The following is a 53,123-nucleotide window of genomic DNA, read 5'->3' on the forward strand; positions in this document are numbered from 1 at the left end:
GGGGTCGCGGGGCTGGTGCCGATCACCTCGTCCACCTCACCGATCTTCTGCCCGTTCGCACCGAGGACGTTCAGATCCTCCACCGCCTCGACATTCATGTTCCATGGAGCCATCAGCGTTCCGTCCGGCACTTCGACGAACTGCACCTGGGCGGTCGCCGCCGATGCGAGGAAACCGGCACCGATCGCGGCGGCGGCCAGAAGTTGACGGGTGAATACGCGCATCGTTGCCTTCCCTTGAACTCGAACGACGGAAGAACACCGGACGCCGCCGAATCGTTTCCGCCGCCCCGAAAGAACGGCAGCTCGCCAGCGCTCCGCGGATCGCGCTAGCGGGAACGGCCTCGCGGACTATCTGCCTCCCGATCGAACCGAGGAGTTCGAAACGCTCGCGTCGCAGCGGCGGGGAGGGGAAGCATGGGCATTCTGGCCGACATCAAGGCGTTCGACCGCGACCAGCGACACACGCTGATCGCGAGCTATCTCGGCTGGACGCTCGACGCCTTCGACTTCTTCCTGCTGGTCTTCGTCCTGAAGGCGATCGCGGAGGAGTTCCGGGTCGAGGTCTCCGCCGTTTCCTACGCCGTGTTCCTGACGCTCGCGGCGCGGCCGGTCGGCGCTTTTTTGTTCGGGCTTGCGGCCGACCGCTACGGGCGGCGGCCGGTGCTGATGGCGAACATCCTGCTCTATTCGCTCCTGGAATTCGCCTCCGGATTCTCGCCGAACCTGACCGTGCTGATCGTGCTTCGCGCCCTCTACGGCGTCGCGATGGGCGGCGAATGGGGCATCGGCGCATCGCTGACGATGGAGACGGTGCCGGAGCGCTCGCGCGGCTGGGTGTCCGGCATTCTGCAGGCCGGCTATCCGTCCGGCTACCTCCTCGCCTCGCTCGTCTACCTCGTGCTGTTCCCGTCGATTGGCTGGCGAGGCTTGTTCTTCGTCGGCGTCCTGCCGGCCCTGCTGGTCGTCTACGTGCGGCGGACGGTGAAGGAATCGCCGGCCTTCGAGCGGCGGCGCGAGCGGGCGGCGCGTCCGTCCTTCGGTGCGGCACTGCGCGGCAACGTTCCGCTGCTGGTCTGGGCGGTGCTGCTGATGACAGCCTTCAACTTCTTCAGCCACGGCACGCAGGACGTCTATCCGACCTTCCTCGAAAAGCAGCACCAATATTCGAGCTACACGGTCGCGACGATCGCGGTCGTCTACAGCATCGGCGCGATCCTCGGAGGCCTCACCTTCGGCGCGTGGTCGCAGCGCGTCGGCCGCCGGCGGGCGATGGTGACGGCGGCGCTGCTTGCCATGCCGGTCGCCTGGCTCTGGGCCTACGGCGGCAGCCCGGTGCTTTTCGCGATCGGCGCGTTCCTGATGCAGTTCTGCGTGCAGGGGGCCTGGGGCGTCATCCCGGCGCATCTCAACGAGGTCTCGCCGCCGGAGCTGCGCGGCACCTTCCCAGGAACGGCCTACCAGCTCGGCAATCTTCTCGCGGCAAGCAACGCGACGATCCAGACGAGCCTCGCCGAGCATTGGGGCAACGACTATGCCGCCGCGCTGTTCTGGACCGTGCTGCCCGGCGCGGTGATCCTGGCGCTGCTGGCCGGCTTCGGCACGGAGCGGCGCACCGCCGACTTCACGGCCGACGCGCGGAACGCGCCGGCCGAGTAGCGGGGTCGGTTCAGGCGGCCATCGCCGTCTTCAGGTTCTCGTCGACCTTGTCGAGGAAACCGGTGGTCGAGAGCCACTTCTGGTCCGGCCCGATCAGGAGGGCGAGATCCTTGGTCAAGAAGCCGGCTTCGACGGTCTCGATGCAGACACGCTCCAGCGTCGCCGAGAAGGTCTTCAGGTCGTCGTTGTTGTCGAGCTTGGCGCGGTGCGCGAGGCCGCGTGTCCAGGCGAAGATCGAGGCGATGGAGTTGGTCGAGGTCTGCTGACCCTTCTGGTGCTGGCGGTAGTGGCGCGTCACCGTGCCGTGCGCGGCCTCCGCCTCGACCGTCTGGCCGTCCGGCGTCATCAGGACGGAGGTCATCAGGCCGAGCGAGCCGAAGCCCTGCGCCACGATGTCGGACTGCACGTCGCCATCGTAGTTCTTGCAGGCCCAGACGTAACCGCCCGACCACTTCAGCGCCGAAGCCACCATGTCGTCGATCAGGCGGTGCTCGTAGGTGAGCTTGCGGCCGTCGAACTCGGCCTTGAACTCGGCGTCGAACACCTCCTGGAAGATGTCCTTGAAGCGCCCGTCATAGGCCTTCAGGATCGTGTTCTTGGTGGACAGGTAGACCGGGTAGTTGCGCAAAAGCCCGTAGGCGAAGGAAGCTCGGGCGAACTCGCGGATCGACTCGTCGAGGTTATACATGGCGAGCGCCACGCCGGCGCCCGGCGACTTGTAGACCTCGTGCTCGATGGTCTGGCCGTCCTCGCCGACGAACTTGATCGTCAATGTGCCCTTGCCGGGAAAGCGGAAGTCGGTGGCGCGGTACTGATCGCCGAAGGCGTGGCGGCCGACGACGATCGGCTGCGTCCAGCCAGGGACCAGGCGCGGCACGTTCTTCATCACGATCGGCTCGCGGAAGATCACGCCGCCGAGGATGTTGCGGATCGTACCGTTCGGCGACTTCCACATCTTCTTTAAGGAGAACTCCTCGACTCGCGCCTCGTCCGGCGTGATCGTCGCGCACTTCACGCCGACGCCGTGGCGGGCGATGGCGTTCGCCGCGTCCACCGTCACCTGGTCGTCGGTGGCGTCGCGGTTTTCCATGCCGAGGTCGTAGTATTCCAGCGGCACGTCGAGATAGGGATGGATCAGCTTGTCCTTGATAAGCTGCCAGATGATCCGGGTCATCTCGTCGCCGTCGAGTTCCACGACCGGGTTCTGGACCTTGATCTTCGCCATCTGATTTCCTCGACGGTTTGGGGATTGGCCGGCGCTATAGCATCGGGTCCCGGATGCGCAAAGGCTTGGCCGGGCGGCTCGCGGCGGCTATCAGCACGGCGGAAGGAGAGAAGCGTGGCGGGCACCGACCGGACGGCGGAAACGATGGCGAGCGGCGGACCGGCCATCGTGCTGGTGGAGCCGCAGATGGCCGAGAACATCGGCATGGTGGCGCGGGCGATGGCGAATTTCGGCCTCGCCGACCTGCGCCTCGTCACCCCGCGCGACGGCTGGCCGAACGAGAAGGCACGGGCGACCGCGAGCCGCGCCGACCATGTCATCGACGGGGCGAGGGTCTTCGATACGGTGCGGGAGGCGGTGGCGGACCTCACCTGGCTGCTGGCCACCACGGCGCGGCCGCGCGACAGCGTGAAGCCGGTGCGGGGACCGCAAGGAGCGAGCGCCGGGTTGCGGGCGCGCATCGCGGCGGGTCAGCCGGCGGGCATTCTGTTCGGGCGCGAGCGCTTCGGCCTGTCGAACGAGGAGGTGGGCCTCGCCGACGAGATCGTTACCTTCCCGGTGAACCCGGCTTTCGCATCGCTGAACATCGCGCAGGCGGTGCTGCTGATGAGCTACGAGTGGATGCAGTCCGCTGGCGGGGAGGGCGAGGCGGAAGCGCCGCGCTTCGCGGCGCCGGAGATGGAGCCGGCCGAGAAGGGCGACCTCCACCGCCTGCTCGACCACACCGAGGCGCTGCTCGACCGGCTCGGTTACTTCCGCCCGCCGGAGCGAAAGGTCGCGCTCTCCGAAAAACTGCGCACGACGCTGACCAAGGCGAACTTCAGCCGGATGGAGGTGCACGCGCTCCACGGCGTGCTGCGGCATGTCGAGGCGCGCCTGGACGGGAAGGGCGAATGATGGCGCGTCCGGTCCTGATGCTCGACAGCGGCGTCGGCGGGCTGACCGTGCTGCGCGAGGCGCGCGTGCTGATGCCGGATCGGCGCTTTGTCTACGTTGCGGACGATGCCGGCTTTCCCTATGGCGGCTGGGAGGAAACGGCGCTTCGGGGCCGCTTGGTGGACCTGTTCGGGCGGCTCATCGCCGAGCACGACCCGCTGATCTGCGTCGTCGCCTGCAACACCGCCTCGACGCTCTCGCTCGACGCGCTGCGCGCCGCCTTCCCGGCGATGCCCTTCGTTGGGACGGTGCCCGCCATCAAGCCGGCGGCGGAGCGGACGCGCTCCGGCCTCGTCTCGGTGCTCGCGACGCCGGGAACGGTGAAGCGGCAATACACCCGCGACCTTATCCAGCAGTGGGCGGCGAAGGTCGACGTGCGGCTCGTCGGCAGCGTCGCGCTGGCGACCCTTGCGGAAGCCTATATGCGCGACGGCTTCGTGGACGAGGCGGCGGTGCGGGCCGAGATCGAGCCATGCTTCGCCGAGGACAGCGGGCGGCGGACCGACATCGTGGTGCTCGCCTGTACGCACTATCCGTTTCTGGCCAACCGCATGCGCAAGGTCGCGCCCTGGCCGGTGGACTGGCTCGACCCAGCCGAGGCGATCGCGCGCCGGGCCCTGTCTATCCTGCCGGAGACTCCCGGCGGCGAGCCGGAGCCGAAGCGCGACATCGCGGTGTTTACTTCCGGCGAGGTCGATCCGCTGAAGCGCCGCCTGATGCAGGGCTTCGGGCTCGCCTGCTGACCTTAGCTTTTCGAGAAGCTGACGTTCGAGGTCTGCTTGTCGGCGCCGTCGACCTTGTCCGTCACCACCAGCGAGAACTGGCCGTTGCCGGCGTTGCGGATCGTCATGGTCGCGTTGCGATCGCCATAGATCGGCACGGCATAGATCATGGTGAGGACGAGCGCGTCACCACGCTGGGTTCCCGAAACCTGCGCAGGTCCCTTCGTCGAGCCGGTATAGGTTCCCGTGAAGCGCTTCGACGCCGGATCGTATCGGATGTCCGCGCCGATCCGGCGGGTTACGATCACCGCCGCACGGCAGGTGCCGGTTATCGAAACCCGGTTCGGGGTCGGGCGACTGCCCGTGACGCGGCAGGACACCCGGCGCGGTGAGGGGTCGACGTCGCGCTGCACCGTGCCGGAACCCTGCCAGCCGCCGTCGAAGCGTTGCAGGAAGCTGGCATCGGCGCGGGCGGCACTCGGCATGCCGAAGGCGAGGGCGGCGATGGACAGGCCAATGAGTTTCGTCTGCACGGCGTCTCTCTGTTCGGGTTTCCCAATCGCGGTCGAGAGAGGAACGAGGCTGGCGAGCATGCGTTCGCGGAAGGACATCAACTCGCCGGCATGACCGGCCCGGAGCGTCCATGGACCTCATCCGAATCGTCATCGCGATCTTCCTGCCGCCGGTCGCCGTCTTCACGCAGGTCGGCCTCGGCAAGCATTTCTGGATCAATCTGCTGCTGACCCTCTGCGGCTGGCTGCCGGGCGTGATCCATGCCGTCTGGGTCATCGGCAAATACTGAAACGCGGCAACGGCTTGACTTCGCTTCCGACAGCGAGCTAATCCCCCGCTGCGGCCGATCCGAAAGGACCGGCCGTTTCGACGTGTCCCGTGGATGGTTGCCTCTCGTGTCAACCGTCCTGTCAGTCGGCCGATAGGCCGGCAGAGGAGGGCGCGTTTCCTCGCCCGGCGGAACGGTTCCGTCCGGGCTTCGTCGTTTGAGGGAAATGCGATGACAAAGCGCGCAGAATCCAAATACAAGATCGATCGCCGCATGGGCGAAAACATCTGGGGGCGTCCGAAGTCCCCGGTGAACCGCCGTCAGTACGGCCCCGGCCAGCACGGCCAGCGCCGCAAGGGCAAGGTTTCCGACTTCGGCCTGCAGCTCAAGGCGAAGCAGAAGCTGAAGGGCTACTACGGCGACGTTTCCGAGAAGCAGTTCCGCAAGGTCTACGAGGAGGCCTCCCGCCGCAAGGGCGACACCTCCGAGAACCTGATCGGCCTGCTCGAGAGCCGCCTCGACGCCATCGTCTACCGCGCGAAGTTCGTGCCGACGATCTTCGCGGCACGCCAGTTCGTCAACCACGGCCATGTCAGCGTCAACGGCGTGCGCACCAACATCGGTTCGTATGTCTGCAAGGCCGGCGACGTGATCGAGGTGCGGCAGAAGTCGAAGCAACTCGTGACCGTGCTGGAGTCGGTACAGCTCGCCGAGCGCGACGTGCCGGACTACGTCGAGGTCGATCACCAGAAGATGGTCGCTACCTACCAGCGCATCCCGAGCCTTTCGGACGTGCCCTATCCGGTGCAGATGGAGCCCAACCTCGTGGTCGAGTTCTACTCGCGCTGAGTTTCTGTCGCGTCACTCGGAAATTTGGAAGGCCGCCTTTGGGCGGCCTTTTTCATGCGAGCGGTAACCGGAACCGGTGATGACGGACGGCGAGAAGGAGCGGATCAAGCTCCGGGCGAATTGGTTCAATGTCTTATCGGCGGCAACTTTCGCCGTAGGCACCTTGGCCTCCGCCGTACGGCTCGTTTCCGATGAGCGTGTCACGATCCGGAGCGCGCTCGTACTCGTGGGCCTCGCGGTCCTTTGCTTCTGCCTGAGTTACGCACTACATTTGCTGGCGATGGCAGGCCTGAAGAGGTTGGATCGATGACGCTAGCCGAACTGCTGCTTTTCCTGGTCACCCCAGTCGGCGCTTCGGCCATGCTGGCGCTCGGGTATTGGGAGATGCGCCGGGAGGATCGCCGTCGAGCTCTGTCGAAGAACTGAGCGATGCGACCGCCTCCTCGCCTCGAGTTGTGATGGGCCGCCTTCGGGCGGTCTTTTGCATTTCGGGCGGGAGGTGTATCGAAGCTGCGATGCTGGACAAGGTCGCCGATCCCGAGCCGGACGAAGTTTTCGACGCCGACGGCGGAGCGCATCCGCTGTTCCGGGCCGCGCCGGACTCCGTCTCGTTCCGCAAGCTGCGCAAGCGCCTGACCCGGCAGGTTCGCGAGACGATCGAGGCCGCGGCCATGGCGCGGTCCGGTGCGCGCTGGCTGGTCGGCATATCTGGCGGCAAGGACTCCTACGCCTTGCTTGCCATCCTGCTCGACCTGCAATGGCGCGGCCATCTGCCGGTCGACCTTCTCGCCTGCAATCTCGACCAGGGCCAGCCGAACTTCCCGAAGCAGGTGCTGCCGAACTTTCTCACCCGGCACGGCATTCCGCACCGGATCGAGTATCGTGACACCTATTCGGTGGTGAAAGAGAAGGTGCCGAGTGGCGCGACTTACTGCTCGCTGTGCTCGCGGCTTCGGCGTGGCAATCTCTACCGTATCGCGCGGGAGGAGGGCTGCGAGGTGCTGGTGCTCGGCCACCATCGCGAGGACTGCCTCGAAACGTTCTTCATGAACCTCTTGCAGGGTGGCCGGCTTTCCGCCATGCCGCCGAAGCTCATGAACGACGAGGGCGACGTGGCGGTGTTGCGGCCCCTCATTCGCTCGGCCGAGGACGACGTCGCGAAGTTCTCCGCCGCGATGGCCTTCCCGATCATCCCCTGCGACCTCTGCGGCAGCCAGGACGGGTTGCAGCGCAACGTCGTCAAATCCATGCTGGCCGATCTCGAAGCGCGTTTTCCGGGGCGCAAGGAGACGATGATCCGGGCGCTCGCCAACGTCCGCCCCGGACATCTGCTCGACCATTCGCTGTTCGATTTCGCCCGGCTCAGTTCCAAGCAGGACGCTCTTTCGTGACCTCACATGTCGATGTCGATACGCTGGCGCGCATTATTCAGAGCGCCGCGGAAACCGAGATCATGCCGCGCTTTCGCGCGCTCGGCCCCGACGACATCCGCGAGAAGACGTCCGCCATCGACCTCGTGACGGAGGCGGACGAGGCGGCGGAGCGCTTCATCAAAGCCGAGTGCGCCGAGCATTTTGCCGGCGCGCTTTTCGTCGGCGAGGAGTCCGTCGCGGCCGATCCCGCTCTCCTCGGCAAGCTCGGCGATGCGGACCTCGCCATCGTGGTCGATCCGATCGACGGCACGGCGAACTTCGCCACCGGCCTGCCGGTGTTCGGCGTCATGGCCGCCGTCGTGTCGAAGGGGCAGACGGTGGCGGGCATCATCTACGATCCGCTCGGCCGCGACTTCATCCTCGCCGAGCGCGGCGGCGGCGCCTTCCTCGATCGGAAGGGCGAGCGCTCGCGTCTGAAGCTCGCCGCTCCCGCGCCGCTGGCGGAGATGATCGCTCTCGGCGCGCCGAGCCTGTTCCCGCAGGCGCAGCGGCGCGAAATCTTCGGCAGCTTCGCCGCCTTCAAGACGACGGCGAACTATCGCTGTGCCGCCTACGAATACTGGTCGATGGCGGCCGGCACGGCGCATCTCGCCCTCTTCGCCAAGCTGATGCCCTGGGATCACCTGCCGGGCGTCGCCATCGTCGAGGAAGCCGGCGCGCATGTCCGCCGGCTCGACGGGTCGCTCTATCGCCCCGGGCACGTCGACGGCGGTCTGCTCGTCGCGGTGGACGAGGCGAGCTGGAGCCTCGCGCACCAGACCGTCTTCGGAAGCGGTCCGGCGCGCTGATATTCGGAATAGAACTGGGGGAGGAGCGCCATGGCCGCGCAAACCAGGCTGCTGCGACACGTCGTGCTGTTCGGCTTCAAGGGCAGCTCGACCGATGCCGATGTCGCCGAGTGCGTGCGACGGTTCGCGCTGCTGCCGCAGCTGGTGCCGGGCGTCGCGGCATTCGAGTGGGGCCGGAACGTCAGCCCGGAAGGCAAGGCGAACGGCCACACGCACTGCTTCCAGATGGCGTTCGCGAACGAGGCCGATCGGGACGCCTACCTCACGCATCCCGACCATGTCGCCTTCGGCGACCACATCCGCCCGCATGTGGAACATGTGACTGTGGTGGACTACTGGGTCGCCGCCGGCGACTGAGCGCCGATTATTCGGCCGGCGTCTGCGCCTCCGCCTCCGGCAGATGCAGATGCACCTCGCCCGGCCGGTCGAACATCCGGCCGCGTTCGGCGAGGAGAACGCCGACCAACGCGCTGAGGGACAGGAGCAGGAAGCCCGCATAGAGCGGCCGCAAGGTGCCGTCGTAGCAAGCGCCGATGAGCGCGCCGAGCGCGCCTCCGAGCAACGTCTGCATGAAGCCGATCACCGAGGACGCCGTGCCCGCGACATGGCCCAGCGGGTCGAGCGCCAGCGCGTTGAAGTTCGTGCCGATGAAGCCGAACAGGCCGAAGGTCAGGATGACCAGCGGCAGGAACAGCCAGAACGGCATGAACCCGAGCACGCCGCTGATCAGGAGCTGGATCGCCGAGAGCGCGATGAAGCCGCACAGCGCGCCGTGCGACAGGCGGCGCATGCCGAAACGCTCCACCAGTCGCGAATTGGTGAACGATGCCGCAGCCATGAAGAAAGCCGCCGTCGAGAAGTAGAGCGTGAACAGCGGCCCGATCTTGAAGATGCCGGTATAGACCTGCTCCGCCTGGTTGATGAAGCCGAACAGCACGCCGAACAGCAGTGCCGCGGCGATCGAATAGCCGAGCGAGCGCCGGTTGGTCAGGACGATGCGGAAGGCTTCGGCCGTCTTCCTCGGCGTCAGCGGTCGCTTGTCCTCCGGGTGCAGCGTTTCGGGCAGGCGGGCGGCGACCCACAGCGTGACGAAGGTCGCGAAGACGCAGTTGACGATGAAGATCTCCTGCCAGCTGCCGAAGATCATGATCGCATTGCCGATGTTCGGCGCGATGATCGGCACCGCCATGAAGACCATCATGACGAGCGACATGACGCTCGCCATGCGCGCGCCGCCAAAGCAGTCGCGCACGATCGAGACCGCGATGACCCGGGTCGCCGCCGCGCCGATGCCCTGAATGCAGCGGGCGACCAGCAGCGCCTCGAATGTCGGGGACCGCGCGGCGGCGAAGGACGCCAGGATGTAGATGGCGAGACCGACGAACAGGAGTGGCCGGCGGCCGAAGCGATCCGACAGCGGTCCATAGACGATCTGCGCCGCGCCGAACCCGAAGACGTAGGAGGAGATGGCGAGCTGGCGCTGGTTCTCCGTCTCGACCCCGAGGGTCGCTCCGATCTGCTGCAGGGCCGGAATCAGGATATCGATCGCCGCCGCGTTCAGCGCCATCAGCGACGCGATCATGGTGACGAGTTCCCAATAGGGAAGGCGCTGAGCTGCGCTCGGGCGAGCGGCCTCGGACATCGACGATCCTTTCGGGTTGCCCGCAGACATACCCGCGAGGGCGTGGTTTGCAAGGATCGCGAGGTTTTTATGTCAGGGCCGACGATCACATCGTCCTGCCCGCCGGCAACGGCGCGTGACCGTAGTGCTCACAAACGAAAAGGCCCGCGAGTGGGGCGCGGGCCCTCGAATACGATCGCTCGGCAGTTCAGGCGGCGGCGGGTGCCAGCGCCACGCCCTTCTCCGCGAGGAAGTCCTTCAACTCCTCGGCCTGGAACATCTCGCGCACGATATCGCAGCCGCCGACGAACTCGCCCTTGACGTAGAGCTGCGGGATCGTCGGCCAGTCGCTGTAGCCCTTGATCCCCTGCCGGAGTTCGTCGGAGGACAGGACGTTGATGCCCTTGTACTCGACGCCGACGTAGTCGAGAATCTGCACGACCTGACCGGAGAAGCCGCATTGCGGGAAGGCCGGCGTGCCTTTCATGAAGAGAACGACGTCGTTCGTCTTCACCTCGTTGTCGATCCAATCGTTGATGCCGCTCATCTTGGCGTCCTGTGCTGCTGTCGATCTCTGCGGGACGGATGCCGCAGCGCCGATCCCTAGATACGCCTCCGGAGCGCGGCTTTGAAGTGCCGCGGCCTATTTCGGCGCGCTGGTCTGGAGGGCGAGAGCATGAAGCTCGCCGCCCATGTTCCCCTGCAAGGCCTGATAGACCATCTGGTGCTGCTGGACGCGGCTCTTGCCGCGAAAGCTCTCGGCGACGATCTCCGCCGCGTAGTGGTCGCCGTCGCCGGCGAGGTCGCGGATGGTGACGGTGGCGTCGGGGATCGCGTCCTTGATCATCTTCTCGATGTCGCGCGCATTCATCGGCATGGAAAGGCTCCCCTCATGACGGCCGGATACACCGGTCGTCGGACCGAAGGATATGTGCGACCCGGCTGCTGATCAATCGAGGCTCAACCGCGCTTCGCGTCTATTCACGCCGAAGCTCGATATTGGCGCGAAGCCAGTCCGCCAGTTCTCGCTCCCCGATCGTCCCCGCTGCCAGTGCTTGCCAAGTTTCGAACAACGCCTCGTCGTGTGCGACGATCCGATAGCCGCCATAGGCGAGGACGAGATATGTCGCGGCAAGCGACGTCCGCTTGTTGCCGTCGAAGAATGCGTGGTTCTTCGCCAGTCCGTAGCCGAGCGATGCAGCCACCTGGCAAATGTCCACATCGCCCGCGCCATAGGCGAGCAGGTTCGCTGGTCGGGCGAGGGCGGAATCGAGCAGACCTTCGTCACGGACGCCCGACAGACCGCCGAATGCCGCGATCTGCTGTTCATGGGCATCGAGGATGGTCTCCCGGTCGGGGAGGGCAAACCGCATCCTATCGAGCGAGTTTCCGGAAAACTTCCGATCGTTCGGAGAGGATGTTCTTCAACAGCTTTCGTGCGTCGTCACGCGGAATCGAACGCAAGCCTTCCGAAGGCGCGACATCGCGCTCGGTCGTTGCGCCGGTCTCGATGGACCGAGCTTCGTTGTTTTCGGCTCGATTGCGATAATCGCGTTCCATGAACTTCACCTCTTGGGAGGTGAAGATATACGCCCGTGCCGGCTTTTCCAACCGCCGCTCAGGCCGCCGCTTCGGTCACGATCTCGCCGGACATGAATGCTGGGAACCAGCTTTCGTGCGCGACGGTGAGGTCGGCGACCGGGACGTCCACGACGTCGTCGATGCGCAGCCGGCCGCCTTCTTCCGCCATACCCAGCCGGCGGAAAAGCACGCCGGCCGTCGCCTTCAGCGCGCTGATCTCGACGATGCGATCCATCGGCACCGCCAAGATATAGCGGGCCTGATCCTCGCCGAAGAGCAGTGCATGCGCCTGCGTGCGGTTCTCTCCGACGGTGATCTCCGCTCCGACGCCCGAGGCGATGCACATCTCCGCCATCGCCACCGCCAGACCGCCGTCGGACAGGTCGTGGCAGGCGGAAACGGTGCCGGAGCGGATGAGTCCGCGCACGAAGTCGCCGTTGCGCTTCTCGGCTTCGAGGTCGACGCGCGGCGGCGCGCCGTCCTCGCGTCCTTCGATCTCGCGCAGATAAATCGAGGCTCCGAGATGCGAGCCCTCCTCGCCGACGAGGAACAGCGCATCGCCCGGCCGCATGCCGCCGATGCGGGCCGTTTTCGTCCGGTCCTCGATCAGCCCGACACCGCCGATGGTCGGCGTCGGCAGGATCGCCGCGCCATGCGTTTCGTTGTAGAGCGAGACATTGCCGGAGACGATCGGGAAGCCGAGGGCGCGGCAGGCATCGCCAATGCCTTGGACCGCCCGGACAAGCTGGCCCATGGCGCGCGGCTTCTCGGGGTTGCCGAAGTTTAGGTTGTCGGTCGCCGCGATCGGTTCCGCTCCGACGGCGGTGAGGTTGCGCCACGCTTCGGCAACGGCCTGCGCACCGCCCTGATATGGGTCCGCCTCGCAGTAGCGCGGCGTCACGTCGCTGGTGAAGGCAAGCGCCTTCGATGGGTGGCCGTCGACCCGCACGACTCCGGCGTCGCCGCCCGGGCGCTGCAGCGAATTGCCCTGGATCAGCGTATCGTACTGTTCGAACACCCAGCGGCGCGAGGCGATGTCGGGCGAGCCCATCAGCTTCAAAAGCACCGCGCCGTAATCGTCCTGTGCGGCGAGATCGGCGGGATGGACGACGGTCGCGGGCTCGGGCTCGATCCACGGGCGGTCGTATTCCGGCGCCTCGTCGCCGAGTTCTTTAATCGGCAGGTTCGCGACCTCCGACCCGGCGAACAGGATGCGGAAGCGCAGGTCGTCCGTGGTGCGGCCGACCACCGCGAAGTCGAGGCCCCACTTGCGGAAAACGGCCTCGGCCTCGGCATGCTTCTCCGGCCGGAGCACCATGAGCATCCGCTCTTGGCTTTCGGAGAGCATCATCTCGTAGGCGCTCATCCGCGCCTCGCGCACCGGCACCTTGTCGAGATCGAGCTCGATGCCGAGGTCGCCCTTGGCGCCCATCTCGACCGCCGAGCAGGTGAGGCCGGCCGCGCCCATGTCCTGGATCGCAACGACGGCCCCCGTCTGCATCAGTTCGAGGCAGGCTTCGAGCAGGCATTTCTCGGTGAAGGGGTCGCCGACCTGCACGGTCGGGCGCTTCTCCTCGATCGTGTCGTCGAACTCGGCGGAGGCCATCGTGGCGCCGCCGACGCCGTCGCGGCCGGTCTTCGCGCCGAGATAGACGACCGGCAGCCCGACGCCTTCCGCCTTCGAATAGAACACCGAATCCGTCCGCGCGAGGCCGGCGGCGAAGGCGTTGACGAGGCAGTTGCCGTTGTAGCGCGGATGGAAGTTCACTTCGCCGCCGACGGTCGGCACCCCGAAGGAGTTGCCGTAGCCGCCGACGCCCGCGACGACGCCCGCTACCAGATGCCGCGTCTTCGGATGATCAGGCGCGCCGAAGCGGAGCGCGTTCATCGCCGCGATCGGCCGCGCGCCCATGGTGAAAACGTCGCGCAGGATGCCGCCGACGCCCGTCGCCGCGCCTTGATAGGGCTCGATGAAGGACGGGTGGTTGTGCGATTCCATCTTGAAGATGACGCAGAGCCCGTCGCCGATATCGACCACGCCGGCGTTCTCGCCGGGTCCCTGGATCACGCGCTCGCCCTTGGTCGGCAGGGTGCGCAGCCAGCGTTTCGAAGACTTGTAGGAACAGTGCTCGTTCCACATCGCCGAGAAGATGCCGAGCTCGACGATGGTCGGCTCGCGGCCGATGAGGTCGAGGATGCGCTGGTACTCGTCAGGCTTGAGACCGTGAGCGGCGACGAGTTCGGGCGTGATGGCGACGGCTGACATCGAAGCTCTTACGTGGCGATCCAGCGCTGGCTGCCGGAGCGGCAGACGGCGGTGTCGGCGGATGAGCGCAGGATGCGCGCGTCGTCCGCCGCCTGACTGATGGCGTCCTCGAACACGCGTCGCGCGAAGACGAGCAGCGCGTAGTCGCGGCCCGAGCGCAGGCAGATCGCGTAGCCGTCCGGGCCTTGCGCGACGAAATCGGGCGTGCGCTCGGCCGGTCGACGGCGGAACACGACACGCGCGGTGTCGTGGACATAGCGGATTTCCGTCGCGCTCGGGGGTGGTTCCGCACGAGCCGCCGAAGCTGGCGTCACCATCGCGGCCGGTTCCACGCGCGTGTCGAACGTCTCGTAGAAGCCGTTCGCGTAGACGCAGCCGGACAAGGCGGAAACCAGCATGCTGGTGCCGATGACGGCCGCCGGCTTCACGCCGAGCATCCCGTCGCGCCGCCGTTCCAGCGGCGGATGTCCGCGCCGACGCGACCGCCGAGGGCGGTGTCCATCACCGGGCCGTAGGTGTCGACGCTGGACGAGCCGTTGCGCCCCTCAACCACGAGCAGCGGCTTCGCTTCCGGCCGCCCCTTCGGCACGAGCAGGAAGCGCGGCCGGCCCGAGAAGGACGAGAGTTCCGGCGCGAGGGAATAGGAGGCGAAGGCCGGATCGCCCGACTTGAACCAGCAGCGGTTCGCCGCGAGCGTCAGCCGCTCCATGCGGTCGAGCGCCGAGCCGCCGCGCGGCGGCGCGGAAACCTGCCGCGGCGACGAACAGCCGGCGAGGAGGATGCCGAGCACGAGGAGGGCGGTTGAAGGGGTGCGAAGGCTCACGCCGCGATCCTCGCCGTCAGCCCGAGCGCCGACTCGAAGATGCCGCGCCCGTCGGTGCCGCCATGTTCGGGCTCGATCAGGTTCTCCGGATGCGGCATTAGGCCGAGGACGTTGCCGGCCTCGTTGACGATGCCGGCGATATCGCGCGTCGCGCCGTTCGGATTGGTGCCGTCCGCGTAGCGGAAGACCACGCGGTCCTCGTCGTGGAGGCGCGCGATCGTCGCCTCGTCGGCGAAGTAGTTGCCGTCGTGGTGCGCCACCGGGCAGCGGATGACCTGGCCCGGCGCGTAGGCGGTGGTGAAGCGGGTCCGGGCGTTGACGACTTCCAGCTTCACCTCGCGGCAGACGAAGCGCAGCGTCGTGTTGCGCATCAGCGCGCCCGGCAGCAGCCCCGCCTCGCAAAGGATCTGGAAGCCGTTGCAGACGCCAAGCACCGGCACGCCGCGCGCCGCCTCGTCCGCCACGGCACGCATCACCGGCGAGCGGGCGGCGATCGCGCCGCAGCGCAGGTAGTCCCCGAACGAAAAACCACCCGGTACGACGATCAGGTCCACCGGCGGGATCGCCGTGGCCGTCTGCCAGACGGTCAGCGGCTCGCTGCCGGAGATCGTGCGCAGCGCCGCGATCATGTCGCGGTCGCGGTTGAGGCCGGGCAGAAGGACGACGGCGGATTTCATGGCACGACCTTGATCGAGGCGAGCAGCTTGTGCGCGAAGTCGAAACGGTTCTCGTCGCGCTCGCAGGTCCGGCAGCGCACGCGGATGAAGCGCCCGTCGATCACGGTGGTCGCGTGCGACAGCGACTTCCAGCCGTAGGGTGCGAGATGCTCGGCGACATACCACGACCGGTCGCCGAGCCACATCGTCCCCGGCTCGCGCGTCACCTCGGTGCCGGGTTTGGCGTTCTTCAGCAGGCTCTCGCGGATCTTGTCGCTGCCGATCGTCATGGAAACGAACCAGGCCGCCGGGACGAACCGGGGTCGGAAATCGGATCGTTCGTCACGACGACCGTGCAGACTTCCTGGGTCGCTTCGCATTCGGCGGTGTTGCACTTCATGTTCAGCGACTGCGCCTCGCCGCCCTTACCCGGGTCGTATTCGCTCGTCCATTCGGGCGGCAGCGGCACCACCACGCCGTGGAGCGGCCTGCTCCATCCGGCCGGCTCGACCGCCGACGCGATATCCGACGCCGAGAGCAGAACGATGCCGGACATGGCGATCAGTGATGCTCGACGGGTGAAACCGAACCGATCGAACGCGGGCATCGCGATGCGTTCCTTCATCCAAGCCCGGAAGAGTCGGGCAGCCGGGTGAGGCGGGTCAGACGAACTCCACCGAGTAGTTCTCGATCACCGTGTTGGCGAGAAGCTTGTCGCACATGGCGGTGAGCTGGTCGCGGGCGGCGTCGCGGTCCTCGCCCTCGACCTCCACGTCGAAGACCTTGCCCTGCCGCACCGAGCCGAAGCCCGCGAAGCCGAGGGTGCCGAGCGCGCCCTCGATCGCCTTGCCCTGCGGGTCGAGGACGCCGTTCTTCAGCGTGACGACGACGCGCGCCCGGATCATTGCCCTGCCTTCACTTGATGTTCCTGTCCCGCGAATAGACGAGTCTCAACGCCGATGCCGGCCGCGACGCTTTCCCGCGTCGCCGCCTTACTTGACCAGCACCGGCCCCGTGGGGCGGGGCGGCTCGTTCTCGTTCATGATGCCGAGCCGGCGCGCCACTTCCTGGTAAGCCTCGACGAGGCCGCCCATGTCGCGGCGGAAGCGGTCCTTGTCGAGCTTCTCCTGCGTCTGCACGTCCCAAAGGCGGCAGCTATCCGGCGAGATCTCGTCGGCGACGATGATGCGCATCATGTCGCCCTCGAACAGGCGGCCCGTCTCCATCTTGAAGTCGACGAGCTGGATGCCGACGCCGAGGAAGAGGCCGCTGAGGAAGTCGTTGACGCGGATGGCCAGCGCCATGATGTCGTCGATCTCCTGCGGGCTCGCCCAGCCGAATGCCGTGATGTGCTCTTCCGACACCATCGGATCGTCCAAGGCGTCGGCCTTGTAGTAGAACTCGATGATCGAGCGCGGCAGGACCGTGCCTTCCTCGATGCCGAGGCGCTTCGCCAGCGAGCCGGCCGCGATGTTGCGCACCACGACCTCGAGCGGGATGATCTCGACTTCCTTGATCAGCTGCTCGCGCATGTTCAGCCGACGGATGAAATGCGTCGGGATGCCCATGCGGTTCAGGTGCGAGAAGATGTATTCCGAGATGCGGTTGTTGAGGACGCCCTTGCCGTCGACGATCTCGTGCTTCTTCTTGTTGAAGGCGGTGGCGTCGTCCTTGAAGAACTGCACGAGCGTGCCGGGCTCCGGGCCTTCGTAAAGGATCTTGCCCTTGCCTTCGTAGATACGGCGGCGACGTGTCATCAATTGCGCTCTATCCGGAATGAGACGCCTGGCCGAAGGCGTTCCAAAGGTCGATCTCGGCCGCGTGAATAGACCATAGCCTCGCTCGAAACAATGCTGGCGCAAATCCCTTGCACCCGCGTGAACGGCGTTACTCACAGGTGGTCGCGCGGACGCCCGTTGCAATAGATAGGCGCGGCGAGGAGAGGGTGGCCGCTTCAAATCCGCCGGCCGCGCCCTATCACGGAAGGGCACCGGACGCTTCGCACCCGCCAACAGGAGGACCCGCCCGCCATGTCGCTGACCGATCGCGAGCGCGATTTCGAGAACCGCTTCATTCACGATCAGGAACTGCGCTTCCGCATCGAGGCGCGACGCAACAAGCTCGTCGCGCTCTGGGCCGCCGAGAAGCTCGGCATGCCGGAGCCGGACGCGCGGACCTATGCGCAGGACGTCGTCCGCGCCTCCTTCATGAAGGCGGGCGACAACGACGTGTTCGAGAAGATTCGCGACGATCTCGCCAAAGGCAAGGTGCAGCAGTCGGACCACCAGGTTCGCCGGACGATCGAGGAGATGCTGCTGCTCGCCGAACGTCAGGTCATGGCGGAATAGCGCGATGCCCTTGCCGTCCCTTCGCGACGCGCTCGGCAGCGGCCTCGTCGTCTCCGGCTGGTCCAGCCTGATCGACCCGCTGGTGCACGAGGCGCTGCTGCGCGCGCCGTTCGACGCGATCATGCTCGACATGCAGCACGGTCTGCACGACCTCAAAAGCGTCTCGCAGGCGGTCGCCGTCGCTGGCGCGCTCGGCAAGCCCGCCATCGTCCGCGTGCCGGTGGACGATCGCGCCACGGTGTCCCGAGCGCTCGACCTCGGCGCCAGCGCGGTGATCATGCCGATGATCGAGACCGTCGAGGACGCGCGTCGCTTCGTGTCCGTCGCGAAGTATCCGCCGCTCGGCCTGCGCTCCTACGGGCCGGCGCGCGCCCTCGATGTCCACGGCTACGATTCGCCGGCCGACTATGCGGCGTCGGCCAATCGCGAGACGCTGAGCTTCGCCATGATCGAAACGCGGGCCGCGCTGGACGACCTCGAGGCGATTCTCGCCATCGACGGACTCGACGGGGTGTTCGTCGGGCCGTCCGACCTGTCGATCGCGCTGGCCGGCGACGGCACGCGCAACCCGGAAAGCGCGGAATGCGTCGCGGCGATCGAGCGCGTCGCGAAGGTCGCCGAATTGGCAGGGAAGATCGCGGCGATCTACGCGGCGAGCGTCGGCGAAGCGCGGCGCTACCGCGACTTCGGGTACCGCCTCGTCTGCGTTTCCTCCGACATCGCGATGCTGAAGGCGGCGGCCGTCGATATCGCGAAGGCGGTCAGGACCTGACCGTCCATTCCGGCATCGGATCGGGCGACAGGCGCGACACGAACTTGCCGAAGGTGAGAAGGCCTTCCGGCCAGGGTCCGTGGCCGCTTTCCCTGTTCAGGTGGCCGGAATTGCCGGCATCGACCAGAAGCGACCCCCAGCCGGCCGCGGTTTCCTCGGTCTTCTCGTAGCTGGAATACGGGTCGTCGCGGCTGGCGATGACGATCGACGGGAAGGGCAGCGGGTCGGTCGGATAGGGACCGAACGTCATCAGGTGCTTCGGCCGGATGTCGGGATTGGCGACGTCCGGCGGCGCGACGAGGAACGCTCCGGCGACGTGGCGGCGGAACATCGGCACCGCGAGGATCGCCGTCGCGACGCCCAGCGAATGGGCGACGAGCACGACCGGCCGGGTGGAGGCGTTCACCTCGTCGGCGACCGCTTTCGTCCAGTCGTCGCGAACGGGCTTCGACCATTCGGCCTGCTCGACGCGGCGGGCGGTGGACAGCCGTCGTTCCCAGCGGCTTTGCCAATGGTCGGGACCGGAGCCCTGATAGCCGGGCACGATCAGTATGTCTGCCTGAGAAGCGCGCATCGGCGCTCAAGTTGCGAAGATGTCCGGCCGCGTCAAGCAGCCGGCTGCCCGCCTAGCCGAACGCCCGGCCGAGCCTGTCGCGGAGTTCGAAGACCTGCCCCGAACGATGCCCCGCTCCCTTACCGGAGGGCGGAGCGGAGACGCTGAAGGCGCTCAGCGCATCCGACAGGGCGTTCGCCTCGCTCGCGAGTCCGTTGCTCGCCGCCAGCGAGCTGTCGACCATCGAGGCGTTCTGCTGCGTGTTCTTGTCGAGCGTGTCGACCGCGGCGCTGAGATCCTGCAGGCCGGCCGCCTGCGTCCGCGCCGACTGGACGATCGACGCGACGTGACCGTCGATCTCGGTCACCTTGGCGATGATGGCGCCGAGCGACTTGCCGGACTGCCCGACCAGCGACACGCCGTGGCCGACCTGAGCGGCGGAAGTCGAGATAAGGTCCTTGATCTCCTTCGCTGCTTCCGCCGAACGCTGCGCCAGGCCGCGCACCTCCTGCGCCACCACCGCAAAGCCTCGACCTGCTTCGCCAGCCCGCGCCGCCTCGACGCCGGCGTTCAGCGCCAGCAAGTTGGTCTGGAAGGCGATCTCGTCGATCACCCCGATGATCTTGCCGATCTCGGCCGAGGAGCGCTCGATCGCACCCATCGCGGCCATCGCGTCGCCGGCGATTCTGCCGGAGAACTCGGCATCCGTGCGCGCGGTGGCGATCAGCGCGCCGACGTCGTTCGCACGCTTCGCCGTTTCGCGGACCTCGTTGGTGATCTCGGCCAGCGTGGCGGATGCTTCCTCCAGCGCGGCCGCCTGCTGCTCGGTCCGCTTGCCGAGCTGCTCCGCACCGCCTCGCACTTCGTCCGCATTCGAGCGGATCGCGTCGGCGTTCTGTCGGATGGTCTGCATCGTTGTCTCGAGCTGCCGTCCGGCCTCGTTGTAGTTGACGCGGAGTTCGTCCAGCGAGGAAATGAAAGGCTCCGCGATCCGGTCGGCGAGATTGCCCTGCGCCAGGGATTTCAGCGCGACGCCGAGCCGCCCGACCGCGTTGATGCGGTCCGTCAGGTCGGTCGCGAACTTGACCACCTTGAAAACGTGACCTTCGCAATGAATGATCGGATTGTAGGAGGCTTGGATCCAGACCTCTTTTCCGCCCTTGCCGACGCGCTTGAAATCCTTCGACTGGAACTGCCCTTCGCGAAGCTTGGCCCAGAACGCTTCATATTCCGCGCTCGCGGCATAAGCCGGATCGACGAACATCCGGTGATGCCGGCCTTCGATCTCGTCGAGGCCGTAGCCCATGACATCCAGGAAGTTCTGGTTCGCGGTCAGGATGCGACCGTCCGGCGCGAACTCGATCGTCGCCTGCGAGCGATCGAGCGCTTCGAGTTTGTGCGCATCCTCCAGAGCGTTGCACTTGATGGCGGTTATATCGAAGGCGAGTTTGACTACCTTCGTGACTCGGCCCCTGCGGTCGACGGTGGGCGTATAGCTCGCCTGCAGCCAAACGGTCGAACCGTCCTTGGCGCGCCGCGAGAACTGTCCGCTGATGCATTCTCCCGCACGGAGCCGGTTCCAGAAGCGCGCATACTCCTCGCCGTTCACTTCCGCCGCGTCGAGCATCATCCGGTGATGCTTTCCGACCACCTCATCCTGGCTGTAGCCGAACGCCTCGCAGAACTTGTCGTTGCCGCGCTGGATCACCCCGTCCGGCGTGAACTCGGCGATCGCGAACGAGCGGTCGAGAGCCTTGGCGGTGTTCGCATGATCCGTCGATCGCAGGTGCAGCATCTTCATAACCCTGGAACAGCAAGCACAAACTAGAAGTTGCTGGCGTGGCTGGTGAAAGATTGCAGTGATGTTGCTAACGACCTATGAATACGACGAATTTCGGCGAGGGAAATGCCGTCAATTGCAACTTTTAGGGTGTGGTCGCTGCGACCCGGCGGATCACGTGACGCAAGGGCGAGCGCCGAGAGCCTGCATGGGGCGGATCACGTAGCCGTCCGGATCGGCGACTGCGAACTGCCGCTGCCCAACCTCTTCGTCGCTCCACCGATACCAGCGCTCCTCGATCTCGAGGACGAGCGTCGCGCCCGCCGCCACGACCCGGCGGTAGACCGCGTCGACATCCGGCACGGCGAGTTGAAGGTTCAGCCCGGCGCCGAGCGGCGGCCGCAGCCGTCCGTCCGCATCGAAGTCGCGCCCGAGCCCGATCTGGTCGATCATCAGCTCGGCTGGCCCGAGTTCCAGAAACGCGAAGCCTTCGTCTTCTCGTAGATAGCGAACGGTGAAACCGATCACGTCGCGGTAGAAGGCGAGGCTCCGGCGCCAGTCGGTGACGGCGAGCTCGGGGATCAAGGCGTTCGCCATCGCGGCCTCATAGCAGCGGGCTGACGAGGCGCATCGCGTTCTCCGCGAGTTGCGTGAAGAAGCCGCGACCTGCCCATTCCTCCGCCGTCAGCCGCCGGCTCTTCGAGCGGTAGTCGTTCTCGATGCGGCGAAGCTGTGTCACGACGCCCGCGTCGTAGACGATCAGCGTCACCTCGGAATTCAGCTCGAACGAGCGGCGGTCCATGTTGGCGGAGCCGATCACCGCGATGTCGGCGTCGATCGATAGGTGCTTGGCGTGCAGGAAACGCTCCCGGTACAGCATCAGCTCGACGCCCGACGAGAGGAGCTCGTCGTAGTAGGAGCGTTGCGCCTGGTCGATGAAGACGCTCTTGGTGGTCGACGTGACGAAGAGCGTCACTTGCACGCCCTTCGCCACCGCGGTGCGGAGCGCGAGCGACAAGGCCTCGTTCGGGATGAAGTAAGGCGTGGTCAGCACCACGCGCTCGGTCGCCGAATGGATGAGGTCGGTGAACAGCGTATCGATGCGGCTGTCCGGGTGGTCGGGCCCGCTCGGCAGGACCTGCGCCCGAACCTCGCCCTCCGTATCGGCCGGCGGCGGCATGATGTCGTGGCTCGACAGGTCCTCGTCCGTTTCGAGATACCAGTCGCCGATGAAGACCGACTGCAGTTCCAAGACGACCGGGCCGGTCACGCGCGCCATCACCTCGCGGTAGAAGGTGTTCGGCTCGTATTCCATGCGGTGCATGTTCTGCGAGCCGATCCAGCCGATCCGGCCGTCCACCACCACGATCTTCCGGTGGTTGCGCAGATCCGCCCGCGTCGCGCGGTTCCAGAAGCGCAGCGGCAGGATGAGGTGCACCTCCACGCCGGTGCCGGCCAGCCGGCGGATGATGGCGTTGCGGTCGTTCGCCGAGCCGACCGCGTCGATCAGCAGGCGGCATTTGACGCCGCGCCGCACGGCGCGCTCCATCGCGCTCAGCATGCGGTTGCCGGCCTCGTCGTCGTGCAGGATGTAGAACATCACGTGGACATGGTGGCGGGCGTTCTCGATGTCGCCGGCGATGCGATCCACGACGCGGTCGTAGTCGGCGTCAAGCGAGACGGTGTTGCCGGCGACGCAGGGAAGCTGCCCGAGCGCCGTGACGAGGCGTGCGGCCGTGCGGCTCTTCGGCTCCAGTTCAGAGGCGACGTCGGTCGCCGCGTCGGGAATCTCCAGCGAAGCGCGTTTGACGAGGCTCGGGACGGACTTGATCCGCTCCTGCCGCCATTTCGGATGGCGCGCGTTGCCGACGAAGAAGAACAGGACCAGCGCGGCGAACGGCTGGAAGAAGAACAGGAGCAGCCAGCCCTGCGCCGCCTCCGGCGAGCGGCGGAACGGGATGACGACGAGCGCGCCGAAGATGATGCTCCAAGTGACGGCCGCCAGAATGGTGGACCACCAGGTATGCAACTCGAAATAGTCCGACACGGGGCCCCTTCGTTTCACCCGCCCGGACGCCGGCCGGCGGTTGCTCCCTCGCTCCCGAAGCGCATATGGAGCGCGACGCCGCCAGTCGATAGGCGGCGCACGACCGATGGTCCCGTCCCGCATGCCGGCCGTGACGTCCGATTCGAGAGAAGGAGGGGCCGATGGTGAGGATCGTCTACGCCAACCTCGGCTATCTGCGCGAGATCGACGGTTCGCTGAAGCACCATATCCGCCGCGCGCACCACCATCTCTTCACGCCGCGCGCGGCGCAGATGCGCAGCCTGGCGGTGGTGAAGAACGCGCTCAAGGACCTGAAGCCCGATCTCTCCTGCTTCGTGGAGATCGATCAGGGCTCGCTGACCAACGGCTTCTTCGACCAGTTTCCGGTGCTGCGCGAGGATCACCATCTCGTCGGCACGATCGACAACAAGTACAGCGGCACCCGCAAGTACCGTCGCCTGTCGATCTCGCGCGGCAAGTCCAACGCCTTTCTCGCGACGCGCGACGTGGACTTCGAGCGCCGCTATCTCGACCACGGGAAGAAGCGGCTCGTCTACGACATCGACATCGAGGGCATCCGCGTCCTCGTGGTGCACTGCGCGCTGCTCAGGCGGACGCGGGCGCTGCAGTTCGCGCAGATCTCGCGCTGGATCGCCGAACGGGACGTGCCGACGATCGTCGTCGGCGACTTCAACGCGATGTCCGGGGAAGGGGAACTGGAGCCGCTGCTCCGCGGCGGCCGGCTCGTCCACGCCAACCGGCTGCTCGGGCCGACCTTCCGGTTCGGGCCTTGGCGGGCGAGCCTCGACACCTGCCTCGTCTCGGCGGAACTTGAGCACCGCTGCCGGATCGAGATCCTCGACCAGCCCTTCTCCGACCACAAGATGTTCAATATCGACGTGGACATATCGGAAAGCGTCGGGCGGGACGCCCGTGAGGCGGGCGACGCGGCGGCCTGATCGGCTCGGTAGTCGCATGCACCAGATACTTCGCGATACTTTTTCGGAGCGGTGCATCCGGGTTGCGCGAGGCTCCGTAACTTCCGCACCTCGCCGGATCGGTCGGGGCAACGGGAGACAGATCATGAAGCTCGTCAATTCCGCCGCGACCGCGCTCGTCGCCGCCTCGCTGGCCTTCGCGGGGCCGGCGCTGGCGAAGGTTACCAAGGTCGGTGGTGCGGCGATGTACGATACGAAGACCATCGCTCAGAACGCTCCGAACGCCCCGAACCTGACGACGCTCGTCGCCGCGGTGAAGGCGGCAGGCCTCGTCGAGACGCTCGCGGGTCCGGGCCCGTTCACCGTCTTCGCGCCGACCAACGCGGCGTTCGAGAAGCTGCCGGCCGGCACGGTCGACACGCTGGTGAAGCCGGAGAACAAGGCCCAGCTCACCAAGATCCTGACCTACCACGTCGTGTCCGGCGACTATTCGTCGAAGGAGCTGATGATGGGCGCGAAGAAGAAGGGCGGCCTGAAGCTGACGACCGTCGAGGGCGAGCCGCTCACGGTGAAGATGTCGAAGGGCAAACTCGTCGTGGTCGATGCCAAGGGCGGCATGAGCATGGTGCAGACCAAGGACGTCGACCAGAAGAACGGCGTCGTCCACGTCGTCAACTCGGTGCTGATGCCGTAACGGGCCTAGACGAAGCTCGTGGTCGGAGCGCGACGATGCGCGCGTTCCGACCAGCCGTCGCGAAGCTCGCGAGGCCCGATCGCCGACCCCGGATCGGCTCGGGCCGTCAGGCAGGCTGCGGGATCAACCGCTCCGATCCTCGCTGGTCGAGGTGCGCGATCCACCATCGGGTCGGCAGTTCCGCCGCTCTCCAGAGGATGAAGGCGGAGGCCCAGGCGACATAGGCGTCCGCACCGTAGTGCCAACCGAGAAGGATCGAGCCGAGGAACACCAGCAGCGCATGAAGCGACAGGGCGAGGCGCAGCCAGATGCCGTACCGCCAGCACGCGAAGACCATCAGCGCGGCGACCGCATTGTGCATGCTCGGCATCGCCGAGATGCCATGCCTCGGCTGCCCGGACGCGTAGTCGTTCCATAGCGCCGTCTGCGCATCGACCGCCATCAGACCGATCGAGTCGTGCGTTCTTTGCAGGTAATCCATCAGTTCGGCGTAGGGGTTCGGGCCGGCGATGAACTTGCCGTAGTAGCAGGGGCCGGCGGAAGGGAAGGCCACCGCGAGGCAGGTGCCGACGACGATCCAGACCAGCATGAAGCTCATCAGCGAGCGCTGCCTGTGCGCCTCGTCGCGGCAGAACACGATCATGCCGATGAGGAACATCCACATGACCGCGAACCATAGCGCATAGTTCACATCCAGAACTCGCGTGATCCAGGGATGCCCGAACAGCGGCTGCAGGAACCGCCAGGGCATGATGCCGAAATGCATGACGCGCCCGAGTTCCGCCAACTGCGCGTCCCAGGCGAAGCCGCTGAAATGCGCCGATATGGTCGGCTTGAACATCGAGAAGGCGGCGGCGAGGAGCGCGAACGGCCAAAGGCGCGCCGCCCAGCGACCGAGCGCCGCCGTCCGCGACGCCGAGACGATCGCATTCGCGAAGTAGCGGATCGGGCTCGCCGGCCGGGCGACGAGGAGGCAGTAGGCGATGCCGAGAACCGTCACCGTCACGAGCCCGTACAAGCATAACTCCCGCAAGATCTGGACGAAGTAGGACGCCATCGAAGGCATGCGTATGCCGGCGGCGGCGCCGACTGCCGCGGCATAGGCGAACACCAGCACGACCATCGGCGCGTTGCGCGAGGACTCGCGCCGGAAAGCCGACGCGTGCTGACGCACGGCACGACCGGCCGTGCCGGCGGTCCATTCCATAGATCGGAGAAGCATCGGAGTTCGCTAGGGACGTTTGCTACAGCATCGCCCCGCGAACCTTGCGGAAGACTGAAGTTGTCGTAAGTCGTTAGCCGTCTGCAATTTTAGCGGTTAACGAAAACTGAGTTGATCTTACATTCCGTCGCCTTCGATTTCGCGACGGAATCCCAAGCGGCGCATCGAGGTCCAGACTACTGTTTTCCGATCGATGCAAGCGGCGCAAGTCCCGGCTCAGCAGGCGTCGAAGACGCGCCGGAAGATCGTGTCGACGTGTTTGGTGTGGTAGCCGAGATCGAACTTCTCGCGAAGCTCCGCTTCCGGCAACGCCAAAGCAACGTCGGCATCGGCGAGAAGCTCGGTCATGAAGTCCGCGCCTTCCTCCCAGACCTTCATCGCGTTGCGCTGCACGAGTTTGTAGGCGTCCTCGCGTGAAACGCCGGCCTGGGTCAGCGCCAGCAGCACGCGCTGCGAATGGACGAGGCCCTTGAAGCGTTCGAGGTTCGCCATCATCCGCTCAGGGTACACGACGAGCTTCTCCACCACCCCGGCGAGACGGGCGAGCGCGAAGTCGAGGGTCACCGTCGCGTCCGGTCCGATCATCCGCTCGACGGAGGAGTGCGAGATGTCCCGTTCGTGCCAGAGCGCGACGTTCTCCATCGCCGGCATGGCATAGGAGCGCACCATGCGGGCGAGGCCGGTCAGGTTCTCGGTCAGCACCGGGTTGCGCTTGTGCGGCATCGCGGAGGAACCCTTCTGGCCGGGCGAGAAATATTCCTCGGCTTCGAGAACTTCCGTTCGCTGCAGGTGGCGGATTTCCGTCGCCAGCCGCTCGATCGAGGAGGCGACGACGCCGAGCGTCGCGAAGAACATCGCGTGGCGGTCGCGCGGGATGACCTGCGTCGAGACCGGCTCCGGCTTCAGGCCGAGCGCCTTCGCCACATGCTCCTCGACGCTCGGATCGATGTTGGCGAAGGTGCCGACCGCACCGGAGATGGCGCAGGTCGCGACCTCTTCGCGCGCCGCGACGAGCCGCTGGCGGCAACGCTCGAACTCGGCATACGCGAGCGCGAGCTTGACGCCGAAGGTCGTCGGCTCGGCATGGATGCCGTGCGAGCGGCCGATCGTGATCGTGTCCTTGTGCTCGAAGGCGCGGGTCTTCAGCGCGGCCAGCAGCCGATCCGTATCGGCCAAGAGGATGTCGGTTGCGCGGACGAGCTGCACGTTGAAGCAGGTGTCCAGCACGTCGGACGAGGTCATGCCCTGGTGGACGAAGCGGGCGTCCGGTCCGACGATCTCGGCGAGATGCGTCAGGAAGGCGATGACGTCGTGCTTGGTTTCGCGCTCGATCTCGTCGATGCGCTCGATGTCGAATGTCGCCGCGCCGCCCTTCGCCCAGATCGCTTCCGCCGCGCTTTTCGGAATGACGCCGAGCTCGGCCAGCGCGTCGCAGGCATGCGCCTCGATCTCGAACCAGATGCGGAACTTCGTTTCCTGCGACCAGACGTCGACCATCTCGGGGCGGGAATAACGGGGAATCATGGCGTGCGACCTGAACGGGAGGAATTCGCTGCGGCCATAACAGAGGGGGGCCGAGCCCTCAACGCGCCGTGCGCCAGGCGGGCTTCCGATCGCCCGGCAGGGGCGCCGCCGAATGAACACCGCGCGCGATCGCCCGCGCCATGACGGCAGCCGCCGCGGCGCCCATCAGCACCCAGTCCTGCGGCGAAAGTTCGGCCTCGTTGCGCCCGGTCGCCAGGGCGAAGACGAGATCGCCATCGAAGGGCGTGTGCGCCGGCCAGAGGGCGCGGGCAAAACCGTCATGCGCCGCGACGGCGAGGCGCTTGGCCTGCGCCTTATCGAGCCGCGCGTCGGTCGCGACCACTGCGATCGTCGTGTTCGCGCCGGGCGAGGGGGCGAGCTTGGTGCGCGGCTCGCCGGCATCATTCGGCATGGGCAAGGGCATGCCGAGGCCGCCGAATTCGCCATCGACTTCGAATGGCGCGGCCCAGAAATGCCGCGTCGTGCCGACGGTCGCCGAGCCGAGGGCGTTCGCCGCTGCCAGCGCCGCGACCGTGACGCTGTTCGGCAGCACGACGGATGCGGAGCCGAGCCCGCCCTTGAAGGTCGCAGTGGTCGCACCCGCGCCGGCGCCGACGCTGCCGAGCTCGAAGTCGGCGCGCGCGGCGGACGCCGCCTCGTAGCCGAGCTCGCGATAGGGCGGGTAGCGCTCCCAGCTTTCGCCGGGCCCGAGGTCGAACAGGATCGCCGCCGGCACGATTGGCACCCGGATTTCGCCGACCGCGAAACCGCGCCCTCGTTCCCGCAGCCAGGCTTGCGCGCCGGATGCCGCGTCGAGGCCGAAGGCCGAGCCGCCGGACAGCACCAGCGCATCGACGCCCGCGACCGTCTTGTCGGGATCGAGCAGGTCGGTCTCGCGCGTGCCGGGCGCGCCGCCCTGCACGTGGACCGCCGCCGTCGCCGGCGCGTCGCAGAGAACCACCGTCGTGCCGCTACCGAGCCGTTCATCGGCGGCGTGACCGACCGCGATGCCCTCCACGTCGGTCAGAAGGTTGCGAGGGCCGGAGCGCCGGAGAACTCCCGTCATCCGCCGGCCTCGGGCACGAAGTCGCGGCCGTTGAAGCGGAAAACGCGGAAGAGGTTCAGATCGGAGTCGCCCTTCGCGTCGAAGCGGATGCGGCCGAGCGAGGTGTCAAAAGTGGTGGCGTTCAACACGTCGGGCAGCGGCTTGCCCTCACGCTTCGCGATGTCCGTGGCAGTCGCGGCGATCTCGACGGCGGCGAGGCCCGGCCCGAAATATCCCGACCGCTCGACCGCATCCGCTTCGCCGGGCGGCGAGAGCGGACGAAACGTCTGCTCGACGCCCACCGCGAGCGTGCCCTCGGGGATTTCCGCCGCATCTGGCGGCTCGTCGAGCAATTGCTCGCCACCGAGGAACTGGAGCGCCAGCCCGTTCGCGGCGGCATCGCGCGCGATCGTCGCCGCATCCCCACGGTCTCCGGCGATGACCAAATGGGTGACGCCGGTGCGCGCGAGCCGGCGGGCGAGGCCGAACTGCTTCTCTTCCGCCGGCCGGTAGCCATCAACGGCGGCCGGGCGCTGCCCGCCCGCTTCGACCTTTTCCCGTACGGCGTCGGCGAGGTTGCGGCCGTAGACGGAGCCGTCGTCCAGGATGCCGAAGGCGACGTCCCGCCAGCGCGTCGCGACGGTGGCGGCGAGCGCCTCCGCTTCCGCCCCGGCATGGGGGGCGAGACGCCAGACGGGATCGCCGGTCTTCCGACGCTGCGCGGTAAAGCGGTCGGCGCGCACGCCGACGTCGATCGCCGGGATCGCGGCGGATCGAAGCACCGGCAGTGCCCCTTCGAGCGACTCGGCGCAAAGGAAGCCGACCGTCACTTTCACCTTCTCGGCCACGAAACGTTCGGCCGTTGCCTTCCCGGCCTCCGGCGTGCATTGCGCGTCCGCCTCGACCAGCACGACGCCCTTCGCCGCAGCCGCCTGCCGCGCGCCCGCCAGAACCTGAGCGCCCAGAACGGCGTTCGGTCCCGTGACGGGCGCGGCGACGCCGATCCGCACCGGCTCCTGCGCGCCGGCGGGCGGCGCGAGCGCGAAAAGGAACAGGGGCGTGAACCACGGCTTCATGACGTTGGAGATTAAAGGCTGCGACAGGCTTTGGACAGGCTTGCGCAGGGTCGGCGCATCTGCGAGGCAAGATGCATGGTCTCAGCCGATATCGTGCGCATGAGAAGCGTCGACAGCGAGTTGCGGTCCGACGAGGTCCGAATCGCGCCGGAGGATTTCCGCGCGGCGATGAGCCGTTTCGCGAGCGCGGTTCACCTCGTCACGACCGAAGGCCGAGCCGGCCGGCGAGGGGTGACCGCGACGGCCGTCGTCGGCGTTTCGGACGATCCGGCGACGATCCTCGTTTGCCTCAACGCCTCCAACGCCGAGAATGCGAGGTTCGCCGAGAACGGCAACTTCGCGGTCAACGTGCTCGCGGCGGGCGGCCGTGAACTGGCGGAGGCTTTCGCCGGCGGCGGCAAGCTTCCGCAGGACGAGCGTTTCGCCCTCGGCCGTTGGACGGCGCTTGCGACCGGCGCCCCCGTTCTGGAGCAGGCGCTCGTCGCCTTCGACTGCCGGCTGGTGGAAGCGCGCATGGTCGCGACGCACCACGTGCTCGTCGGCGAGGTCGCTGCAGTTCACGAAGGGCCTTCCGGCCCGCCGCTCCTCTATCACGCGCGCGGCTACCACCTCCTGTAGGCGACTTGCGAAGACGGGCGGTGCGGCCATATCTGGAAGCAGGGGCGGGCGTCCCGCCGAAGGCCGAACCGTATTGTCCCACACGACGAAATCCCATTCGCTGCCGCAGTCCATCGAGGAGACGGCCTCGCTCCTCGCCGGCGGCGACTACGTCGCCGACCGCTCGCTGGCGACGGTGCTGTTCCTCGCCCTGAAAATGGGCCGGCCGCTCTTTCTCGAAGGCGAGGCGGGGGTCGGCAAGACGGAGATCGCCAAGGTGCTGGCGAAGGCGCTGGACCGGCCGCTGATCCGGCTGCAGTGCTACGAGGGCCTCGACGTCTCGTCCGCGCTCTACGAGTGGAACTACGCGGCGCAAATGATCGAAATCCGCCTGCGCGAGGCGAGCGGCGACACGGACCGGAACGCGATGCGTGCCGGCATCTTCTCGGACGACTTCCTGATCCGCCGTCCCATCCTGCAAGCCTTGGAAGGCGAGCCGGGACGCGCGCCGGTGCTCCTGATCGACGAGCTCGACCGGACCGACGAGGCTTTCGAGGCGTTCCTGCTGGAGGTCCTGTCCGACAATCAGGTGACGATTCCGGAGATCGGCACGATCCGCGCCGGCGAGCCGCCGATCGTGGTGATCACCACGAACCGGACGCGCGAGATCCACGACGCGCTGAAGCGGCGCTGCCTCTATCATTGGGTCGACTATCCCAGCGCCGAGCGCGAACTGGAGATCCTCCACCGCAAGGCGCCGGGCGCCAACGCCGCGCTGGCGAAGGAACTCGTCGCCTTCGTGCAGCGGCTACGCTCGGCCGACCTATTCAAGGCCCCCGGCGTTGCCGAGACGATCGACTGGGCGAACGCCCTGACCGAGCTGAACGCCCTCGCGCTCGATCCGGCGAAGGTCTCCGATACGCTCGGCGTGCTCCTGAAATATCAGGACGACATCGCGCGCATGGAGAAGGGCGAGGGGCGGGCGATCCTCGACGAGGTGAAACGCGACCTCGCGCTAGCGGGCTGACGATGGTCGCCGCGCCGGAAACGCCGGCCTTTGCCGATCCGGACGGCCGGCTCGCCGACAACATCGCCTATTTCGCCCGGACGCTGCGACGCGCCGGGCTGAAGCTCGGGCCTGCCGCGACGCTGGACGCGGTCGTCGCGGTGGAGGCCGCCGGCCTGTCGTCGCGGGACGACTTCTACTGGACGCTCCACGCCGTGCTCGTGACACGGCACGAGGACGACGCCGTCTTCGGCGAGGCCTTCCGGCTGTTCTGGCGCTCGCGCGATCTGATCGAGAAGATGATCGCCATGTTCTCGCAGATCGTTCCGCGCGAGGCCGAGCCGGAGAAACGCAAGGCCGGCGAGTCGCGCGCTTCCGACGCGATCTTCGAGGGCGCGCGGGACTTCTCGACGCGGCAGGTGAAGCCGGAGATCGAGATCGACGCCTCGCTCAGCGTTTCGGAGCGCGAGGTGCTGCAGACCAAGGATTTCGCGCAGATGAGCGTCGCGGAACTCGAAGCGGCGAAAGCCGCGATCCGGCGCTTGCGCCTGCCGGCCGATCGTGTGCGGACGCGCCGCTACCGGCCGGATGCCGGCGGCAGTCGGATCGATCCGCGCCGCACGATGCGAGACTCGCTGCGCGGCGGCGGCCAACTGATCCTGCCGCGGTTCCGCGCTGTCCGCGAGGTGCAACCGCCGCTCGTCGTTCTCGCCGACATCTCCGGCTCGATGAGCCAGTACAGCCGCATCTTCCTGCATTTCCTGCACGCGCTGACCGAGAAGCGGCGGCACGTCCACACCTTCCTGTTCGGCACGCGGCTGACCAACGTGACGCGTCAGATGCGCCACCGCGACCCGGACGAGGCGCTGGACGAATGCGCCGGCGCAGTGAAGGACTGGTCCGGCGGCACCCGCATCGCCGAAGCGCTGGCGGCCTTCAACAAGGGCTGGTCGCGCCGCGTCCTGACAGGCGGCGCGAGCGTCATCCTGATCACCGACGGGCTGGAACGCGATTCGGTCGACGACCTCGACCGGGAGATGGAACGGCTGCACAAGTCCTGCCGCCGCCTGATCTGGATGAACCCGCTCCTGCGGTTCGACGGCTTCACGGCGCGGGCGCGCGGCGTTCGGGCGATGCTGCCGCATGTCGACGAGTTCCGGCCCGTTCATTCGCTGCGGTCGATGGAAGAGTTGTGCCGGGCTCTGTCCGAGCCGGCCGGCGCGGCCAACGATCCGGCGCGTTGGATCGAGGCCGCGGACCGCGCGCTCGCGGCCTGACGGAGGTGAAGCGATGATCGGAAACGAAGCCCTGCCGGACCTCGACGTCCTGAAGACCGCCGAACTCTGGGCGGCGGAAGGCCGCTCGATCGCGCTGGCGACTGTGGTGGAGACCTGGGGTTCCGCCCCGCGCCCGACCGGCAGCCATCTCGTGATCGACGCCGACGGCAATTTCGAGGGCTCGGTCTCGGGCGGCTGCGTCGAGGGCGCAGTGGTGACGGAGGCCGTCGACGTGATCGAGGCAGGCCATCCGCGCGTGCTGGAGTTCGGAGTCGCCGACGAAACGGCTTGGCGCGTAGGCCTTTCCTGCGGCGGCCGCATCCGCGTCTATGTCGAGAAGGTCGCCTGATGGAGCGCGCGCTTCTCGCTGCGCTCAACGCCGAGCGCGCGGCACGGCGCGGCGCGGCGGTGGTGACGAACCTTACCACCGGGGAGCAGCGGCTGGTGCGGGAAGCGGAAGCTACGGCCGACCCGCTTGGCGAAGCGGTCGCGAAAGCCTTGCAGACCGGCAAGTCGGGAATGGTCGGCGAGGGCGGAGACACGTTCATCAACGTCGCGGTGCCGCCGCCGCGGATCGTCGCGATCGGCGCGGTCCATATCAGCCAAGCGCTGGCGCCGATGGCGCGCCTCGCCGGCTTCGATCTGGAGATCGTCGACCCACGCACCGCCTTCGCGACGCCGGAGCGGTTTCCGGGCGTCTCGCTCCGCGCCGAATGGCCGGAAGATGCGTTGCGGGCGCGTCCGCTCGACGCTTATTCGGCGCTGGTGGCGCTCACCCACGATCCGAAGATCGACGACCAACCCATTGGCGCCGCTCTCGAAGCCGGCTGTTTCTATGTCGGCGCGCTCGGCAGCCGGAAGACGCACGCCCGCCGGGTCGAGCGGCTGACGGAAGCGGGGGTTTCCGCCGCCGCCATCGCTTGGATCGAGGCACCCATCGGCCTCGATATAGCCGCATCGACGCCGGCGGAGATCGCCGTCGCGATCCTCGGCTCGGTGATCCGTGCTTTCCGTCGGCGGGGAGCGCTGCCGGCGTGAAGTTCGGGCTGGTATCGCTGGACGAGGCGGAGGGAGCGATCCTCGCGCATGCGGCGAATCTGCCCGAAGGCCGGATCGCCAAGGGCATGCGTCTCGGGCCGGACGACCTCCACCGCCTCGGCGAAGCGGGTCGAACCTCCGTCATCGCCGCGAGATTGGACGCGGACGACCTGCCGGAAAACGAGGCTGCCGCCCGGCTGGGAACGGTGCTGACCTCGAATTTCGTCCGCGCGGACGATGCGGCAACGGGTCGGGTCAACCTCTTCGCGGAGCGAAACGGCGTGTTCGTCGTCGATCGTGCTCTGGTCGATTGCCTGAACGCCGTCGATTCCGGAATCACGCTTGCGACGCTTGCCGAACATGCGCCGGTCATCGCTGGTCAGATGGTGGCGACGGTGAAGATCATTCCACTCGCGGTGCCGAACGCGGCCGTCGAGGCCGCTCGCGAGATCGCCGCAGCATCGGCGGTGTTCGAAGTCGCGCCGTATCGTCCGCATCGCGTCGCGCTGGTGCAGACGCGCCTGCCGAGCATCAAGGAGGGTACGCTGGACAAGACCCGGCGCGTGCTCGAAGCCCGGCTCGCGGTTTCCGACTCGTCCGTCGTGCAGGAACTGCGTTGCGATCACGATGCCGACGCGCTGGCGGCGGCGTTGCGGGAGTTGCACCCGGCGGACCTCGTCGTGATCTTCGGGGCGTCGGCGGTAATCGACGTCGCGGACGTGGTGCCGGCCGCCATTGGGATTGCGGGCGGTACGGTATCGCATCTCGGCATGCCGGTTGACCCCGGCAACCTGCTGCTGCTCGGCCGTTTCCGCGATGCGCCGATCCTCGGCGCGCCGGGTTGCGCCCGCAGCCCGAAGGAAAACGGGTTCGACTGGGTTCTCAATCGGTTGCTGGCAGATGTTCCGGTGTTGCCCGAGGATCTGCGGCGGATGGGGGTCGGGGGTCTGCTGATGGAAATCCCGAGCCGGCCGCAGCCTCGGCAGGAGCGATAGCGGACGTGACGCCGCGCATCCATGCCGTGCTGCTCGCGGCGGGGCGGTCGAGCCGCACCGGAGCCTCGCACAAGCTTCTCGCGACCTTCGACGACGTGCCGCTGATCCAGCGCTCGGCGCAGACGGCCTTGGCGTCGCGGGCATCCGGCGTGACCGTCGTGCTCGGCCATCGCCTGAACGAACTGCGGGCCGCCTTGGTGGGACTGGCGGTCGGGATCGTCGAGAACCGGCGCTACGCCGAGGGGCTGTCGACATCGTTGATTGCGGGGTTCGATGCGGCGCCGCCCGATGCTGAGGCCGTGCTGATCATGCTGGCGGACCAACCGTTGCTGACGCCGGACGATCTCGACAGGATGATCGACGCTTCCGCGCCAGACGGCCGAGGCTCGCTCGCTATCGCCACCGACGGTGGCCGGCGCTTCAACCCCGTCGTTATAGGGCGAAACTACCATGCCGAGATCGGAGAATTGACTGGAGATACCGGCGCCAAGATACTGTTTTCGCGTTATCCGGAAGCGATCGCCGAAGTCGAACTCGGACGGGCGGCGAGCTTCGACGTGGACAGCATCGACGCCATTGTCCAGGCCGGAGGGGTGCCGGAAAGCAGCTAGCCCGGCTTGCCGTTTCCCGCGGCGGCACGTTCCCGCTTGGCCTCCGCCTGACAGCGGTCGGAGCAGTAGAGCACGACGTCCCAGTTCGCCCGCCAGCGCTTCCGCCACACCATCGGGCGGCCGCAATGCTTGCAAGGCTTTTGCGGGAGGTCGCCCTTGCGCTTCATGCCCGTCGCACGGTTCTGCGCTGAATCATCGCTCTTGATCCGTTCTCCATCCGTTTCATTCTCATCACGCGAGTAGGGCGTTGCAGGAGCGTAAGGTTGGGGCGGCGCGCAAGGATCGGCAACGAGCGGGGTAGAGACGCAGGTCGAGGCAAGAGGTCGCGCACGCTTCGCTTCGTGCTCGGCGACCAGCTCAGCCGGGATGTGTCCAGCCTGCGCGATCTTGCGCCGGGGGATGTCGTCCTGATGGCCGAGGTCAGCGAGGAAGCGACTTACGTCCGGCACCACAAACGCAAGATCGCCTTCCTCTTCGCAGCGATGCGGCATTTTGCGGAGGAGCTTCGGACAGACGGGATCCAGGTCGATTACGTGCGGCTCGACGCTTCCGACAACGGTGGGTCCTTCACGGCCGAGTTGGAGCGCGCCGTCGCGCGGCACCGGCCCGACCGGATCATCGTCACCGAACCCGGCGAGTGGCGGGTGCTGGAGATGATGCGAACCTGGGAGGGGATCACCGGCGTGCCGGTCGAGCTCCGCCCCGACGACCGCTTTCTGGCTTCCCGAGACGATTTCGAAGCCTACGCCAAGCGATCGAAGGGGCTGAGGCTCGAGCACTTCTATCGCGAGATGCGGATAAGGACCGGCTATCTGATGGCCGGCGAGCGCGAGCCGGTGGACGGCCGCTGGAACTTCGACGAGGACAACCGGCGGCCGCTGCCGGCGAAGGTGGAACTGCCGCAACGGCCTGCCTTTCCGCCGGATGACGTGACGACAGAAGCGATCGCGCTGGTCGAGCAGCGGTTCGGCAATCATTTCGGCAGCCTGTCCGAATTCGACTATCCGACGACGCGCGACGATGCGCTTCTCTATCTCCGCTGGTTTGTCCGCGAAGCACTGCCGAGATTCGGCGCCTACCAGGACGCGATGCGACAGGGCGCGCCGCTCCTGTTCCACTCGCATCTGTCCGCGCTGATGAACTGCGGGCTGCTGAACCCGCGCGAATGCTGCGACGAGGCGGAGGCGGCGTACCGCCGGGGAGACGCCCCGATCAACGCCGTCGAGGGCTTCATTCGCCAGATCATCGGCTGGCGCGAGTTCATCCGCGGCGTCTACTGGCTGCACATGCCGGGCTACGGCGACGAGAACGCGCTGGAGGCGACGCGGAAGCTGCCGGACTTCTTCTGGACCGGGAACACCGACCTCAACTGCCTGGCGCAGTCGATCGGAGAAACGCGCGACAACGCCTATGCGCACCACATCCAGCGGCTGATGGTGATCGGCAACTTCTGCCTGATCGCCGGCTTGAACCCAAGCGAAGTGCAGGAGTGGTACCTCGTCGTCTACCACGATGCCTACGAATGGGTGGAGATGCCGAACGTCGTCGGCATCATTCTCCACGCCGACGGCGGGCTCATCGCCTCGAAGCCCTATGCGGCGTCCGGGAGCTATATCGACCGGATGTCGGACTACTGTCGGAGTTGCCGCTACTCGCCGAAGGTGAAGCTCGGCGAGGGCGCCTGTCCGTTCAACTATCTCTACTGGGATTTCCTCTACCGGAACCGCGAGCGGCTGGCAGGCAACCGCCGGCTCGACCGCTCGTACCAGACGCTCGACCGGATGGCGGAGGATCGCGTCGCCGCGATCCGGCGGGAGGCGAACGCCTTCCTCGACGCGCTGCCGAGCGGCGGCGCCTACTGATTCCTTTCGCAACGGGACGAATCGGGCGTGGCATAAACGCTACGCGCGGTTAAGGCTTGGTTAACCGTCGCAGCGCAGCATCGATCGTGCCGGCTCGGCATCCTCCACCGGCGCACCGATGGAGCATCCGCCATGCAGGCTCGCCCGACCGCCGACCCGGACTTCCAGAAGATGCTGGCGGGTTATGGCCTGACCACCGCGCGCATCCTCTACCGGATGCCGGATCACCCGGCTTTCCTGCAGACGTTCCAGTGGCAGTTCGCCGACGTTGCGCCCGATTATCCCCGTCTCAAGCAGTTCCTCGATCACTGGAAGCGCGAGATCCAGGCGGCGATCCATTCCGTCGAGGTGATGCACCGCGGGCTGATCGCGCCGCATGAAATCCGCATGGCGCGCGAGATCGGCCACCTGCACTGACCGGTCAGATCAGTCGCAAGCCTTTCAGGCTGACATGGCCGGAGCGGCCGACGATGACGTGATCATGGATCGAGATGCCGAGCGGCTTGGCCGTTTCGGCGATGGTCTTCGTCATCTCGATATCGGCGCGGGACGGCGTCGGATCGCCGGACGGATGGTTGTGGACGAGGATGATCGCGGTCGCCGCCAGTTCCAGAGCGCGCCGCACCACCTCGCGCGGATAGACCGGCGTATGGTCGACCGTGCCTACCTGCTGGACCTCATCGGCGATCAGGCCGTTCTTTCGGTCGAGGAACAGGATGCGGAACTCCTCGCGCGTCTGATGCGCCATCGCCGCCGTGCAATAGTCGATCACCGCCGACCATGAGGACAGGACCTCGCGCGAGCGGATCGCCGACCGCATCGCCCGCTCGTTCACCGCCGCGACGATGCGAAGGTCGAGCGCCGAGGATTCACCCATGCCGGGCACTTCGGCGAGACGGGCGACGGGGGCGTTCACCACTTCCGACAGGCTGCCGAAGCGGGCGAGCAGCGCCTTCGCGATCGGCTTCGTGTCGCGCCGGGGGATGAGGCGGAAGAGCAGCAGTTCCAGAAGTTCGTAGTCGGCCAGCGCGCCGGCGCCGGCCTCGGCGAAACGCTCCCGCAACCTGTCGCGGTGCCCGGCATGCTCTGCCTCGATCGGCTTCGCCGGGCGGACGCTCGCCTCCGCCAGACCGGGAAGATCGCCGCCACCGTTGCCCGCTGTCGTCGCGCGGCGCGGCACGGCTCAGGCGACCGCGCCGTACTGCGCGCCGATGTCGAGGAACGGTGTGTCGAGCCCGGCGGGCGAGAAGGTGAAGACCTCGCAACCGGTTTCCGTCACGCCGACGGTGTGCTCGTATTGCGCCGAAAGCGTGCGGTCGCGCGTCACCGCCGTCCAGCCGTCGCTCAGCACCTTCACGTGCGGCCGGCCGAGATTGATCATCGGCTCGATGGTGAAGATCATGCCGGGGCGCATCTCGGCGCCTTCGCCGCGCCGGCCGTAGTGGAGCACGTTCGGCGCGTCGTGGAACAGCTTGCCGACGCCGTGGCCGCAGAAATCGCGCACTACCGAGCAGCGCTCGCTCTCGGCATAGGTCTGGATCGCAGCGCCGATGTCGCCCATGCGCGCGCCGGGTTTCACCTCGGCGATGCCGAGCATCAGGGAGCGGTAGGTCACCTCGCACAGGCGCTCCGCCGCGCGCTTCACGCGCCCGACCGGATACATGCGCGATGCGTCGCCGTGGTAACCGTCGACGATGAAGGTCACGTCGATGTTGACGATGTCACCCTCGCGCAGCGGCTTGTCGTTCGGGATGCCGTGGCAGACGACGTGGTTGATCGAGGTGCAGGTGCTTTTCATGTAGCCGCGATAGTTCAGCGTCGCGGGCACGGTTCCGGCATCGATCGCGTAGCGCATGACGAAGCGGTCGATCTCGTCGGTCGTGACGCCGGGCTTCACCACGTCCACCAGCGCGTCGAGGCAGCGGGCGGTGAGCTGGCAGGCCGTCCGCATGCCTTCGAACGCCTCGGGGCCGTAGAGGCGGATCGCGCCGGTGTTGCGGGCGGGAAGGATTTCGGCTTCGAGATAGCTCGTCATCGCGGCAATCGATATTCGCGCTGGGTCCTGATCCCCGTCATGTCGCATCGAAGCGGCGGGGCCGCAAGCCTCAGGGCCGGCGGCGCCTCCCTACGAGCGCACGCGGACGTATGAGCCGGGCGCGTCCTCGATCGGATGGAGCGTCTCGCCGCCGGGCGTCCGCGCCGGCACCTGCGGTCCGGCCAGCGGCGCGATCCAGCTCTGCCAGTGCGGCCACCACGAGCCTTTCGTCTCGCTCGCCTGCAGCAGCCATTCCTCGTAGGGCGTTTCGGCGGATGGTCGCGGCCCCGTCCAGAACTGATACTTCTGCTTGTCGGGCGGGTTCACCACGCCGGCGATGTGGCCGGAGCCGCTGACGACGAAGGTGACGTCCGAACCGAGGAAACGGCTTCCGGTATAAACGCTGAGCGCCGGGGCGATGTGATCCTCCCGGGTCGCCAGGTTGTAGACCGGGATCTCGACCTTCGACAGGTCGACCGTATGGCCGCCGATCTCCATCCGCCCGGTGGACAGGCGGTTCTCGAGATAGCAGTTCCGCAGATAGAACAGGTGGTTCGCGCGCGGCATGCGCGTCGCGTCGGCGTTCCAGTGCAGGAGGTCGAAGGGCAGCGGGTCCTTGCCGCGCAGGTAGTTGTTGACGAAGTACGGCCAGATCAGGTCGCCCGCCCGCAGCATGTTGAAGGCGGCGGCCATGCGGCTGCCGTCGAGGTAGCCCTTGGCCTGCATGACGTCGGCGAGCGAGGCGAGCTGCTCCTCGTCGACGAAGACCTTCAGGTCGCCGGCATGGGTGAAGTCGATCTGGGTCGTTAGGAAGGTGGCGGAGCGGATCCGCTCGTCGCCGATGCTTTTCAGATAGGCGAGCGCCGCGCCGAGAAGCGTGCCGCCGACGCAGTAGCTGACGGCGTTCACCTCTGCCTCGCCGGTCGCCTGCCGAATCGTGTCGAGCCCGAAGACGATCCCGTCGTGGATGTAATCGCGCCAATCCTTCGCGGCGTGGCTTTCGTCCGGGTTGACCCATGACAGGACGAAGACGGTGTGCCCCTGTTCCACCGCCCAGCGGATGAACGACTTTGCCGGGTTGAGGTCGAGGACGTAGAACTTGTTGATCCAGGGAGGGACGATCAGGAGCGGCCGCTGCAGCACGGTTTCGGTGGAGGCTGCGTACTGGATCACCTGGCAGACGTCCGTCTGGGCGATCACCTTGCCGGGCGTCAGCGCCATGTCGCGTCCGACCTCGAACGCGGCCGTAGCGACCTGCCGCAGGCGCAGGGTTCCGTTTCCGGCCGCCATGTCCTCCGCGAACATCGCCATGCCCCGCACGAGGTTGGCCCCGTTCGAAGCCATCGTCTCCTGCAGAAGCTCGGGATTGGTCAGGAGGAAGTTGGAGGGCGAGGCCGCGTGCATGAGCTGGCGCATGTAGAAGGCCGCCTTGCCGCGCGTGTGGGGATCGATGTTCTGCGCCTGCACCACGAGATCGTCCGCCCAGGCGGCGGCGGAAAGATAGAAGCGCCGCAGCGCGTCGTAGAAGGGGTTTCGCGTCCATTCCGGATGCGCGAAGCGCTTGTCCGAGATCGCCTGCTTCGCGGGCGACCCGGCGTCGTCCGAGGGCTTCAGCGCTTCGCTCCATGCGCCGAAATAGCCGGCGATCAGGTTCGACTGCGCTTCCGCCAGCCGGCGTGGATCGGTGAGCCAGAAATCCGCGACCTTGGACAAGGTGCCGAAGAAGTCCGCCGCGGTGATCGGCCCGGCGTCGACGGCTTCGCCGCGCTCGCGCGGTGCGATCCAGGCGGACGCCGCCTTGCCGGCGAGTTCCACGACGCGCGCCATGTTGCGCGCGAACTCCTCCGGATCGGCGGGAGCGTAGCGCGCCGTGCCGTCACCATCGGTCGCCTTGCCGTTTCCGCTCGCCTCGACGGACATGGTCCTATCCTCCCGCCCCAGAGAAGGCGTGGAAACGGCGTTTTGTTCAAGTCCGGCTTACGCGAGGCGGATGGGGTCCGCCGCGGCGCGCGCCCGACGGGTTCCCGCGTCGGCGACTTTCGGTTATGAATGACGATCCTTGGCGTTTCGGGTGATGACGATGCGGGCATGGTCGCGATGCTTGTTGCTTGCCGGTGCGGCCGCCGCCGTGGCGCCGCTTGCCGCGTGCAACATCATTCCGCCGGAAGGCCCGTCGCTGATCGCGCAGCGGCCGAACCGCGACTTCGGCCCTTCCAGCCAGCGGCAGGACAAGAACGGCTATCCGCTGCTCGGGGCCTTTCCCGGCGCTGCCGCGAAGCAGCTCGATCCGAATGCCGTCGCGCAGGACCGGGCGGGAATGCTCGCCGCTGCGAACCAGCAGAACAACGAGGTCCGCTCGGCCTCGGCCGAGTACCAGCAGTCCGTCGCCGAGGCGCAGGCCATCCGCGCCCAGCACCAGCAGGACGTGCAGGCGATCACATCGACGCAGAGCCGCAGCGACTCGGCGCGCAAGAGCAACGAGGACGTGATCCGGCAGATCGAACAGGGCTCCACGACCTCTTCCGGACAGACGACGCCACCTTCGGATTCGGGACGATGAGCGAGGAATTCCACAAGATCCGCCGGCTGCCGCCCTACGTCTTCGAGGAGGTGAACCGCCTGAAGGCGGCGGCGCGTGCCCGCGGCGCGGATATCGTCGACCTCGGCATGGGCAACCCGGACCTGCCGACGCCGAGCTTCGTGGTGGACAAGCTTTGCGAGGCGGCCCGCGACCCGCGCGCCCACCGCTATTCCGCCTCGAAGGGCATCGCCGGGCTCCGGCGGGCGCAGGCCGGCTACTACGAGCGGCGTTTCGGCGTGAAGCTCGATCCGAACCGGCAGGTCGTCGCGACGCTCGGCTCGAAGGAAGGCTTCGCCAATATGGCGCAGGCGATCACCGCGCCGGGCGACGTGATCCTTTGCCCGAACCCGACCTATCCGATCCACGCCTTCGGCTTCCTGATGGCGGGCGGCACGATTCGCTCGATCCCGGCCGAGCCCGGCGACGAACTGCTCGCCGCCGTAGACCGCGCGGTGCGCCACTCGATCCCGAAGCCGCTCGCGATCGTCCTGAACTATCCATCGAACCCGACGGCCTATGTCGCGGGCCTCGACTTCTACGCCGAGGTCGTCGCGCTCGCGAAGAAGCACGAGATCATCGTGCTGTCGGACCTCGCCTATGCCGAGATCTTCTTCGACGATGCGCCGCCGCCGTCGATCCTGCAGGTGCCGGGAGCCATCGACGTCGCCGTCGAGTTCACCTCGATGTCGAAGACCTTCTCCATGCCCGGCTGGCGCATCGGCTTCGCGGTCGGCAACGAGCGGCTGATCGCGGCGCTGGCGCGGGTGAAATCCTATCTCGACTACGGCGCGTTCACGCCGATCCAGGTGGCCGCGACCGCCGCGCTGAACGGCGGCGACAACGCCATCGGCGAGGTGCGCTCGATCTACCGCAAGCGGCGGGATGTGCTGGTGGAAAGCTTCGGCCGGGCCGGCTTCCCGGTGCCGGCGCCGTCCTCGACCATGTTCGCCTGGGCTCCGATCCCGGAGCCGTATCGGCGGCTCGGGAGCCTCGAATTCTCCAAGCTCCTCGTGGAAAAGGCGGACGTCGCGGTGGCGCCCGGCATCGGCTTCGGCGAGTACGGCGACGAGTTCGTGCGCATTGCCTTGGTGGAGAACGAGCACCGCATCCGGCAGGCCGCGCGCAACATCAAGCGGTTCCTTGCGCCCGCGCAGGAAGCGCGGCAGAACGTCGTGACGTTCAGCCGCTCGGCCTGACACAGACGACGCCACCCGCCGCCGAAGGACCAGCCATGCCCACCCCCTTGCGAATCGGCGTCGCCGGCCTCGGCACCGTCGGCGCTTCTCTCGTGCGGCTGATCGCCGAGAAGGGTGAGGGCTACGCGCAGCGGGCCGGGCGGCCGTTGAGCGTTACCGCCGTCAGCGCCCGCGACCGCTCCAAGGACCGCGGGCTCGACCTCGGCACGCAGGAATGGTTCGACGATCCGGTCGAACTCGCCGCGAAAGCCGACATCGACCTCTTCGTCGAACTCGTCGGCGGCTCCGAGGGTGCGGCGCTGGAAGCGGTCAAGGCGGCCTTGAGCCGCGGGCTGCCGGTCGTCACGGCTAACAAGGCGCTGCTCGCGCATCACGGCGTCGCGTTGGCGAAGCTCGCGGCGCGGAAGAACGCCGTCGTCGCCTTCGAGGCGGCGGTGGCCGGCGGCATCCCGATCATCAAGACGCTGCGCGAGGCGCTGCGCGGCAACTCGGTCAGCCGCGTCTACGGCATCCTCAACGGCACCTGCAACTACATGCTGACGCGGATGGAGCGGGAGGGCCTGAGCTTCGGCGAGTGCCTGAAGGAAGCGCAGCGGCTCGGCTACGCGGAGGCCGACCCGACCTTCGACATCGGCGGCTTCGACGCCGCCCACAAGCTGACCGTCCTGACCTCGCTCGCCTTCGGCTCCGAGATCGATTTGGAGTCGGTGTTCGTCGAGGGCATCGAATCGATCGCCAGCGAGGACATCCGCGCCGCCGCCGACCTCGGCTACCGGATCAAGCTTCTCGCGGTCGCGCAGCGCACCGAAAGCGGCATCGAGCAGCGCGTGCATCCGGCCATGGTTCCTGCAAGTTCGGCGATCGCGCAGGTCGACGGCGTCACGAACGCCGTTGCGGTGGATACGGACCTCCTCGGCTCGATCCTCCTTGCCGGACCAGGCGCCGGCGGCAACGCGACGGCGTCGGCGGTACTGTCCGACATCCTCGACATCGCCAGCGGCACGCGGATCGCGACGCTCGGCCTGCCGCCCGCCAACCTCGTACCCTACCGCCGGGCACGCATGCGGGCGCACGAAGGCGGCTACTACATCCGCCTCAGCGTCCACGACCGGGTCGGTGTCTTCGCTTCGATCGCGCGGCGAATGGCTGAGAACGCCATCTCGCTGGAATCGATCGTCCAGCGAAAGCTGGCCGGGCACGAGGCCGACGAGACCGCGCCGGTGATTCTCATCACGCACGAGACGACGGAAGCGGCGGTGCGGCGCGCCATCGACGCCATCTCGCGCGACGGCCACCTGTCGGGCGAGCCGCGCATGATCCGCATCGAGCCGCTCGACTGATCCGCGGCGCGGGCCCGCATCGTCCATCGACTTCCCGCGCCGGCCGGCCTATGGCGGTCGGGCATACCCCTTGAGATCGCAGGTGTCTCCTTGAGCATGGGATCGACGGAGCGAATGGATCGCGGCCTCACCATCGAGATCGCGCGCGTCGTGGAAGCCGCGGCCGTCGCGGCAGCGAGCGTCCGGGGCCGGGGCGACGAGAAGGCTGCCGACCAGAAGGCGGTGGACGCCATGCGTGCGCAGCTGGGCAGCCTGCCCGTCGACGGCCGGATCGTCATCGGCGAGGGCGAGCGCGACGAGGCCCCCATGCTCTATATCGGCGAAACGGTCGGGACGGGGCAGGGCCCCGGCGTCGACATCGCGCTCGATCCGCTGGAAGGCACGACGGTCTGTGCCAAGAACCTGCCGAACTCGCTGTCGGTGATCGCCATCGCCGCGCGCGGCAGCCTCTTGAACGCGCCCGACGTATACATGGACAAGATCGCAGTCGGCCCCGGCTACCCGGAAGGCGTCATCGACTTGGCGCGGCCGGCGCGGGAGAACGTCCTGGCGCTGGCCCGCGAGAAGGGCGTTCCCGTCGGCGAGATCACCGCCTGCATTCTCGACCGGCCGCGGCATGCGCAGCTCATCGAGGAGATCCGCGCGGCCGGGGCGGCGATCCGGCTGATCGGCGACGGCGACGTCGCCGGCGTCATCCATACGTCGGACCCCGAGGAGACCGGCATCGACATCTATCTCGGCATCGGCGGCGCGCCCGAAGGCGTCCTCGCCGCCGCGGCGCTGCTCTGCGTCGGCGGCCAGATGCAGGGGCGGCTGCGGCTCGACACGCTGGACAAGCGCGCCCGCGCCGAGACGATGGGCATCACCGACCCGAACCGAGTCTACACGCTGAACGACATGGCGCGCGGCGACGTGATCTTCGCCGCGACGGGCGTGACCGACGGCAACCTGCTCGACGGCGTGCGCTTCTATCGCGACCGGATCGAGACGCACACCGTGGTCATGCGCTCCGCGACGAAGACGCATCGCGAGATCCGCGCGCGGCACTACGACCGTTCGAAGTTCGCGCTCTGACGGCATGAGCATGGCGGAGCGGCGGAGTTTCCTCGGCGTCGAGCATTCGGTGCTCGGTCAGCGCTGGGAACACGCGCTGGACTCGCGGGAGGAAGCTGCGGCCACGCGGATGGCGCAGGACACCGCCATTCCGGATGTCGTCTGCCGCGTCCTCGCCGGGCGCGGCGTCGAGGCGTCGCGTGCGCAGGCGTTCTTCCACCCGACGATCCGCGACCTGATGCCGGACCCGTCGCGCTTCACCGACATGGATGCGGCAGCGGCGCGGCTGGCGGACGCCATCGAGCGGCGGGAATCGATCGCGATCTTCGGCGACTACGACGTCGACGGCGCCGCTTCCTCGGCACTGCTGCGGCTTTACCTCGAACGGCTGGGTCTCAAGGCCGCGATCCGCATTCCCGATCGTCTGACGGAAGGATACGGCCCGAACCCTGCCATCGTCCGTGAACTGGCGGACGGCGGCGCGACCCTCGTCGTCACCGTCGACTGCGGCACGACGAGCCACGACGCGCTGGACGAGGCGAAACGCCTCGGGCTCGACGTGATCGTACTGGATCACCATCAGACCGGCCCGAACCTTCCGGCGGCCGCGGCGATCGTCAATCCGAACCGGCAGGACGACCTGTCGGGGCAGGGGATGCTCTGCGCCGCGGGCGTGGTGTTCATGACGCTGACGGCCGTTTCGCGCGAACTTCGGCGGCGCGGGCGGGCTGCTGCTGCCTTGCCCGACCTGATGGAGTTCCTCGACCTCGTCGCGCTGGCGACCGTCTGCGACGTGGTTCCGCTCGTCGGGCTGAACCGCGCCTTCGTGGTGCGGGGCCTTGCGGTCATGCGCCAGAGCCGCAACCCCGGCTTGAACGCGCTCGCCCGCGTTGCCGGGCTGACGGTCGCGGGCGACGTCTACCATCTCGGCTACATCCTCGGGCCGCGCATCAATGCCGGCGGCCGGATCGGACGGGCCGACCTCGGCGCGACTCTGCTCACCGCCCCGAACGAGGGCGTCGCCACCGAGATCGCGGCGGAACTGCATCTCCTGAACGAGGAGCGGCAGGGCATGGAGCGGCGCATGCTCGCCGAGGCGGAGAGCGAGGTCGCCGCCGAGATCGGGACGGGCGAAGGGCCGGCGATCCTGATCGCCGCGCGTGATAGCTGGCATCCGGGCATCGTCGGGCTGATCGCGGCGCGGCTGAAGGAGCGCTACGCCCGCCCGGCCGTCGCGATCGCCTTCGACGCGACCGGGCGCGGCACGGGTTCCGGCCGCTCGGCGACGGGCCTCGATCTCGGCGCGCTGGTTCGCGACGCGGTGGAGGCCGGCATCCTGCTGAAAGGCGGCGGTCACGCCATGGCGGCGGGCCTCACCGTCGAGCGGCATCGCCTCGGCGATTTCCGCGCTTTCGCCGAGGAGGAGTCGCGACGGGCGCTCGGATCCTTCCGCCAGCAGGGGCGCCTCGCGATCGACGGCGCTCTCGCGGCGATGGGTGCAACGACGAGCCTCGTCGCGGAAGTCGAGCGCGCCGGCCCGTACGGCGCCGGCCACGCGCAGCCCGTCTTCGCGCTGCCGCGCCACCGCATCGCGACGGCGGCCGTGGTCGGCAAAGGGCACGTACGCGTTTCGCTCACCGGCGCGGACGGCGGCGCCGTCTCGGCGATCGCGTTCCGGTCGGCCGATACGGAACTCGGACGACGTCTTATCGCGCGCGGCGATCCGATCCACGCCGCCGGCACGCTGTCCGTCGACCGCTACCGCGGGCGGGAAACGGTATCCTTCCGCATCCTCGACATCGCCAACGTCAAACGCTGAAGCGTTCAGCGGCGGCGGGCGAGGTCCTCGCTGGCGAGCGTCGCCAGATCCGCCGACATGGCCTCCCCGGCGAGGAACCGGCCGTCGACCCAGCCTTCGACGCCTGAGCGCCCGTTGCGCACATACCGCCAGTCGCCAGCCCGGCGCAGCACGGAAACGGACGAACCGCTCTCGACGGATGCCACTGTCGCAGAGGCGGCATCCGGCGCGACATGCGCGGCGAGCGCCCGCGTCGCATGGCGCTGCTCGCCGGCCTCCGTGCCGATGCTCGGCATGGCGAGCGGCCGCGGCTGACGGATCGCCATTTCCAGCGGCGGAGCCGCGAGCGGCAGCAACGGCGCGGAAACGGGCAGGGGAATGCGCGGGTCGGCCTTGCGGATTTCCGCGGGCGGTTTCGGTGTCGGATGCGTCGATTCCACCGGCGGCTGCTCGCGCGACCGATCCGGCATCCTCGCCGCGACCGGACGGACGGGGCGTTCGATGGCCGCGTCACTCTTGATCAGGGCGGCGACCCGATCCCCGCCGCCGACGCTCTCGAGCTTTCCCCGCAGGTGGTCGATCGTCTCGGTCGCGACGCGCACCGGGCGACCGTCCGAGATCGCCCAGGCACCGGCGACCGCCGCAGATGCGAGCCATCCGAACATCGACAGGCTACGGTTGGTTTTCGAAACGCCCTGCGGCTTGCGTTTCGCCGGTTTCTTCTTGCCGCGCGTGGCCAACGCATTCTCCATCGCCGCCGGTGTCGGCAGCGATCATCGATCGCTAGGGTTAAGATTCGGCAACCCCGGGCACCAATCCAGCCCGGAGCGCCGGTCGCCGTACTCGATGTCCGTGTTCACCGGAGAGCGATCCGGCGCGAAGGCGCTCAGCCCTTCGCCTTTTCGAGCGCGGCGCGCACGGCCTGCACTTCCGGACCGCCTCCGCCACGCTGGAGGAACTCGTCGACGGACATCGTGCTTTCCCTGCCGCCAGACGAAAGGTTCGGCCGGTGAACGACGCTCGTCGTTCCTGTTTTGGTGTCCGTTCGCAGGAGCCAGTCGTCACCGTTGGAGGAGCGATAGATTGGTTCGTCGCGCATCGGTGTGCTCCGGCAATGGACAGTCGAATATCCATAACTTCCCGGCCGCACCCTTCGTTCATCGTTGGTTCCGGCTGCGACCGATGCTGGACGGTTCCTTAACCGGCGCCGAAGCGACCACTGTGCCAGCTACAGAAGTCCAGGCAGCGGCGGGTTGATGAAAATCATTTGCGAGCAGCTACTTGCCGGCGTGCCGGTCGCGTCTGTCCGCTTCCTGCTCGATTCGAAATGCCGCATCTGGAGGTCCGGTGGCGCTTGGTGGTGTATCGGGATGGCCGCACGGCTCTGGCGAAATGGCCGAACTCATCCGCACCTTCGACTGGTCCCGCACGCCGCTCGGGCCGATCGAAAGCTGGATGGAGCGCTGTCGAAATATCACCGACATGGTTCTGGCCAGCGGCTTTCCGACAATCGTCCTCGTCGGCCGCGACCTGATCCAGATCTACAACGACGGCTTCCGCGAGTTGATGGGCAACAAGCATCCTGCCGGCCTGGGACAGGCGACGAAGGAATGCTGGCCGGAAGTCTGGCATCTGAATGCGCCGATCTACCAACGCGTTTTCGCCGGGGAAACGGTAACGTTGGAGGACGCCAGCCGGCCGGTGAACCGCGACGGCGCGACGAAGGACGCTTGGTTTACCCTCAGCTATAGCCCGGTGCGCGGCGGGGACGGCACCGTCGCCGATATCCTCGTCACCGTGATCGAGACGACGGATCGCGTGCGGGCGCAGAACGCCCTGCGCGACAGCGAGGAACGGTTCCGCGCCTTCGTCACCGCCAGTTCGGACGCCGTCTATCGGATGAGCCCGGACTGGACGGAAATGCGTCAACTCGACGGCCAAGGCTTCCTCATGGACACGACGGAGCCGAGCAGAGCCTGGATGGACCGCTACATCCACCCCGACGACCGGCCCGTCGTGCAGGACGCCATCGCCCGCGCCGTTCGCGGCAAAACCATGTTCGAACTGAAACATCAGGTGCGACAGGCGGACGGCAGCCTCGGCTGGACGCTGTCGCGCGCGGTGCCGATCCTCGACGAAGCGGGCGAGATCGCCGAATGGCTGGGCGCCGCCAAGGACGTGACGGAGGCCAAGCAGGCCGACGACCTCCTGCATGAAAGCGAGGAGCGGTTCCGCTCCTTCGCCGAGAACTCGGCCGACACGCTCTGGATCTTCGACGCCGATCGCCGGGCGCTCGAATATGTCAGCCCGGCCTTCACCGAAATCTACGGGGAGGCTCCCGACCGCATCATGGCCGATCTCTCGCATTTCGTCGAACTCGTCCATCCCGACGATCGCGACGAGGTCGCCGGCGCGATGCCGCAGCTTCTGAGCGGCGACGCTCATCAGGTCGAATACCGGATCGTGCGGCCGAGCGACGGAGCGGTGCGCTGGATCCAGGACACCGGTTTCCCGATCCGCGACGCGAGCGGTCGGATCGCGCGGGCCGGCGGGATCGCGCAGGACGTGACCGAGCGTCGCGAAGCGGAGGATACGCTGAGGGTGAGCGAGGCGCAGCTTCAAGTGATGGTCGCCGAACTCCACCATCGGACGCGCAACCTGATCGGCGTCGTCGGCACGCTGATGCGGCAGATCATCGCCTCCAGTTCGTCTCTCGCCGATTTTCGCGACCGTTTCACCGAGCGCCTGGAAGCTCTGTCGCGCGTTCAGAGCCTTCTGGCCCAGTACGGCAACGAAAAGGCCAACATCGGCGACGTCGTGCGTATGGAACTCGACGCGTTCGGAGCGGATCTCGACAGCGAGCGGGTGCGCATCGAGGGGGAGGCGGTGCCGCTGCGCAAGTCGACGGTGCAGACGCTGGCGCTGGCGATCCACGAATTGGCGACCAATGCCAGGAAGTACGGTGCGCTGCAGGCTGACGACGGATGGCTGGTCGTGCGCTGGGAAGCCTACGTGGCCGAGCCGGGTCGGCGACGGTTGCGGCTCGACTGGACCGAGAGCGGTATCGATCCCGCGGTCGAGGAAACCGAAGGCCCGCTGCATAAGGGCGGCTACGGCCGCAAGCTTATCGAGGAAGCGCTGCCCTAAACGCTCAAGGCGAAGACGACCTACCGTCTCGGCGCGGATCGACTCGACTGCACCATCGATATGCCGCTCGATCGACCCGGAACCGCGGAATGACCGGAGCCGAACCGGTCGAAGGCGACCGCCATGCTGCGGGATGGCGCCCAGCCTCCTATAGGCCCGTCCGCGATCCCGGCCGGCAACAACGGCTGGAGCGCGCTCGCGAGACGAACGCGAGCGACGAGAACGTTCCATCGAACGCTCGTCACGTACTGCGATGCTTCAGGAAAAGTGTGGCACGCCCAAGGGGAATCGAACCCCTCTCTCCACCGTGAAAGGGTGGCGTCCTGACCGATAGACGATGGGCGCAGCGACGAGGCGGTGTATAGGGACGAACGCCCCGGGCCGCAAGCCGTTTCGTCGCTCGATCGCGTTCCGCGATCAATCGTCCGCGCCGGACCGGACCGTCTTCTGCGACGCCAACAGGAGGTTGGCGCTTGGCGTGCGACGGCATGCCCAGTTCCAGTCGCGCTGCCGGCCGGTATCGACGTGGATCGCCGCCGTATGGCAGTAGGTGCCGACGCCGCCGCGGCCCGGCAGGGTACGAACGTAGTTCGCCACCTGGAACTTGTCGGCGTTTGGGACGAGGATGTCCGCCGCCTTGCACTGCAGATGCATGGACTTCTTCGCGCCGTTGACGCGGAGATTGTGGCTCGGGCTGCGATAGCCCGATGTCACCACGATCTTGGTGTGGAATCGCGCTTCGACAGCCTTGATGATCGCCACAAGGTCGGGCTGGAAGCAACTCGTCTGCACGTCCGGCCGCTGCACCATCAGGCCGTTCGGCGCGAGGCGGGCGAGGCCGCTGATCGAGGCCGTCTGATAGACGCCTTCCTCGCCGCTCGCCTCGTCGAGGATGTCGGCATCGTAGTCCGCCGAGGCCTTCTGCCCGATCTCGAACAGCGATGAAGCGCTGCGCACGCCGGGGAGTACCGCGGAGTCGGCGGCGACCGGCGCGCCCTCGCGCGGCAGGATCACGCGCCGGGTCTTGCCGACATCGGCGTTCCGGATCGGCGTCTTCGCCCGGGACTGCGCGTAGAGCGAAGCGAACATCGTCTGGTTGGCATGGACGTTGCCGCCCGTCGCCGGCTGATCCGTCTGACTGGACGCCATAACCGAGGATCCGGCAAAGGCCGCGATGGCGGCAGGGCCGGTCGCGATCGGCCCTTCGCGCGATGCGGTTCTGGCTACGGCTTCATTGGCGCTGGCAGCGGAAGCGGTCTCCTTCAAGAGGGCGGGCTTCGCCGCCTCGGCCGGGGTTGCGCTTTTCTCCGCGGCGTCGGCTGCCAGGGCGGCCGTCTTCTCGCCGTCCGCCGACCTGGCCGCTTCGGCGATCGCCTCGCCCTTGTTCGGCTGCTTCGCCGCTTCGGCGGCTGCCGCGGCGGGCCCGGACTTTCCGAAGCCGAAGGCTGTCGTGTCGTCGACCGCCGAAACGCATCCCCCGACGAGCGGGCCGAGGCACATCGCGGCGAGGATACCGCGGCGACCCACCCGCCAACCGGGCGTGCGTCGAATGGATGGCACCAAAACCGTTCCCTCTCGATCTTCTCGACGGCAACGGTCGAGACGACCGATCCCCCGGACCGGGATAGGCGAGCGCCGGCGAACTCGGCCAGCCCGCATCCCGTGATTCGCCGACGCTACGGCGGGGTCCCCACCCGCTGCGGACCGTGAGGCCCACCACGTCGAAACGACTCCTTACTTCAGTTCAATCCATATGGCCAGAATGGGGCGCAACCGTGCCCGAATTACCACTGTCCGGTATTCTTCATCGATGCCCAAGGTTCCTCAGAAGGCTTGGCCGAACCTTTCTGCAGAAGTTCGATCGAAATGCCGTCCGGCGAGCGGACGAAGGCCATCCGGCCGTCGCGGGGCGGACGGTTGATGACGACGCCGGAATCCATCAGCGATTGGCAGGTCTCGTAGATGTCGTCGACCTCGTAGGCGAGGTGCCCGAAATTGCGGCCGCCGCCGTATTCTTCCGGGTCCCAGTTGTAGGTCAGCTCGACGAGCGGCGCCTGGTTCGACTTGCCGGTCGCCTCGTCGCCGGGCGCCGCCAGGAAGATCAGCGTATAGCGGCCGGCCTCGTTCTCGTTGCGCCGCACCTCGGTCAGGCCGAGCTTGTTGCAATAGAAATCGAGGGACCGATCGATGTCGGTGATCCGCACCATCGTGTGGAGGTAACGCATTGCAGCCATCCTTTGTCGTCGCGGCAAGGTTAGGGCAGGCCCCGTGATTCACCAGATCGCGAACGCATGATCGCGCCATCCCGTCGCCGCCCGGCTGACAAAGTCCAGGATGCTGCTATCTTCGTGATTCGTTGACTCTTCGTGCGGCTGGATCATCGTTCTTGTCGACGCCGGAAACCGATAACACGCCCGAGGCCCACGCGGTCGAGCACCCTTCGAAGGGCATCGACGTGGTGGCGGGCCGCATCAAGTGGTTCGACGTGGCCAAGGGTTTCGGCTTCGTCGTGCCGGACGATGGCGGCGCGGACATCCTTCTGCATGTCACGTGCCTGCGCCGCGGCGGCTTCTCGACGGCGCTGGAAGGCACCAAGGTCGTCTGCGAGGTGCACCGCGGCGAGCGCGGCCTGCAGGCCCTGCGCGTCCTGTCGATGGACACGAGCGACGCCGTCCATCCCTCGCAGCTTCCGCCGTCCCGCACCCTCGTTCAGGTCGTGCCGACGAGCGGGCTGGAGCGCATGACGGTGAAGTGGTTCAACCGCACGAAAGGCTACGGCTTTTTGTCGCGGGGCGAGAACACGGAGGACATCTTCGTCCACATGGAAACGCTGCGCCGATACGGCATGATGGAATTGCGGCCGGGGCAGGAGGTGCTGGTGCGATACGGGCACGGGACGAAAGGCCTGATGGCGGCCGAAATCCACCCGGGCAGCGGCCCCGAGCAGCCGTCGTCCCATTGATGCGCTTCCCTCGTTCACCGCTCGCCGCCGTGCTCGCGGCGTTTGTCGTCGTCGCGGCGACGGTCTTGCCGGCATCGTCCGCCTCGGAAACGGGTGGCACGCTGGAGACGGCGAGCGGCAAGCATGCCATCGTCGTCGAGCTGGCCGAAACCCCGCCGGAGCGGGAAAAGGGGCTGATGTTCCGCCGCAGCATGGCGCCGGATCACGGCATGCTGTTCGACTTCGACGAGTCGCGGCCGGTGACGATGTGGATGAAGAACACGCTCATCCCGCTCGACATGCTGTTC

61 protein-coding genes and 1 tRNA gene (2 of these 62 only partly in view) are annotated in these 53,123 nt (G+C 67.3%); 29 read left to right on the top strand and 33 right to left on the bottom strand.

The window, feature by feature from the left end; genetic code table 11:
* A protein-coding gene (locus F6X38_RS07700; protein WP_150969013.1) for a PRC-barrel domain-containing protein crosses the window boundary here: on the bottom strand, positions 1 to 224 show its 5' portion. The gene continues 154 nt to the left of window position 1, outside the view; only the first 224 of its 378 coding nucleotides appear in the window; it begins with the start codon at positions 222 to 224; its stop codon lies off the left edge, out of view.
* A 192-nt stretch (positions 225 to 416) separates the two neighbouring features.
* Between F6X38_RS07700 and F6X38_RS07705 the strand changes: the two genes are divergently transcribed.
* Positions 417 to 1,658: an MFS transporter gene (locus F6X38_RS07705; protein WP_150969014.1), complete on the top strand. Its 1,242-nt coding sequence runs from the start codon at positions 417 to 419 to the stop codon at positions 1,656 to 1,658.
* Positions 1,659 to 1,668: 10 nt separating this feature from the next.
* Here F6X38_RS07705 and F6X38_RS07710 read toward each other — a convergent pair whose 3' ends face one another.
* A complete protein-coding gene (locus F6X38_RS07710; RefSeq protein WP_150969015.1) occupies positions 1,669 to 2,883 on the bottom strand; it encodes an NADP-dependent isocitrate dehydrogenase in 1,215 nt (404 codons plus the stop codon).
* A gap of 114 nt (positions 2,884 to 2,997) precedes the next feature.
* Between F6X38_RS07710 and F6X38_RS07715 the strand changes: the two genes are divergently transcribed.
* Positions 2,998 to 3,780 (top strand): RNA methyltransferase, encoded by a 783-nt coding sequence (locus F6X38_RS07715; protein WP_150969016.1) that lies wholly within the window; start codon positions 2,998 to 3,000, stop codon positions 3,778 to 3,780.
* Positions 3,777 to 4,562: a glutamate racemase gene (gene murI / locus F6X38_RS07720; protein ID WP_150969017.1), complete on the top strand. Its 786-nt coding sequence runs from the start codon at positions 3,777 to 3,779 to the stop codon at positions 4,560 to 4,562. Before F6X38_RS07715 ends, murI begins: the two co-directional genes overlap by 4 nt.
* 2 nt (positions 4,563 to 4,564) lie before the next feature.
* On the opposite strand, the gene F6X38_RS07725 is transcribed toward murI, so the two are convergent.
* Positions 4,565 to 5,074: a hypothetical protein gene (locus F6X38_RS07725; RefSeq protein ID WP_150969018.1), complete on the bottom strand. Its 510-nt coding sequence runs from the start codon at positions 5,072 to 5,074 to the stop codon at positions 4,565 to 4,567.
* A 110-nt stretch (positions 5,075 to 5,184) separates the two neighbouring features.
* Between F6X38_RS07725 and F6X38_RS07730 the strand changes: the two genes are divergently transcribed.
* From F6X38_RS07730 to F6X38_RS07750, 5 genes are all read left to right on the top strand, one after another.
* The gene (locus tag F6X38_RS07730) at positions 5,185 to 5,343 is read left to right on the top strand and encodes a YqaE/Pmp3 family membrane protein (RefSeq protein ID WP_150969019.1); all 159 of its coding nucleotides are present in this window, start codon (positions 5,185 to 5,187) and stop codon (positions 5,341 to 5,343) included.
* 210 nt (positions 5,344 to 5,553) lie between these two features.
* The gene (gene rpsD / locus F6X38_RS07735; RefSeq protein ID WP_150969020.1) at positions 5,554 to 6,171 is read left to right on the top strand and encodes a 30S ribosomal protein S4; all 618 of its coding nucleotides are present in this window, start codon (positions 5,554 to 5,556) and stop codon (positions 6,169 to 6,171) included.
* 515 nt (positions 6,172 to 6,686) lie between these two features.
* Positions 6,687 to 7,562, top strand: a complete 876-nt coding sequence (gene ttcA, locus F6X38_RS07740; RefSeq protein WP_150969021.1) for a tRNA 2-thiocytidine(32) synthetase TtcA — start codon at positions 6,687 to 6,689, stop codon at positions 7,560 to 7,562.
* Positions 7,559 to 8,392 (top strand): inositol monophosphatase family protein, encoded by an 834-nt coding sequence (locus tag F6X38_RS07745; protein ID WP_150969022.1) that lies wholly within the window; start codon positions 7,559 to 7,561, stop codon positions 8,390 to 8,392. Before ttcA ends, F6X38_RS07745 begins: the two co-directional genes overlap by 4 nt.
* A gap of 30 nt (positions 8,393 to 8,422) precedes the next feature.
* Positions 8,423 to 8,749: a Dabb family protein gene (locus F6X38_RS07750; protein ID WP_150969023.1), complete on the top strand. Its 327-nt coding sequence runs from the start codon at positions 8,423 to 8,425 to the stop codon at positions 8,747 to 8,749.
* Positions 8,750 to 8,756: 7 nt separating this feature from the next.
* Here F6X38_RS07750 and F6X38_RS07755 read toward each other — a convergent pair whose 3' ends face one another.
* From F6X38_RS07755 to purC, 13 genes are all read right to left on the bottom strand, one after another.
* The gene (locus F6X38_RS07755) at positions 8,757 to 10,034 is read right to left on the bottom strand and encodes a multidrug effflux MFS transporter (protein WP_150969024.1); all 1,278 of its coding nucleotides are present in this window, start codon (positions 10,032 to 10,034) and stop codon (positions 8,757 to 8,759) included.
* A 187-nt stretch (positions 10,035 to 10,221) separates the two neighbouring features.
* A complete protein-coding gene (gene grxD / locus F6X38_RS07760) occupies positions 10,222 to 10,560 on the bottom strand; it encodes a Grx4 family monothiol glutaredoxin (RefSeq protein ID WP_150969025.1) in 339 nt (112 codons plus the stop codon).
* Positions 10,561 to 10,656: 96 nt separating this feature from the next.
* Complete coding sequence (locus tag F6X38_RS07765; RefSeq protein WP_150969026.1) at positions 10,657 to 10,890, bottom strand: BolA/IbaG family iron-sulfur metabolism protein; 234 nt, start codon at positions 10,888 to 10,890, stop codon at positions 10,657 to 10,659.
* 100 nt (positions 10,891 to 10,990) lie between these two features.
* Positions 10,991 to 11,386 carry a type II toxin-antitoxin system death-on-curing family toxin gene (locus F6X38_RS07770; protein ID WP_150969027.1) on the bottom strand — a complete coding sequence of 132 codons (396 nt, stop codon included), beginning with the start codon at positions 11,384 to 11,386 and terminating at the stop codon, positions 10,991 to 10,993.
* 1 nt (position 11,387) lies between these two features.
* Entirely contained in the window at positions 11,388 to 11,573 is a 186-nt protein-coding gene (locus F6X38_RS07775; protein WP_150969028.1) for a hypothetical protein, read from the bottom strand.
* Between the two features lie 58 nt (positions 11,574 to 11,631).
* Positions 11,632 to 13,860: a phosphoribosylformylglycinamidine synthase subunit PurL gene (purL, locus tag F6X38_RS07780; RefSeq protein WP_150969029.1), complete on the bottom strand. Its 2,229-nt coding sequence runs from the start codon at positions 13,858 to 13,860 to the stop codon at positions 11,632 to 11,634.
* Between the two features lie 8 nt (positions 13,861 to 13,868).
* A complete protein-coding gene (locus F6X38_RS07785) occupies positions 13,869 to 14,288 on the bottom strand; it encodes a hypothetical protein (protein WP_150969030.1) in 420 nt (139 codons plus the stop codon).
* Positions 14,285 to 14,683: a hypothetical protein gene (locus F6X38_RS07790; RefSeq protein WP_150969031.1), complete on the bottom strand. Its 399-nt coding sequence runs from the start codon at positions 14,681 to 14,683 to the stop codon at positions 14,285 to 14,287. Before F6X38_RS07790 ends, F6X38_RS07785 begins: the two co-directional genes overlap by 4 nt.
* The gene (gene purQ / locus F6X38_RS07795; RefSeq protein WP_150969032.1) at positions 14,680 to 15,360 is read right to left on the bottom strand and encodes a phosphoribosylformylglycinamidine synthase subunit PurQ; all 681 of its coding nucleotides are present in this window, start codon (positions 15,358 to 15,360) and stop codon (positions 14,680 to 14,682) included. Before purQ ends, F6X38_RS07790 begins: the two co-directional genes overlap by 4 nt.
* Positions 15,357 to 15,629 (bottom strand): hypothetical protein, encoded by a 273-nt coding sequence (locus tag F6X38_RS07800; RefSeq protein WP_150969034.1) that lies wholly within the window; start codon positions 15,627 to 15,629, stop codon positions 15,357 to 15,359. The genes purQ and F6X38_RS07800 overlap by 4 nt, the downstream gene beginning before the upstream one ends.
* Positions 15,626 to 15,964 carry a hypothetical protein gene (locus tag F6X38_RS07805; protein ID WP_150969035.1) on the bottom strand — a complete coding sequence of 113 codons (339 nt, stop codon included), beginning with the start codon at positions 15,962 to 15,964 and terminating at the stop codon, positions 15,626 to 15,628. The genes F6X38_RS07800 and F6X38_RS07805 overlap by 4 nt, the downstream gene beginning before the upstream one ends.
* Positions 15,965 to 16,001: 37 nt before the next feature.
* Entirely contained in the window at positions 16,002 to 16,244 is a 243-nt protein-coding gene (gene purS / locus F6X38_RS07810) for a phosphoribosylformylglycinamidine synthase subunit PurS (RefSeq protein WP_150969037.1), read from the bottom strand.
* Positions 16,245 to 16,331: 87 nt separating this feature from the next.
* A complete protein-coding gene (gene purC, locus F6X38_RS07815) occupies positions 16,332 to 17,096 on the bottom strand; it encodes a phosphoribosylaminoimidazolesuccinocarboxamide synthase (protein WP_150969039.1) in 765 nt (254 codons plus the stop codon).
* 273 nt (positions 17,097 to 17,369) lie between these two features.
* Here purC and F6X38_RS07820 point away from each other — a divergent pair, with 273 nt between their 5' ends.
* Both F6X38_RS07820 and F6X38_RS07825 read left to right on the top strand, forming a co-directional pair.
* Positions 17,370 to 17,687 (top strand): DUF1476 domain-containing protein, encoded by a 318-nt coding sequence (locus F6X38_RS07820; protein ID WP_150969040.1) that lies wholly within the window; start codon positions 17,370 to 17,372, stop codon positions 17,685 to 17,687.
* Between the two features lie 4 nt (positions 17,688 to 17,691).
* Entirely contained in the window at positions 17,692 to 18,459 is a 768-nt protein-coding gene (locus F6X38_RS07825; protein ID WP_150969041.1) for an HpcH/HpaI aldolase family protein, read from the top strand.
* On the opposite strand, the gene F6X38_RS07830 is transcribed toward F6X38_RS07825, so the two are convergent.
* From F6X38_RS07830 to cls, 4 genes are all read right to left on the bottom strand, one after another.
* Positions 18,449 to 19,033: an RBBP9/YdeN family alpha/beta hydrolase gene (locus tag F6X38_RS07830; protein WP_150969043.1), complete on the bottom strand. Its 585-nt coding sequence runs from the start codon at positions 19,031 to 19,033 to the stop codon at positions 18,449 to 18,451. The two genes, F6X38_RS07825 and F6X38_RS07830, sit on opposite strands and share 11 nt — an antisense overlap.
* Positions 19,034 to 19,085: 52 nt before the next feature.
* Complete coding sequence (locus F6X38_RS07835; RefSeq protein ID WP_150969044.1) at positions 19,086 to 20,807, bottom strand: methyl-accepting chemotaxis protein; 1,722 nt, start codon at positions 20,805 to 20,807, stop codon at positions 19,086 to 19,088.
* A gap of 159 nt (positions 20,808 to 20,966) precedes the next feature.
* Entirely contained in the window at positions 20,967 to 21,389 is a 423-nt protein-coding gene (locus F6X38_RS07840) for a bleomycin resistance protein (protein WP_150969046.1), read from the bottom strand.
* A gap of 7 nt (positions 21,390 to 21,396) precedes the next feature.
* Complete coding sequence (gene cls, locus F6X38_RS07845) at positions 21,397 to 22,839, bottom strand: cardiolipin synthase (RefSeq protein WP_246191237.1); 1,443 nt, start codon at positions 22,837 to 22,839, stop codon at positions 21,397 to 21,399.
* Between the two features lie 161 nt (positions 22,840 to 23,000).
* Here cls and F6X38_RS07850 point away from each other — a divergent pair, with 161 nt between their 5' ends.
* Both F6X38_RS07850 and F6X38_RS07855 read left to right on the top strand, forming a co-directional pair.
* On the top strand, positions 23,001 to 23,798 hold the full coding sequence (locus F6X38_RS07850) for an endonuclease/exonuclease/phosphatase family protein (RefSeq protein ID WP_150969049.1): 798 nt from the start codon (positions 23,001 to 23,003) through the stop codon (positions 23,796 to 23,798).
* A gap of 124 nt (positions 23,799 to 23,922) precedes the next feature.
* A complete protein-coding gene (locus tag F6X38_RS07855; RefSeq protein ID WP_150969051.1) occupies positions 23,923 to 24,471 on the top strand; it encodes a fasciclin domain-containing protein in 549 nt (182 codons plus the stop codon).
* A gap of 106 nt (positions 24,472 to 24,577) precedes the next feature.
* On the opposite strand, the gene F6X38_RS07860 is transcribed toward F6X38_RS07855, so the two are convergent.
* From F6X38_RS07860 to F6X38_RS07875, 4 genes are all read right to left on the bottom strand, one after another.
* Complete coding sequence (locus tag F6X38_RS07860; protein WP_161992655.1) at positions 24,578 to 25,645, bottom strand: phosphatase PAP2 family protein; 1,068 nt, start codon at positions 25,643 to 25,645, stop codon at positions 24,578 to 24,580.
* Positions 25,646 to 25,909: 264 nt separating this feature from the next.
* Positions 25,910 to 27,217, bottom strand: coding sequence for an adenylosuccinate lyase (purB, locus tag F6X38_RS07865; protein ID WP_150969054.1), 1,308 nt, complete (start codon positions 27,215 to 27,217; stop codon positions 25,910 to 25,912).
* A 58-nt stretch (positions 27,218 to 27,275) separates the two neighbouring features.
* Positions 27,276 to 28,283: a P1 family peptidase gene (locus F6X38_RS07870; RefSeq protein ID WP_150969056.1), complete on the bottom strand. Its 1,008-nt coding sequence runs from the start codon at positions 28,281 to 28,283 to the stop codon at positions 27,276 to 27,278.
* Positions 28,280 to 29,338, bottom strand: a complete 1,059-nt coding sequence (locus F6X38_RS07875; RefSeq protein ID WP_150969057.1) for an ABC transporter substrate-binding protein — start codon at positions 29,336 to 29,338, stop codon at positions 28,280 to 28,282. Before F6X38_RS07875 ends, F6X38_RS07870 begins: the two co-directional genes overlap by 4 nt.
* Positions 29,339 to 29,437: 99 nt before the next feature.
* Between F6X38_RS07875 and F6X38_RS07880 the strand changes: the two genes are divergently transcribed.
* From F6X38_RS07880 to F6X38_RS24205, 7 genes are all read left to right on the top strand, one after another.
* Positions 29,438 to 29,956: a flavin reductase family protein gene (locus F6X38_RS07880; protein WP_246191238.1), complete on the top strand. Its 519-nt coding sequence runs from the start codon at positions 29,438 to 29,440 to the stop codon at positions 29,954 to 29,956.
* Positions 29,957 to 30,029: 73 nt separating this feature from the next.
* Positions 30,030 to 30,962, top strand: coding sequence for an AAA family ATPase (locus F6X38_RS07885; RefSeq protein ID WP_246191239.1), 933 nt, complete (start codon positions 30,030 to 30,032; stop codon positions 30,960 to 30,962).
* Positions 30,963 to 30,964: 2 nt separating this feature from the next.
* The gene (locus F6X38_RS07890; RefSeq protein ID WP_150969059.1) at positions 30,965 to 32,218 is read left to right on the top strand and encodes a vWA domain-containing protein; all 1,254 of its coding nucleotides are present in this window, start codon (positions 30,965 to 30,967) and stop codon (positions 32,216 to 32,218) included.
* Positions 32,219 to 32,231: 13 nt separating this feature from the next.
* On the top strand, positions 32,232 to 32,567 hold the full coding sequence (locus F6X38_RS07895) for an XdhC family protein (RefSeq protein ID WP_246191240.1): 336 nt from the start codon (positions 32,232 to 32,234) through the stop codon (positions 32,565 to 32,567).
* The gene (locus F6X38_RS07900; protein WP_150969061.1) at positions 32,567 to 33,256 is read left to right on the top strand and encodes an XdhC family protein; all 690 of its coding nucleotides are present in this window, start codon (positions 32,567 to 32,569) and stop codon (positions 33,254 to 33,256) included. The genes F6X38_RS07895 and F6X38_RS07900 overlap by 1 nt, the downstream gene beginning before the upstream one ends.
* Positions 33,139 to 34,251, top strand: coding sequence for a molybdopterin-binding protein (locus F6X38_RS24200; RefSeq protein WP_343033201.1), 1,113 nt, complete (start codon positions 33,139 to 33,141; stop codon positions 34,249 to 34,251). Before F6X38_RS07900 ends, F6X38_RS24200 begins: the two co-directional genes overlap by 118 nt.
* A gap of 5 nt (positions 34,252 to 34,256) precedes the next feature.
* A complete protein-coding gene (locus F6X38_RS24205) occupies positions 34,257 to 34,862 on the top strand; it encodes a nucleotidyltransferase family protein (RefSeq protein ID WP_343033203.1) in 606 nt (201 codons plus the stop codon).
* On the opposite strand, the gene F6X38_RS07910 is transcribed toward F6X38_RS24205, so the two are convergent.
* Positions 34,859 to 35,029, bottom strand: a complete 171-nt coding sequence (locus F6X38_RS07910; protein WP_150969062.1) for a DUF2256 domain-containing protein — start codon at positions 35,027 to 35,029, stop codon at positions 34,859 to 34,861. The two genes, F6X38_RS24205 and F6X38_RS07910, sit on opposite strands and share 4 nt — an antisense overlap.
* Positions 35,030 to 35,143: 114 nt before the next feature.
* Between F6X38_RS07910 and F6X38_RS07915 the strand changes: the two genes are divergently transcribed.
* The gene (locus F6X38_RS07915) at positions 35,144 to 36,724 is read left to right on the top strand and encodes a cryptochrome/photolyase family protein (protein WP_150969173.1); all 1,581 of its coding nucleotides are present in this window, start codon (positions 35,144 to 35,146) and stop codon (positions 36,722 to 36,724) included.
* 132 nt (positions 36,725 to 36,856) lie between these two features.
* A complete protein-coding gene (locus tag F6X38_RS07920; protein WP_150969064.1) occupies positions 36,857 to 37,141 on the top strand; it encodes an usg protein in 285 nt (94 codons plus the stop codon).
* A gap of 4 nt (positions 37,142 to 37,145) precedes the next feature.
* Here F6X38_RS07920 and radC read toward each other — a convergent pair whose 3' ends face one another.
* From radC to F6X38_RS07935, 3 genes are all read right to left on the bottom strand, one after another.
* Positions 37,146 to 37,853: a RadC family protein gene (gene radC, locus F6X38_RS07925; RefSeq protein WP_246191251.1), complete on the bottom strand. Its 708-nt coding sequence runs from the start codon at positions 37,851 to 37,853 to the stop codon at positions 37,146 to 37,148.
* A 54-nt stretch (positions 37,854 to 37,907) separates the two neighbouring features.
* Positions 37,908 to 38,759: a type I methionyl aminopeptidase gene (gene map / locus F6X38_RS07930; RefSeq protein ID WP_150969067.1), complete on the bottom strand. Its 852-nt coding sequence runs from the start codon at positions 38,757 to 38,759 to the stop codon at positions 37,908 to 37,910.
* A gap of 90 nt (positions 38,760 to 38,849) precedes the next feature.
* Positions 38,850 to 40,679, bottom strand: a complete 1,830-nt coding sequence (locus F6X38_RS07935; RefSeq protein WP_150969069.1) for a PHA/PHB synthase family protein — start codon at positions 40,677 to 40,679, stop codon at positions 38,850 to 38,852.
* Between the two features lie 208 nt (positions 40,680 to 40,887).
* Between F6X38_RS07935 and F6X38_RS07940 the strand changes: the two genes are divergently transcribed.
* From F6X38_RS07940 to recJ, 5 genes are all read left to right on the top strand, one after another.
* Positions 40,888 to 41,319 carry a hypothetical protein gene (locus tag F6X38_RS07940; RefSeq protein ID WP_161992656.1) on the top strand — a complete coding sequence of 144 codons (432 nt, stop codon included), beginning with the start codon at positions 40,888 to 40,890 and terminating at the stop codon, positions 41,317 to 41,319.
* Entirely contained in the window at positions 41,316 to 42,536 is a 1,221-nt protein-coding gene (locus F6X38_RS07945; protein WP_150969072.1) for an LL-diaminopimelate aminotransferase, read from the top strand. Before F6X38_RS07940 ends, F6X38_RS07945 begins: the two co-directional genes overlap by 4 nt.
* A 35-nt stretch (positions 42,537 to 42,571) precedes the next feature.
* The gene (locus F6X38_RS07950) at positions 42,572 to 43,876 is read left to right on the top strand and encodes a homoserine dehydrogenase (RefSeq protein ID WP_150969074.1); all 1,305 of its coding nucleotides are present in this window, start codon (positions 42,572 to 42,574) and stop codon (positions 43,874 to 43,876) included.
* Positions 43,877 to 43,972: 96 nt separating this feature from the next.
* Entirely contained in the window at positions 43,973 to 44,950 is a 978-nt protein-coding gene (gene glpX, locus F6X38_RS07955) for a class II fructose-bisphosphatase (protein WP_150969075.1), read from the top strand.
* 4 nt (positions 44,951 to 44,954) lie between these two features.
* A complete protein-coding gene (recJ, locus tag F6X38_RS07960) occupies positions 44,955 to 46,748 on the top strand; it encodes a single-stranded-DNA-specific exonuclease RecJ (protein WP_150969077.1) in 1,794 nt (597 codons plus the stop codon).
* A gap of 5 nt (positions 46,749 to 46,753) precedes the next feature.
* On the opposite strand, the gene F6X38_RS07965 is transcribed toward recJ, so the two are convergent.
* Complete coding sequence (locus F6X38_RS07965; RefSeq protein ID WP_150969078.1) at positions 46,754 to 47,467, bottom strand: hypothetical protein; 714 nt, start codon at positions 47,465 to 47,467, stop codon at positions 46,754 to 46,756.
* 146 nt (positions 47,468 to 47,613) lie between these two features.
* On the bottom strand, positions 47,614 to 47,826 hold the full coding sequence (locus F6X38_RS07970) for a hypothetical protein (RefSeq protein WP_150969080.1): 213 nt from the start codon (positions 47,824 to 47,826) through the stop codon (positions 47,614 to 47,616).
* A gap of 293 nt (positions 47,827 to 48,119) precedes the next feature.
* On the opposite strand from F6X38_RS07970, the gene F6X38_RS07975 reads away from it, so the two are divergent.
* A complete protein-coding gene (locus tag F6X38_RS07975; protein WP_150969082.1) occupies positions 48,120 to 49,874 on the top strand; it encodes a PAS domain-containing sensor histidine kinase in 1,755 nt (584 codons plus the stop codon).
* Between the two features lie 270 nt (positions 49,875 to 50,144).
* On the opposite strand, the gene F6X38_RS07980 is transcribed toward F6X38_RS07975, so the two are convergent.
* From F6X38_RS07980 to F6X38_RS07990, 3 genes are all read right to left on the bottom strand, one after another.
* Positions 50,145 to 50,219 (bottom strand) — tRNA-Glu (locus F6X38_RS07980).
* Between the two features lie 72 nt (positions 50,220 to 50,291).
* Positions 50,292 to 51,434 (bottom strand): D-Ala-D-Ala carboxypeptidase family metallohydrolase, encoded by a 1,143-nt coding sequence (locus tag F6X38_RS07985; protein ID WP_161992657.1) that lies wholly within the window; start codon positions 51,432 to 51,434, stop codon positions 50,292 to 50,294.
* 224 nt (positions 51,435 to 51,658) lie between these two features.
* The gene (locus tag F6X38_RS07990) at positions 51,659 to 52,099 is read right to left on the bottom strand and encodes a VOC family protein (protein ID WP_150969085.1); all 441 of its coding nucleotides are present in this window, start codon (positions 52,097 to 52,099) and stop codon (positions 51,659 to 51,661) included.
* Positions 52,100 to 52,260: 161 nt separating this feature from the next.
* Here F6X38_RS07990 and F6X38_RS07995 point away from each other — a divergent pair, with 161 nt between their 5' ends.
* Positions 52,261 to 52,836, top strand: coding sequence for a cold-shock protein (locus F6X38_RS07995; protein ID WP_150969086.1), 576 nt, complete (start codon positions 52,261 to 52,263; stop codon positions 52,834 to 52,836).
* Positions 52,837 to 52,901: 65 nt separating this feature from the next.
* On the top strand, positions 52,902 to 53,123 hold the 5' portion of the coding sequence (locus tag F6X38_RS08000; RefSeq protein WP_246191242.1) for a DUF192 domain-containing protein. It continues 183 nt past the right edge of the window; the window shows 222 of its 405 coding nt (coding positions 1–222); the start codon lies at positions 52,902 to 52,904; its stop codon lies off the right edge, out of view.

The organism is Plantimonas leprariae (genome assembly GCF_008802405.1).
In the GTDB taxonomy this organism is placed as follows: Bacteria; Pseudomonadota; Alphaproteobacteria; order Rhizobiales; family Rhizobiaceae; genus Plantimonas; species Plantimonas leprariae.

Excerpts from the sequence above, each read along its gene's own strand:
- F6X38_RS07750 (WP_150969023.1), top strand. The coding sequence starts at position 8,423 with ATGGCCGCGCAAACCAGGCTGCTGCGACACGTCGTGCTGTTCGGCTTC.
- F6X38_RS07895 (WP_246191240.1), top strand. The coding sequence starts at position 32,232 with ATGATCGGAAACGAAGCCCTGCCGGACCTCGACGTCCTGAAGACCGCC.
- recJ (WP_150969077.1), top strand. The coding sequence starts at position 44,955 with ATGAGCATGGCGGAGCGGCGGAGTTTCCTCGGCGTCGAGCATTCGGTG.
- rpsD (WP_150969020.1), top strand. The coding sequence starts at position 5,554 with ATGACAAAGCGCGCAGAATCCAAATACAAGATCGATCGCCGCATGGGC.
- map (WP_150969067.1), bottom strand. The coding sequence starts at position 38,759 with ATGACGAGCTATCTCGAAGCCGAAATCCTTCCCGCCCGCAACACCGGC.
- glpX (WP_150969075.1), top strand. The coding sequence starts at position 43,973 with ATGGGATCGACGGAGCGAATGGATCGCGGCCTCACCATCGAGATCGCG.
- F6X38_RS07835 (WP_150969044.1), bottom strand. The coding sequence starts at position 20,807 with ATGCTGCACCTGCGATCGACGGATCATGCGAACACCGCCAAGGCTCTC.
- F6X38_RS07705 (WP_150969014.1), top strand. The coding sequence starts at position 417 with ATGGGCATTCTGGCCGACATCAAGGCGTTCGACCGCGACCAGCGACAC.
- F6X38_RS07920 (WP_150969064.1), top strand. The coding sequence starts at position 36,857 with ATGCAGGCTCGCCCGACCGCCGACCCGGACTTCCAGAAGATGCTGGCG.
- F6X38_RS07755 (WP_150969024.1), bottom strand. The coding sequence starts at position 10,034 with ATGTCCGAGGCCGCTCGCCCGAGCGCAGCTCAGCGCCTTCCCTATTGG.
- purB (WP_150969054.1), bottom strand. The coding sequence starts at position 27,217 with ATGATTCCCCGTTATTCCCGCCCCGAGATGGTCGACGTCTGGTCGCAG.
- F6X38_RS07870 (WP_150969056.1), bottom strand. The coding sequence starts at position 28,283 with ATGACGGGAGTTCTCCGGCGCTCCGGCCCTCGCAACCTTCTGACCGAC.
- F6X38_RS07855 (WP_150969051.1), top strand. The coding sequence starts at position 23,923 with ATGAAGCTCGTCAATTCCGCCGCGACCGCGCTCGTCGCCGCCTCGCTG.
- F6X38_RS07975 (WP_150969082.1), top strand. The coding sequence starts at position 48,120 with ATGGCCGAACTCATCCGCACCTTCGACTGGTCCCGCACGCCGCTCGGG.
- purL (WP_150969029.1), bottom strand. The coding sequence starts at position 13,860 with ATGTCAGCCGTCGCCATCACGCCCGAACTCGTCGCCGCTCACGGTCTC.
- F6X38_RS07775 (WP_150969028.1), bottom strand. The coding sequence starts at position 11,573 with ATGGAACGCGATTATCGCAATCGAGCCGAAAACAACGAAGCTCGGTCC.
- F6X38_RS07765 (WP_150969026.1), bottom strand. The coding sequence starts at position 10,890 with ATGCCGATGAATGCGCGCGACATCGAGAAGATGATCAAGGACGCGATC.
- F6X38_RS07945 (WP_150969072.1), top strand. The coding sequence starts at position 41,316 with ATGAGCGAGGAATTCCACAAGATCCGCCGGCTGCCGCCCTACGTCTTC.
- F6X38_RS07710 (WP_150969015.1), bottom strand. The coding sequence starts at position 2,883 with ATGGCGAAGATCAAGGTCCAGAACCCGGTCGTGGAACTCGACGGCGAC.
- purS (WP_150969037.1), bottom strand. The coding sequence starts at position 16,244 with ATGATCCGGGCGCGCGTCGTCGTCACGCTGAAGAACGGCGTCCTCGAC.
- F6X38_RS07830 (WP_150969043.1), bottom strand. The coding sequence starts at position 19,033 with ATGCGCGCTTCTCAGGCAGACATACTGATCGTGCCCGGCTATCAGGGC.
- F6X38_RS07875 (WP_150969057.1), bottom strand. The coding sequence starts at position 29,338 with ATGAAGCCGTGGTTCACGCCCCTGTTCCTTTTCGCGCTCGCGCCGCCC.
- purC (WP_150969039.1), bottom strand. The coding sequence starts at position 17,096 with ATGACACGTCGCCGCCGTATCTACGAAGGCAAGGGCAAGATCCTTTAC.
- F6X38_RS07850 (WP_150969049.1), top strand. The coding sequence starts at position 23,001 with ATGGTGAGGATCGTCTACGCCAACCTCGGCTATCTGCGCGAGATCGAC.
- F6X38_RS07910 (WP_150969062.1), bottom strand. The coding sequence starts at position 35,029 with ATGAAGCGCAAGGGCGACCTCCCGCAAAAGCCTTGCAAGCATTGCGGC.
- purQ (WP_150969032.1), bottom strand. The coding sequence starts at position 15,360 with ATGAAATCCGCCGTCGTCCTTCTGCCCGGCCTCAACCGCGACCGCGAC.
- F6X38_RS07820 (WP_150969040.1), top strand. The coding sequence starts at position 17,370 with ATGTCGCTGACCGATCGCGAGCGCGATTTCGAGAACCGCTTCATTCAC.
- F6X38_RS07880 (WP_246191238.1), top strand. The coding sequence starts at position 29,438 with ATGAGAAGCGTCGACAGCGAGTTGCGGTCCGACGAGGTCCGAATCGCG.
- grxD (WP_150969025.1), bottom strand. The coding sequence starts at position 10,560 with ATGAGCGGCATCAACGATTGGATCGACAACGAGGTGAAGACGAACGAC.
- ttcA (WP_150969021.1), top strand. The coding sequence starts at position 6,687 with ATGCTGGACAAGGTCGCCGATCCCGAGCCGGACGAAGTTTTCGACGCC.
- F6X38_RS07840 (WP_150969046.1), bottom strand. The coding sequence starts at position 21,389 with ATGGCGAACGCCTTGATCCCCGAGCTCGCCGTCACCGACTGGCGCCGG.
- F6X38_RS07950 (WP_150969074.1), top strand. The coding sequence starts at position 42,572 with ATGCCCACCCCCTTGCGAATCGGCGTCGCCGGCCTCGGCACCGTCGGC.
- F6X38_RS07990 (WP_150969085.1), bottom strand. The coding sequence starts at position 52,099 with ATGCGTTACCTCCACACGATGGTGCGGATCACCGACATCGATCGGTCC.
- F6X38_RS07900 (WP_150969061.1), top strand. The coding sequence starts at position 32,567 with ATGGAGCGCGCGCTTCTCGCTGCGCTCAACGCCGAGCGCGCGGCACGG.
- F6X38_RS07935 (WP_150969069.1), bottom strand. The coding sequence starts at position 40,679 with ATGTCCGTCGAGGCGAGCGGAAACGGCAAGGCGACCGATGGTGACGGC.
- F6X38_RS07970 (WP_150969080.1), bottom strand. The coding sequence starts at position 47,826 with ATGCGCGACGAACCAATCTATCGCTCCTCCAACGGTGACGACTGGCTC.
- murI (WP_150969017.1), top strand. The coding sequence starts at position 3,777 with ATGATGGCGCGTCCGGTCCTGATGCTCGACAGCGGCGTCGGCGGGCTG.
- F6X38_RS07800 (WP_150969034.1), bottom strand. The coding sequence starts at position 15,629 with ATGACGATCGGCAGCGACAAGATCCGCGAGAGCCTGCTGAAGAACGCC.
- F6X38_RS07770 (WP_150969027.1), bottom strand. The coding sequence starts at position 11,386 with ATGCGGTTTGCCCTCCCCGACCGGGAGACCATCCTCGATGCCCATGAA.
- F6X38_RS07825 (WP_150969041.1), top strand. The coding sequence starts at position 17,692 with ATGCCCTTGCCGTCCCTTCGCGACGCGCTCGGCAGCGGCCTCGTCGTC.
- F6X38_RS07730 (WP_150969019.1), top strand. The coding sequence starts at position 5,185 with ATGGACCTCATCCGAATCGTCATCGCGATCTTCCTGCCGCCGGTCGCC.
- F6X38_RS07805 (WP_150969035.1), bottom strand. The coding sequence starts at position 15,964 with ATGAAGGAACGCATCGCGATGCCCGCGTTCGATCGGTTCGGTTTCACC.
- F6X38_RS07890 (WP_150969059.1), top strand. The coding sequence starts at position 30,965 with ATGGTCGCCGCGCCGGAAACGCCGGCCTTTGCCGATCCGGACGGCCGG.